Origin of the sequence: Janibacter cremeus, assembly GCF_029395675.1 — a bacterium.
Lineage (GTDB): Bacteria > Actinomycetota > Actinomycetes > Actinomycetales > Dermatophilaceae > Janibacter > Janibacter cremeus_A.
Window position 1 is genome coordinate 2046827 of the sequence record NZ_CP115184.1, and the last position, 57416, is coordinate 2104242.

Annotated in this window: 49 protein-coding genes, 3 tRNA genes and 1 pseudogene (2 of these 53 running past the window's edge); 19 read left to right on the plus strand and 34 right to left on the minus strand. The window is 68.7% G+C overall.

What is annotated here, in order from left to right:
* Positions 1 to 102 carry the start of a Re/Si-specific NAD(P)(+) transhydrogenase subunit alpha gene (locus O9K63_RS09640; RefSeq protein WP_277237393.1) on the minus strand. 1428 nt of this gene lie to the left of the window's left edge, so only the first 102 of its 1530 coding nucleotides appear in the window; its start codon is at positions 100 to 102; its stop codon lies beyond the left edge, outside the window.
* A 165-nt stretch (positions 103 to 267) separates the two neighbouring features.
* On the minus strand, positions 268 to 432 hold the full coding sequence (locus O9K63_RS09645; protein ID WP_277237395.1) for a hypothetical protein: 165 nt from the start codon (positions 430 to 432) through the stop codon (positions 268 to 270).
* Between the two features lie 110 nt (positions 433 to 542).
* Between O9K63_RS09645 and O9K63_RS09650 the strand changes: the two genes are divergently transcribed.
* The 4 genes from O9K63_RS09650 (at position 543) to O9K63_RS09665 (ending at position 4356) form a co-directional block, all read left to right on the plus strand.
* Positions 543 to 2192 (plus strand): acetolactate synthase, encoded by a 1650-nt coding sequence (locus O9K63_RS09650; protein WP_277237397.1) that lies wholly within the window; start codon positions 543 to 545, stop codon positions 2190 to 2192.
* A gap of 168 nt (positions 2193 to 2360) precedes the next feature.
* Positions 2361 to 3578, plus strand: a complete 1218-nt coding sequence (locus O9K63_RS09655; protein ID WP_277237399.1) for a pyridoxal phosphate-dependent aminotransferase — start codon at positions 2361 to 2363, stop codon at positions 3576 to 3578.
* The gene (locus O9K63_RS09660; protein ID WP_277237401.1) at positions 3575 to 4003 is read left to right on the plus strand and encodes a fluoride efflux transporter FluC; all 429 of its coding nucleotides are present in this window, start codon (positions 3575 to 3577) and stop codon (positions 4001 to 4003) included. The genes O9K63_RS09655 and O9K63_RS09660 overlap by 4 nt, the downstream gene beginning before the upstream one ends.
* Positions 4000 to 4356, plus strand: coding sequence for a fluoride efflux transporter FluC (locus O9K63_RS09665; RefSeq protein ID WP_277237403.1), 357 nt, complete (start codon positions 4000 to 4002; stop codon positions 4354 to 4356). Before O9K63_RS09660 ends, O9K63_RS09665 begins: the two co-directional genes overlap by 4 nt.
* A 24-nt stretch (positions 4357 to 4380) precedes the next feature.
* On the opposite strand, the gene O9K63_RS09670 is transcribed toward O9K63_RS09665, so the two are convergent.
* Complete coding sequence (locus O9K63_RS09670) at positions 4381 to 4980, minus strand: hypothetical protein (protein ID WP_277237405.1); 600 nt, start codon at positions 4978 to 4980, stop codon at positions 4381 to 4383.
* Positions 4981 to 5001: 21 nt separating this feature from the next.
* On the opposite strand from O9K63_RS09670, the gene O9K63_RS09675 reads away from it, so the two are divergent.
* From O9K63_RS09675 to O9K63_RS09700, 6 genes are all read left to right on the plus strand, one after another.
* Entirely contained in the window at positions 5002 to 5634 is a 633-nt protein-coding gene (locus O9K63_RS09675; protein ID WP_277237406.1) for a CGNR zinc finger domain-containing protein, read from the plus strand.
* A gap of 38 nt (positions 5635 to 5672) precedes the next feature.
* Positions 5673 to 6230 carry a MarR family winged helix-turn-helix transcriptional regulator gene (locus tag O9K63_RS09680; protein WP_277237408.1) on the plus strand — a complete coding sequence of 186 codons (558 nt, stop codon included), beginning with the start codon at positions 5673 to 5675 and terminating at the stop codon, positions 6228 to 6230.
* Positions 6231 to 6350: 120 nt separating this feature from the next.
* Complete coding sequence (gene icmF / locus O9K63_RS09685) at positions 6351 to 9611, plus strand: fused isobutyryl-CoA mutase/GTPase IcmF (RefSeq protein WP_277237410.1); 3261 nt, start codon at positions 6351 to 6353, stop codon at positions 9609 to 9611.
* Positions 9612 to 9668: 57 nt separating this feature from the next.
* Positions 9669 to 10037, plus strand: a complete 369-nt coding sequence (locus tag O9K63_RS09690; protein WP_277237412.1) for a YidH family protein — start codon at positions 9669 to 9671, stop codon at positions 10035 to 10037.
* Positions 10038 to 10050: 13 nt separating this feature from the next.
* Entirely contained in the window at positions 10051 to 10374 is a 324-nt protein-coding gene (locus tag O9K63_RS09695; RefSeq protein WP_277237414.1) for a DUF202 domain-containing protein, read from the plus strand.
* A gap of 1 nt (position 10375) precedes the next feature.
* Positions 10376 to 11134, plus strand: a complete 759-nt coding sequence (locus O9K63_RS09700) for a helical backbone metal receptor (protein ID WP_277237415.1) — start codon at positions 10376 to 10378, stop codon at positions 11132 to 11134.
* 176 nt (positions 11135 to 11310) lie between these two features.
* On the opposite strand, the gene O9K63_RS09705 is transcribed toward O9K63_RS09700, so the two are convergent.
* From O9K63_RS09705 to O9K63_RS09715, 3 genes are all read right to left on the minus strand, one after another.
* Positions 11311 to 13053, minus strand: a complete 1743-nt coding sequence (locus O9K63_RS09705; RefSeq protein WP_277237417.1) for a S8 family peptidase — start codon at positions 13051 to 13053, stop codon at positions 11311 to 11313.
* Positions 13054 to 13326: 273 nt separating this feature from the next.
* Entirely contained in the window at positions 13327 to 14592 is a 1266-nt protein-coding gene (locus tag O9K63_RS09710; protein WP_277237419.1) for an acyl-CoA dehydrogenase family protein, read from the minus strand.
* 88 nt (positions 14593 to 14680) lie between these two features.
* The gene (locus O9K63_RS09715; RefSeq protein ID WP_277237421.1) at positions 14681 to 16006 is read right to left on the minus strand and encodes an acyl-CoA dehydrogenase family protein; all 1326 of its coding nucleotides are present in this window, start codon (positions 16004 to 16006) and stop codon (positions 14681 to 14683) included.
* Positions 16007 to 16272: 266 nt separating this feature from the next.
* On the opposite strand from O9K63_RS09715, the gene O9K63_RS09720 reads away from it, so the two are divergent.
* The 3 genes and pseudogenes from O9K63_RS09720 (at position 16273) to O9K63_RS09730 (ending at position 22612) form a co-directional block, all read left to right on the plus strand.
* The gene (locus O9K63_RS09720) at positions 16273 to 18114 is read left to right on the plus strand and encodes a phosphoenolpyruvate carboxykinase (GTP) (protein WP_277237423.1); all 1842 of its coding nucleotides are present in this window, start codon (positions 16273 to 16275) and stop codon (positions 18112 to 18114) included.
* A gap of 352 nt (positions 18115 to 18466) precedes the next feature.
* Positions 18467 to 20827 (plus strand): hypothetical protein, encoded by a 2361-nt coding sequence (locus tag O9K63_RS09725; RefSeq protein ID WP_277237432.1) that lies wholly within the window; start codon positions 18467 to 18469, stop codon positions 20825 to 20827.
* A 479-nt stretch (positions 20828 to 21306) separates the two neighbouring features.
* Positions 21307 to 22612: pseudogene (locus O9K63_RS09730) on the plus strand (ISL3 family transposase).
* A 176-nt stretch (positions 22613 to 22788) separates the two neighbouring features.
* Here the strand turns inward: O9K63_RS09730 and O9K63_RS09735 are convergent.
* Positions 22789 to 22861, minus strand: a tRNA-Arg gene (locus tag O9K63_RS09735).
* Positions 22862 to 22960: 99 nt separating this feature from the next.
* Between O9K63_RS09735 and O9K63_RS09740 the strand changes: the two genes are divergently transcribed.
* Positions 22961 to 23809 carry a class I SAM-dependent methyltransferase gene (locus O9K63_RS09740; RefSeq protein WP_277237434.1) on the plus strand — a complete coding sequence of 283 codons (849 nt, stop codon included), beginning with the start codon at positions 22961 to 22963 and terminating at the stop codon, positions 23807 to 23809.
* Here O9K63_RS09740 and O9K63_RS09745 read toward each other — a convergent pair.
* The 9 genes from O9K63_RS09745 to O9K63_RS09785 are packed head-to-tail and all read right to left on the minus strand — an operon-like array spanning position 23796 to position 34510.
* Positions 23796 to 24626, minus strand: a complete 831-nt coding sequence (locus O9K63_RS09745) for an alpha/beta hydrolase (protein WP_277237435.1) — start codon at positions 24624 to 24626, stop codon at positions 23796 to 23798. The two genes, O9K63_RS09740 and O9K63_RS09745, sit on opposite strands and share 14 nt — an antisense overlap.
* 40 nt (positions 24627 to 24666) lie before the next feature.
* Complete coding sequence (locus O9K63_RS09750; RefSeq protein ID WP_277237436.1) at positions 24667 to 26862, minus strand: thiamine pyrophosphate-dependent enzyme; 2196 nt, start codon at positions 26860 to 26862, stop codon at positions 24667 to 24669.
* The gene (gene amaB, locus O9K63_RS09755; RefSeq protein ID WP_277237438.1) at positions 26859 to 28394 is read right to left on the minus strand and encodes an L-piperidine-6-carboxylate dehydrogenase; all 1536 of its coding nucleotides are present in this window, start codon (positions 28392 to 28394) and stop codon (positions 26859 to 26861) included. The genes O9K63_RS09750 and amaB overlap by 4 nt, the downstream gene beginning before the upstream one ends.
* 18 nt (positions 28395 to 28412) lie before the next feature.
* Positions 28413 to 29579 carry an NAD(P)/FAD-dependent oxidoreductase gene (locus O9K63_RS09760; RefSeq protein WP_277237440.1) on the minus strand — a complete coding sequence of 389 codons (1167 nt, stop codon included), beginning with the start codon at positions 29577 to 29579 and terminating at the stop codon, positions 28413 to 28415.
* Positions 29580 to 29607: 28 nt separating this feature from the next.
* Positions 29608 to 30450, minus strand: a complete 843-nt coding sequence (locus O9K63_RS09765; RefSeq protein ID WP_277237442.1) for a substrate-binding periplasmic protein — start codon at positions 30448 to 30450, stop codon at positions 29608 to 29610.
* Between the two features lie 43 nt (positions 30451 to 30493).
* A complete protein-coding gene (locus O9K63_RS09770) occupies positions 30494 to 31147 on the minus strand; it encodes an amino acid ABC transporter permease (protein WP_277237443.1) in 654 nt (217 codons plus the stop codon).
* The gene (locus O9K63_RS09775) at positions 31144 to 31788 is read right to left on the minus strand and encodes an amino acid ABC transporter permease (protein ID WP_277237444.1); all 645 of its coding nucleotides are present in this window, start codon (positions 31786 to 31788) and stop codon (positions 31144 to 31146) included. Before O9K63_RS09775 ends, O9K63_RS09770 begins: the two co-directional genes overlap by 4 nt.
* Positions 31785 to 32540, minus strand: a complete 756-nt coding sequence (locus O9K63_RS09780; RefSeq protein WP_277237446.1) for an amino acid ABC transporter ATP-binding protein — start codon at positions 32538 to 32540, stop codon at positions 31785 to 31787. The genes O9K63_RS09775 and O9K63_RS09780 overlap by 4 nt, the downstream gene beginning before the upstream one ends.
* Positions 32537 to 34510, minus strand: a complete 1974-nt coding sequence (locus tag O9K63_RS09785; RefSeq protein WP_277237448.1) for an FAD-dependent oxidoreductase — start codon at positions 34508 to 34510, stop codon at positions 32537 to 32539. The genes O9K63_RS09780 and O9K63_RS09785 overlap by 4 nt, the downstream gene beginning before the upstream one ends.
* 192 nt (positions 34511 to 34702) lie before the next feature.
* Between O9K63_RS09785 and O9K63_RS09790 the strand changes: the two genes are divergently transcribed.
* A complete protein-coding gene (locus O9K63_RS09790; RefSeq protein WP_277237450.1) occupies positions 34703 to 35638 on the plus strand; it encodes a LysR family transcriptional regulator in 936 nt (311 codons plus the stop codon).
* Here O9K63_RS09790 and O9K63_RS09795 read toward each other — a convergent pair.
* From O9K63_RS09795 to cysK, 9 genes are all read right to left on the minus strand, one after another.
* Complete coding sequence (locus tag O9K63_RS09795) at positions 35619 to 36602, minus strand: ornithine cyclodeaminase family protein (protein ID WP_277237451.1); 984 nt, start codon at positions 36600 to 36602, stop codon at positions 35619 to 35621. The genes O9K63_RS09790 and O9K63_RS09795 overlap by 20 nt on opposite strands.
* Before the next feature lie 26 nt (positions 36603 to 36628).
* Positions 36629 to 37768 (minus strand): Glu/Leu/Phe/Val family dehydrogenase, encoded by a 1140-nt coding sequence (locus tag O9K63_RS09800; RefSeq protein WP_277237452.1) that lies wholly within the window; start codon positions 37766 to 37768, stop codon positions 36629 to 36631.
* A 200-nt stretch (positions 37769 to 37968) separates the two neighbouring features.
* A tRNA-Ser gene (locus O9K63_RS09805) sits at positions 37969 to 38054 on the minus strand.
* A 65-nt stretch (positions 38055 to 38119) separates the two neighbouring features.
* Positions 38120 to 39592, minus strand: a complete 1473-nt coding sequence (locus O9K63_RS09810) for an LCP family protein (RefSeq protein WP_277237454.1) — start codon at positions 39590 to 39592, stop codon at positions 38120 to 38122.
* Positions 39593 to 39704: 112 nt separating this feature from the next.
* Positions 39705 to 39908 carry a cold-shock protein gene (locus tag O9K63_RS09815; RefSeq protein ID WP_185991445.1) on the minus strand — a complete coding sequence of 68 codons (204 nt, stop codon included), beginning with the start codon at positions 39906 to 39908 and terminating at the stop codon, positions 39705 to 39707.
* 201 nt (positions 39909 to 40109) lie between these two features.
* Positions 40110 to 40544: a type II 3-dehydroquinate dehydratase gene (gene aroQ / locus O9K63_RS09820; RefSeq protein ID WP_277237455.1), complete on the minus strand. Its 435-nt coding sequence runs from the start codon at positions 40542 to 40544 to the stop codon at positions 40110 to 40112.
* Positions 40545 to 40600: 56 nt separating this feature from the next.
* Positions 40601 to 40687, minus strand: a tRNA-Ser gene (locus O9K63_RS09825).
* A 99-nt stretch (positions 40688 to 40786) separates the two neighbouring features.
* Positions 40787 to 41386 carry a serine O-acetyltransferase gene (cysE, locus tag O9K63_RS09830; RefSeq protein WP_277237457.1) on the minus strand — a complete coding sequence of 200 codons (600 nt, stop codon included), beginning with the start codon at positions 41384 to 41386 and terminating at the stop codon, positions 40787 to 40789.
* Positions 41387 to 41388: 2 nt separating this feature from the next.
* Positions 41389 to 42315, minus strand: coding sequence for a cysteine synthase A (cysK, locus tag O9K63_RS09835; protein WP_277237458.1), 927 nt, complete (start codon positions 42313 to 42315; stop codon positions 41389 to 41391).
* 241 nt (positions 42316 to 42556) lie between these two features.
* Here cysK and O9K63_RS09840 point away from each other — a divergent pair, with 241 nt between their 5' ends.
* The 4 genes from O9K63_RS09840 to O9K63_RS09855 all read left to right on the plus strand — a co-directional run bounded on the left by O9K63_RS09840 (position 42557) and on the right by O9K63_RS09855 (position 47999).
* Positions 42557 to 46129 (plus strand): heterodisulfide reductase-related iron-sulfur binding cluster, encoded by a 3573-nt coding sequence (locus O9K63_RS09840; RefSeq protein ID WP_277237460.1) that lies wholly within the window; start codon positions 42557 to 42559, stop codon positions 46127 to 46129.
* An 82-nt stretch (positions 46130 to 46211) separates the two neighbouring features.
* Positions 46212 to 46787: a GNAT family N-acetyltransferase gene (locus O9K63_RS09845; RefSeq protein ID WP_277237461.1), complete on the plus strand. Its 576-nt coding sequence runs from the start codon at positions 46212 to 46214 to the stop codon at positions 46785 to 46787.
* Between the two features lie 271 nt (positions 46788 to 47058).
* On the plus strand, positions 47059 to 47421 hold the full coding sequence (locus tag O9K63_RS09850; RefSeq protein WP_277237463.1) for an SPW repeat protein: 363 nt from the start codon (positions 47059 to 47061) through the stop codon (positions 47419 to 47421).
* An 8-nt stretch (positions 47422 to 47429) separates the two neighbouring features.
* On the plus strand, positions 47430 to 47999 hold the full coding sequence (locus tag O9K63_RS09855) for a TetR/AcrR family transcriptional regulator (RefSeq protein ID WP_277237464.1): 570 nt from the start codon (positions 47430 to 47432) through the stop codon (positions 47997 to 47999).
* 60 nt (positions 48000 to 48059) lie between these two features.
* Here O9K63_RS09855 and O9K63_RS09860 read toward each other — a convergent pair whose 3' ends face one another.
* From O9K63_RS09860 to O9K63_RS09900, 9 genes are all read right to left on the minus strand, one after another.
* Positions 48060 to 48986: an ABC transporter substrate-binding protein gene (locus O9K63_RS09860; protein WP_277237465.1), complete on the minus strand. Its 927-nt coding sequence runs from the start codon at positions 48984 to 48986 to the stop codon at positions 48060 to 48062.
* The gene (locus O9K63_RS09865; protein ID WP_277237467.1) at positions 48983 to 49711 is read right to left on the minus strand and encodes an ABC transporter permease; all 729 of its coding nucleotides are present in this window, start codon (positions 49709 to 49711) and stop codon (positions 48983 to 48985) included. The genes O9K63_RS09860 and O9K63_RS09865 overlap by 4 nt, the downstream gene beginning before the upstream one ends.
* Positions 49708 to 50358: an ABC transporter permease gene (locus O9K63_RS09870; protein ID WP_277237468.1), complete on the minus strand. Its 651-nt coding sequence runs from the start codon at positions 50356 to 50358 to the stop codon at positions 49708 to 49710. Before O9K63_RS09870 ends, O9K63_RS09865 begins: the two co-directional genes overlap by 4 nt.
* Entirely contained in the window at positions 50358 to 51473 is a 1116-nt protein-coding gene (locus tag O9K63_RS09875) for an ABC transporter ATP-binding protein (RefSeq protein ID WP_277237469.1), read from the minus strand. The genes O9K63_RS09870 and O9K63_RS09875 overlap by 1 nt, the downstream gene beginning before the upstream one ends.
* A gap of 32 nt (positions 51474 to 51505) precedes the next feature.
* Positions 51506 to 52558, minus strand: coding sequence for an enoyl-CoA hydratase/isomerase family protein (locus tag O9K63_RS09880; protein ID WP_277237470.1), 1053 nt, complete (start codon positions 52556 to 52558; stop codon positions 51506 to 51508).
* 112 nt (positions 52559 to 52670) lie between these two features.
* Complete coding sequence (locus O9K63_RS09885) at positions 52671 to 54146, minus strand: amidase (RefSeq protein ID WP_277237471.1); 1476 nt, start codon at positions 54144 to 54146, stop codon at positions 52671 to 52673.
* Positions 54147 to 54178: 32 nt separating this feature from the next.
* A complete protein-coding gene (locus O9K63_RS09890; RefSeq protein ID WP_277237472.1) occupies positions 54179 to 55810 on the minus strand; it encodes an SLC13 family permease in 1632 nt (543 codons plus the stop codon).
* A gap of 34 nt (positions 55811 to 55844) precedes the next feature.
* On the minus strand, positions 55845 to 57011 hold the full coding sequence (locus O9K63_RS09895; protein ID WP_277237473.1) for an MFS transporter: 1167 nt from the start codon (positions 57009 to 57011) through the stop codon (positions 55845 to 55847).
* Positions 57012 to 57028: 17 nt separating this feature from the next.
* On the minus strand, positions 57029 to 57416 hold the 3' portion of the coding sequence (locus O9K63_RS09900) for a hypothetical protein (protein ID WP_277237474.1). It continues 92 nt past the right edge of the window; 388 of the gene's 480 nt are visible here — the last part of the coding sequence; its start codon lies off the right edge, out of view — the gene reads right to left on this strand; the stop codon is at positions 57029 to 57031.

Genomic DNA, 57416 nt, shown 5'->3' on the forward strand with positions numbered 1-57416 from the left:
GATCACGTCGTAGCCCAGCTTGATCATCTGCGCGACGGTCTTCGGAGTCGCGGCCACACGGGTTTCTCCCGGCCTTGACTCCTTGGGTACGCCAATTCGCATCGTCACTCCAGTACTGGGGTGTGGTGGGTGTGGGTCGCTGCGCAACTTACGACAGCGCGCGCGAGATCCCACGTCTTTGTGATGGGGATGATGATCACAGGCCCACTGCGTGAGACGGCCTTTCGTCTCACTGCGTGGCACGGGCAGCACCCGTGCCGGGGTCGCTCACTCCTCGCTCGGGGCGACCTGCGAGTCGGGGTCCTCCTCCGCCTCGGCGGCGTCGAGCACCGCCTCGCGGACCTCCTCCTCGTCCTCCCAGACGGTGTGCTCCTCGGGCTCGCGGCCACCGGCCGCGGACAGCAGGAGCAGCGCCAGGAGCAGCCGGACCATCGTGACCTCCGAGACGAAGGGGGGCGTGCCCGGGATCGCGACGGCACGCTCGTTCAGAGTAGGGCCGGGAAGGGGTGTCGCACTGCCTTACTCACGAGTAACCTTTGGCCATGGACCACGAGGAAGTCAGTGGCGGGGCCCGGGCGGTCGCGGCGGCGGCCGCCCACGGCGCGGAGACGATGTTCACCCTCTCGGGGGCGCACATCTTCCCCCTCCACGACGGTGCGGTCACCGCGGAGCCGCCGCTGCGGTTGGTCGACGTGCGCCACGAGCAGACGGCCGTCTTCGCGGCCGAGGCCACCGGCAAGCTCACGCGCACGCCGGGGCTGGCCGCGCTCACGGCCGGGCCGGGCGTGACCAACGGCGTCAGCGCGATCGCGCAGGCCCACTTCTCCGGCTCACCCGTCGTCGTCCTCGGCGGTCGCGCCGCGAGCTACTCCTGGGGACGCGGCGCGCTGCAGGAGTTCGACCACCCCCCACTGCTCGCGCCGGTGACGAAGCAGGCGGCGACGGTCCAGTCGGTGGAGAAGATCGCGCCTGCCGTCGACGAGGCCTTCCGGCTCGCGGCCGCCCCGCACCGCGGACCGGTCTTCCTCGACGTCCCGATGGACGAACTCTTCAACGACACCGAGGCGTCGCCGGTCACGGCGTCCACGACCCCTCCGGTCACTCCCGACGACGCGGACATCGCCCGCATCGCGGACCTGCTGGCCACGGCGGAGCGCCCCCTCCTGGTCCTCGGCTCCGACGTCTGGAGCGACGGCGCCGACCGGGCGGCCCGCCGGTTCGTCCGCGACCTCGGTCTGCCGAGCCTGACCAACGGCATGGCCCGCGGCATCGTCCCCGGTGGTGACGACCTCCTCGTGGGCAGGGCCCGACGCACCGCGAGCGGCCAGTGCGACGTGGCGGTCGTCGTCGGCACGCCCCTCGACTTCCGCCTCGGCTACGGCTCCTTCGGCGGCGCCGCGGGCACCCCCGAGGCGGCCGTGGTGCACGTCGGTGACTCCGCCGCCCAGATCAGCGGCCATGCCGGACTCGCCGCGAGCGCCTGCGGCGACCTCACGACCTTCTTCGACGCACTCCAGTCCAGGATGGAGGAGCTGGGCCACCGCGACTGGTCGGGGTGGGCCGAGCGACTGGCCGAGGAGGCCGGTGCGCGCGCGGCGGCCGACCGCGAGCTGCTCACCAGCGACGTCTGCCCGATGCACCCCGCGCGCATCTACGGCGAGCTGCTCCCCCGCCTGTCCGAGGACGCCGTCGTCATCGGCGACGGCGGCGACTTCGTCTCCTGGGCCGGCCGGTTCATCGAGCCGAACCGTCCCGGCGGCTGGCTCGACCCCGGCCCCTTCGGTTGCCTCGGCGCCGGCCTCGGTGCCGCGATCGCGGCCCGAGTGGCCCGCCCTTCGTCGCAGGTGGTGCTGCTCCTCGGTGACGGCGCGTCGGGCATGTCCCTCATGGACGTCGACACCCTCGTGCGCCATGACCTGCCCGTCGTGATGGTGCTGGGCAACAACGGCGCCTGGGGTCTGGAGAAGCAGCCGATGCAGATGCTCTACGGCTACGACGTCGCGACCGACCTCACGCCGCGGACGCGATACGACCAGGTGGTCACCGCGCTCGGCGGCGGCGGCGAGATGGTCACCGACCCGAGGGAGATCGGCCCGGCGCTCGACCGCGCCTTCGCCTCCGGCGTGCCCCACCTCGTCAACATCGTCACCGACCCGGAGATCCCCTACCCCAGGTCCACCACCGGCCTGTGACCCGGGCCGCCCAACGAAGTACTGCAGGCAGTAGTTCGTAGCGTCTGCAGTACTTCGAACTGCTGCAGGCGATACCTGGTGCTGCCTGCAGTACTTCGTATCGCTGGGACGGGAGGTCCTGCCTCGGCGGGTGAGCCGGCCCCGGACCGGAGTGAGATGATCACGCACATGCGCCAGATCCGCCAGAGCCGCAAGCTGAAGGACGTGCGTTACGACGTGCGCGGCCCCATCCTCGTCGAGGCCCAGCGCCTCGAGGCAGAGGGCCACAAGATCCTCAAGCTCAACATCGGCAACACCGCACCCTTCGGCTTCGAGGCGCCCGAGGCGATCGTCGCCGACATGACCCGGCACCTGCGCGGCTCGCAGGGGTACGTCGACAGCAAGGGCATCTACTCGGCGCGGACCGCGGTGGCGCAGTACTACCAGTCGCGCGGCCTGACCGACACCACCGTCGAGGACGTCTACATCGGCAACGGTGTGTCCGAGCTGATCTCGATGGTGCTGCAGGCCTTCGTCGACGACGGCAACGAGATCCTCATCCCGGCGCCCGACTACCCGCTGTGGACCGGGGCGGTCTCGCTCGCCGGCGGCACCCCGGTGCACTACCGCTGCGACGAGGACAACGGGTGGAACCCCGACCTGGCCGACATCGAGTCGAAGATCACCGAGAACACCCACGCGATCGTGATCATCAACCCGAACAACCCGACCGGCGCGGTCTACTCGGCGGAGATCGTGCGCGGTCTCGTCGACATCGCCCGGCGGCACGACCTCGTGGTCATGGCGGACGAGATCTACGAGAAGATCATCTTCGACGACGCCGTCCACCACCACGCGGCCGAGTTCGCCGGCGACGACGTCCTGTGCCTCACCTTCTCCGGGCTGTCCAAGGCCTACCGCGTGTGCGGCTACCGCGCCGGCTGGGTGATGATCTCCGGCCCCAAGCACCTCGCCGAGGACTACCTCGAGGGCCTGACCCTGCTGGCCAACATGCGGATGTGCTCCAACGTCCCGGCACAGCACACGATCCAGACCGCTCTCGGCGGGTACCAGTCGATCGACGAGCTCATCGTGCCCGGCGGGCGCTACCACGACCAGATCAAGCTCGCCTCACGGCTGCTCAACGAGATCCCCGGCGTCTCGTGCGTCGAGCCGCGCGGCGCGCTGTACTGCTTCCCCCGGCTGGACCCGGAGGTCTACCCGATCGAGGACGACGAGGCCTTCGTCATCGAGCTGCTGCGCGCGAAGAAGATCCTCGTCACCCACGGCACCGGCTTCAACTGGCCCGAGCCGGACCACTTCCGCCTCGTCACCCTGCCCGACGAGGACGTGCTCACCGAGGCCATCGGCCGCATCGCGGACTTCCTCGAGACCAAGCGGTCGTGAGCGAAGGGGGGACCCGCCTGGCCGTCGCGGCCGGCGGTGCCGTGGGCACGCTGGGTCGGTGGCTGGTCGACGGCTCGCTGCCCGAGGCCGGACCCGGATGGGGATGGGCGACGCTCACCGTCAACGTCACCGGCGCCCTGGCGATGGGCCTGCTCGTGGCCTGGCTGGCCGGTGGGGTGAGACATCCGCTGATACGGCCCTTCGCCGCTGTCGGCCTGCTCGGGGGGTGGACGACGTACTCGACGTTCGCGCTGGACGCGCACGCGATCATCGGCGGTGACGGCCTCCCCCGGGCTGTCGGCTACGTCCTCGCCACTCTCGTCTCCGGCGTGGGCGCGAGCCTGGTCGGACTGCTCGTCGGCGAGCGGTGGTTCGGGGCGTCCCCCGAGAGGGCCGATCGCATGGTCGAGGAGGAGGAGCTGTGACCTGGCTGCTCGTCGTCATCGGCGGCGCGCTCGGTGTGCTCGCTCGGCACGAGGTGACCACGCGCGGGCGACGCAGGGGCGCCACCGCCGCGGGAGCGACGATGCTCGTCAACCTGCCCGGGTCGCTCCTGCTCGGCCTCGTGGCCGGGATCGTCACCTCCGGCGGCCCCGACTGGTTGCTGCCGCTGCTCGGGGTCGGGTTCTGCGGTGGCTTCACGACCTTCGCCAGCCACGCGGTCGAGGTGGCAGCGGCACTGCAGGAGAGACGACTCCGCCAGGCGCTGACCGACCTGATCATCAGCCTCGTGCTCGGGGTGGCCCTGGCCTCGCTCGGCTGGTGGATCACCACCTGACCCGAGCGAAGCACCCGGCTCCGGTCACCCGACCAGCTCGCACACATTGACCTCGGACCCACGGTCCACGGTGATCTCCCTCGTCCCGTCCGGGGCGAAGGTCGTCACGTGCTCGCCCCGCAGGACGTGGAAGCCCCGCTCGAGCCCACCGCCGTCCTGGGGCCAACCCATCCCGATGGGACCGGTGCTGGAGTAGACCGCGATGGACCCGTCCGGACGGGTGAGGACGTCGGCCCGACCGCTGAGGCTGAGCTCGACGGAGCTGCCGGTCGACTCGTTCGTGGCCCGGGAGAGCAGCGGGCCACGGTAGGAGGTGGTCCGCACCGCCCCGTCGGACCACCTCGTCGTGACCTTGGCGCTCACGTCCTGGAACTCGGTGGTCGTCCGCAGGTCGAAGCCCTCGCAGTACCTGCCCGCAGGCAGGAAGAGCCCGTCGAAGCCGACCGCGTGCCACTCCTCGTCCACGGGATGCCATTCCTGGGACGCGCCCGAGCCGCCCTCGGGCTGCGGTGCCGCACCCGCACCTCCACCTCCCAGGGCCATCCCTGCCGCGGCGACCAACGCTGCCGTCCTGACCACCACCACCTGGACCACCACCCCTTCGTCGTAACCAGTTAAATCCATATCACCGGTTATGCTGCCGGCATGTCAAGAGATGCCACGTGGTGGATCGAGGTCGACGGGCGCGTCCTGCCGCGGCCCGTCGCCGGTCACCCCGGTCTCGAGCTCGTCAACACCAGGTCCGGATGGGGCCAGCGGTGGGACTTGCGGCAGGAGTACCTGCGCGGCTACCCGTGGCTCCTGGCCCTGGCCCGGGCCCAGGAGGTCGTGGACGCCGCCCGGAGCGAGGACCTCGCACGGATCGCCTCGCGTCACCCCCGAGCGGCGGAGGCCGAGCTGCGCCGGGCGGTCGATCTTCGGCGCGACGTCCACGACGTCGTGACGGCCCGGGCGAGCCGGACCGCGCGCGCCCGCCTCGCCCAGGCGGTCTCCGCGAGTCGCGCTCGACAGGTGCTCGTCGAGGACGGGGACGGCTTCTCCTGGAGCCTCCCGCAACGACCACCCGCCCTGGGCGACCCACTCGACGCACTGCTCGCCGGCGTCGGGGAGCTCCTCTCCTCGCCGGATCTGGCGCGAGTACGCAGCTGCCCGGGGCGCGACTGCGGCTGGCTCTTCCTCGACCGCTCCGGCCGGCGCCGCTGGTGCCGCATGTCCGTCTGCGGCAACCGCGCCAAGCAGGCCCGTCACGTCGAGCGCACCCGCGGCCGGGGACGGTGAGCGTGCCGCACGATCCGTGGACGTCCTAGGATCAAGGCATGACAGACCGTGACCCGATCGCCGAGGCGCACCAGCAGTGGGTGTCCCACGGCTGGGCGGACGCCGCGGACGGCATGGCCCTGGTCACCTCGATCACGCGGGCGCAGCAGCTGCTCGTCGAGCGGGTCGAGGACGTGCTGCGGCCGTACGGGCTGACCTTCGCGCGCTACGAGATCCTGCGCCTGCTCGCCTTCAGCCGCCGCCGGTCCATGGCGATGAGCCGGCTCGGGTCGCTGCTGCAGGTCCACGCGACGAGCGTCACCAGCGCCGTCGACCGCCTGGAGAAGCAGGGCCTCGTCGAGCGACTGCGCCTCGAGCGCGACCGGCGGGTCATCCTCGCCTCCCTCACGACGAAGGGGGTCGAGGTCGTCGAGGCGGCCACGGCCGACCTCAACGACAAGGTCTTCACCTCCCCCGGCCTCGACCCCGCCCAGGTGGGCGCCGCGACCGAGCTGCTCACCTCCCTTCGCTCCGCCCACGGGGACACCGTGAGCGCCCCACCCGGGACCGCGGTGGAGGGTCGGGCCAGAGAGGGCGCGGCCCGACTCAGGGAGTGAGGAACGAACGACCAAGGGCCGTGCGCTGTCGGGGCCGCCCCGACCGACCGGACTGGCCAGCAATTACTTGGATGTCCTAGTATCGGTGGGTACCGACTAACTCGATGACGAGGTTCCTCCATGTCTGCACCCGCCAAGCCCGAGCTGCACTCCCCGACCCACCCGGTCCGCTTCGTGACCGCGTCCGCTCTCTTCGACGGCCACGACGCCTCGATCAACATCATGCGGCGGATCATGCAGAGCCAGGGCGCCGAGGTGGTCCACCTCGGGCACAACCGCTCCGTCCAGGAGGTCGTCGACGCGGCGGTCGACGAGGACGTGCAGGGTGTCGCCGTCTCGTCCTACCAGGGCGGTCACGTGGAGTACTTCGAGTACCTCACCCAGCTGCTGCGTGAGCAGGGCGCCGGCCACGTCAAGGTCTTCGGCGGGGGCGGGGGCGTCATCGTCCCCGAGGAGATCCAGCGGCTGCGCGATGCCGGCGTGACGATCTTCTCCCCTGAGGACGGCCAGCGCCTCGGCCTGCCGGGCATGATCAACACCCTCATCGCCGACTGCGACACCAATGTGTGGCAGCTCGGTCCGACCACCCTCGACCAGGTCCTCGCGGGCGAGCGTGCCGCCGTGTCCCGGGCGATCTCCGGCGCCGAGCTCGGCGAGCTCGACGACTCCTTCATCGGCGGCATCACCAAGGCCGCGGAGAAGTCCACGGCTCCTGTCCTCGGCCTCACCGGCACCGGCGGCTCCGGCAAGTCCTCGCTGACCGACGAGCTGGTGCGCCGGTTCCGCGTGGACCAGGAGGACAAGCTGCGGGTCGCGGTCATCGCCGTCGACCCGACCCGGCGCAAGGGCGGCGGCGCGCTGCTCGGTGACCGGATCCGGATGAACTCACTCGGCGAGAGCTCCGCGGGCTCCTCGCCCGTGTTCTTCCGATCGCTCGCCACCCGCGGCGAGCGGGAGCTCCCCGATGCGCTGCAGACCGTCATCGACATCACCAAGGCCGCCGGCTACGACCTCGTCATCGTCGAGACCCCGGGCATCGGCCAGGGCGACGCCGCGATCATCCCCTATGTCGACGTGCCGATGTACGTCATGACGCCGGAGTTCGGCGCCGCCAGCCAGCTGGAGAAGATCGACATGCTCGACTTCGCCGAGGTCGTGGCGATCAACAAGTTCGAGCGCCGCGGCGCCGCGGACGCCCTGCGCGACGTCGCCCGCCAGTTGGTGCGCAACCGCGAGGCCTTCGGCGTCAAGCCCGAGGAGATGCCGGTCTACGGCACCTCCGCCGCGACCTTCAACGACGACGGCGTCACCGCCCTCTACCACCACCTGCGCGACCTCCTCGCCGAGAAGGGCCTGACCGTCGACGAGGGGCAGCTCGAGCGCGTCGACACGAAGTACTCCACCAAGTTCGGGCAGGTCGTCCCGGCCACCCGAGTGCGCTACCTCGCGGAGATCACCGAGACCGTCCGCGGCTACCACGAGCAGACCAAGCAGCTCGCCGACAACGCCCGCCGCGTGCAGCGCCTGGCCCTCGTCGACGACGAGCTGACCGCCGCCGGCAAGGACGGGCACGGTGTCGACGAGCTGCTCGACGAGGCCCGCGCGCAGATGCCGACGGAGATCACCGAGCAGATCGAGAACTGGCACACCGTCGTCGAGTCGTACTCCGGTGACGAGCAGGTCGTGACCATCCGCGGCAAGGAGCTGCACACCAAGCTGACCAAGGAGTCGCTCTCCGGCAACAAGATCTCCCGGGTCGCCCTGCCGAAGACCACCGACCACGGCGAGCTCGTCGCGTACTGGCGCTCGGAGAACCTCCCCGGGAAGTTCCCCTTCACCGCCGGCGTCTTCCCCTTCAAGCGGGACAACGAGGACCCGGCGCGCATGTTCGCCGGCGAGGGCGACCCCTTCCGCACCAACCGCCGCTTCAAGATGCTCTCCCAGGGGCAGCCGGCGACCCGCCTGTCCACCGCCTTCGACTCGGTGACCCTCTACGGACGCGACCCGGGCGAGCGGCCCGACATCTACGGCAAGGTCGGCACGTCCGGCGTCTCCGTCGCCACCCTCGACGACATGAAGGCGCTGTACTCCGGCTTCGACCTCGTCTCGCCGACGACGAGCGTGTCCATGACGATCAACGGGCCCGCCCCGACGGTCCTCGCCTTCTTCCTCAACACGGCGATGGACCAGCAGGTCGACCTCTTCCGTGAGCGCGAGGGCCGCGAGCCGTCGGCCGCGGAGGCCGAGGAGCTGCGCACCCACGCGCTGCAAACCGTCCGAGGCACCGTCCAGGCGGACATCCTCAAGGAGGACCAGGGCCAGAACACCTGCCTGTTCTCCACGGAGTTCTCGCTGCGGATGATGGCCGACATCCAGGAGTGGTTCATCGAGCAGGGGGTGCGCAACTTCTACTCGGTGAGCATCTCCGGCTACCACATCGCCGAGGCCGGGGCGAACCCCATCAGCCAGCTCGCGTTCACCCTCGCCAACGGCTTCACCTACGTCGAGGCCTACCTCGCGCGCGGGATGGACATCAACGACTTCGCGCCGAACCTGTCCTTCTTCTTCTCCTCCGGCATGGACCCGGAGTACTCGGTCCTCGGCCGGGTCGCCCGCCGCATCTGGGCGGTGGCGATGAAGGAGAAGTACGGCGCCAACGAGCGCAGCCAGAAGCTGAAGTACCACATCCAGACCTCGGGCCGCTCGCTGCACGCCCAGGAGATGGACTTCAACGACATCCGCACGACGCTGCAGGCCCTCAACGCGCTCTACGACAACGCCAACAGCCTGCACACCAATGCCTACGACGAGGCCGTGACGACCCCGTCGACGGAGTCGGTGCGCCGCGCCCTGGCCATCCAGCTGATCATCAGCCGCGAGTGGGGCCTGTCCTACAACGAGAACCCGCTGCAGGGCAGCTACATCATCGACGAGCTGACCGAGCTGGTCGAGGAGGCCGTGCTCCTGGAGTTCGACCGGATCAGCGACCGGGGCGGCGTCCTCGGGGCCATGGAGACGGGGTACCAGCGCGGCCGGATCCAGGACGAGTCCCTCGTCTACGAGCACGGCAAGCACGACGGCTCGGTCCCGATCGTCGGCGTCAACACCTTCCTCCGCGCGGACGGCGAGAAGGGGGAGCCCGAGGAGATCGAGCTCGCCCGCGCCACCGAGAAGGAGAAGGTCTCGCAGCTGGAGCGCGTGCACTCCTTCCAGGAGACCCACCGCGACGAGGCGGCCGAGGCGATCGAGCGCCTGAAGGAGGCGGCCACGAGCGACGCGAACGTCTTCGCCGTCCTCATGGACGCCGCTCGGGTCTGCAGCCTGCAGCAGGTGACCGAGGCCTTCTTCGAGGTGGGTGGGCAGTACCGTCGCAACGTGTGACCCCCGGCGGTCGGGACACGGGTGGCCGTGTCCCCCGCCGTGGGTAGCGTGGACACCGTGAGTACCCCCAAGCGCTGGCCCGCGGCGGTCTACGGCGAGGGCGAGGAGCCCGACTACCGCTTCTCGCTGGCCAACGAGCGCACCTTCCTCGCCTGGCTGCGCACGACCCTGGCACTCATCGCCGCCGGGGTGGCCGTGAGCGTGCTCGAGCTCGGCGTGCCCGAGGACATCGCCCGGGGCCTCGCGGCGCTCCTGCTGGGTCTCGGTGTGATCAGTCCCGCGGCGGCCTTCCTCCGGTGGGCGTCGACCGAGCGCGCGCTGCGCCACGACGCCCCGCTGCCGTCGATGGGGGGACTGGCCGTCGCGCTCACCGGCGTGGTGCTGGTGGCCGCCGCCGTCATCGCAGTCGTCGTCGTGCGGGCCTGAGCCGGCGGGAGTCATGAGCGAGTTCGCCACCGCCTCCCCCCGCGGCGCCCAGCCCGAGCGCACCGCCCTCTCGTGGCAGCGCACCGCACTGGCGAGCGCCGCCGGGGCGGCGATCATCGCCCGCCACTCCGCCGACACCCTCGGGCTCGTCGCACTCCCCCTCCTGCTGGGGACGCTCGGCCTGACCGCCGCCGCCTTCGTCCTCGGGCGGCGCCGGTACGACCCCGACCTCGGGCTGCGCGCCCGCCGACGGGACGGTCGCGCCCCCTTCGCCCTGAGCATGGCCGTCGTCGCCCTCGCCCTGACCGAACTGCTCGCCCTGACCCTCGGAGGTTGAGATGCCCACCGACGACCTCGGAACCACCCTCGAGCCCGCACGCCCCCCGCAGCGGGTCGTCTCCCTCGTCCCGAGCCTGACCGAGGCGCTCGCCGCCTCCTGCCCGGAGGTGCTCGTCGGCGCCACCGACTGGTGCACCCACCCCGGCGACCTCGACGTCCCCCGCGTGCGCGGGACGAAGAACCCGAACCTCAGGGCCATCGCCGACCTCTCCCCGGACCTCGTCGTGGCCAACAAGGAGGAGAACCGCGAGCTCGACGTCCGGCGCATGCGCGATCGCGGGATCCCCGTCTGGGTCACCGACATCGAGGACGTGCCCTCGGCGCTGGCGTCGATGCGGCGGCTCTTCTTCGAGGCCCTGCAGCAGCCCGTCCCCGACTGGCTCGACCGCGCCGAGGAGCTGTGGGGTGGGCCGGAACCCGCGTCCCGCGGGATGGTCGCCGTGCCGATCTGGCGGGACCCGTGGATGGTCGTCGGGCCCCGGACCTACACCACCGACCTGCTCTCCCGGCTCGGCTGGAGCAACGCCTTCGCCGGCCCGGACGCCGACCCGGAGAAGCGGTACCCGCACGTCGGGGTCGAGCAGATCGACCGCTCCGACATCGATCTCGTCCTCCTGCCGGACGAGCCGTACGAGTTCACGGCGCAGGACGGCCCGGAGGCATTCGCCACGGCGCCGACCCGGCTCATCAGCGGCCGACTGCTCACCTGGTACGGCCCGGCGATGGTCGAGGCGTACGAGGCGCTCGCCGTGGAGTAGCGGCCCGTGGTTTCGAGGCGTCAGCCGCGGACGGCTTCCGCACCTCAACCACCCAGAGGACGGAGTGGTTTCGAGGCGTCAGCCGCGGACGGCTTCCGCACCTCAACCACCGAGGGACGGCGAAGGGGGTCGGTCACCGTGCGGTGACCGACCCCCCCGTGGTGTGTGCTGGTACCTCAGCGACCGCTGACGGCGGCCTCGGCATCGACGATGCCGTCACCGTAGAAGCCGTTGAAGTCCTCGTCACCGACGCACTCGGCGTTGTACCCGGAGGGGATCGGCGCCGGGTAGTCGTAGAGACGCGGCTCCGGGCAGGCCTTGTCACGCGCGGAGTCCATGAGGATCTCCTTGGTCGTGTCGGCGTCGAGACCGAATCCGGTGTGGCCGTTGTTCTTGCCGTGCGCGGAGACGATCAGCGCGGAGACACCGGCCGCGTGCGGCGAGGCCATCGAGGTGCCCTGGTAGTACTCGTAGTACCCGCACTCCTCCTGACCCTTGATGACGGCGCAGTCCTTGAGGACCCAGCCCTCGCCGTACTCGGTGATGTTGCCGTCCTCGTCGACCGAGCCCTCGGCCTTGACGACCTCCTCGGGGACGGAGGAGAGCACCATGCTCTCCGGGTTCGGCCCGCTGGCGTTCGGGTAGTCGTAGGCGTCACCGCCCGGGGCGCTGACCTCGATCTCGCCCGAGTCCACGTCCGTCGTGTAGTTGGAGTAGTACGCCTTGCGCTCGCTCGGGCCGACCGACGAGACACCGATGACGTGCTCGTTCTCGACCGGGAGGTCCATGCAGCTCGCGTTGTCGAGGGTGCGCGGGTGCTCGTTGCCGGCCGGGTAGTTCGGGCTGGAGGTGTCCGTGCCCGGGTTCGCCAGGTCGGTCGCCGCGTTGCCGAGCGCACCGACGAGGGTGACCTCCTTGGAGTTCGCGTACCGCAGCGCACGGGACATCGACTCGATGATCATGTCCTGCTGGGCCGCCTCCTCCGGGCTGTCCTCCGGCGCACCGCCCTCGCAGTAGTAGGCCCACGGGTCGACGTAGAAGCTCATGTTGACCACATCGATGCCCGCGTCGGCGGAGTAGGTCAGCGCGTTGACCGTCGGCCCGACGAAGAAGTAGCCCGCGTCCTGACCGGCACGCACGTTGACGAGCGACACGTCGGGAGCGACGCCGGAGACGCCGATGCCGTTCTTGGCCGCGGCCACGCTGCCGGCGACGTGGGTGCCGTGGCCGCCCTGGTCCACGTCGGCGGGGTCGACGCAGGACTCGACCTCGCACGCCCCGTCGATGGCCGGGATGTCGGTGGTGAAGTTGCGCGAGAGCTTGTGGTTGAAGTTCGGCGCGATGTCCGGGTGGCTCGCGTCGACACCGGTGTCCATGATCCCGACCGTCACGCGCTTGTCACCGGACTCGACCTTGTGTGCGGCGCCCGCGTTGATCATGTCCATGCCCCACAGCTTCGAGTCCAGGGGGTCGGCGGCACGGTTCTTGCTCTTGCCCTTGGGGCCGGTGGCGACCGGCGGGGCCGTGGGCGGCTTGCCCTTCAGCCGCGGGCGCTCGACCTCGTCCTGGTCCTTCTTCGGCTTGTCCGGGGAGCGCCCGACGACGCCCTCGGTCGCGGCGCCGAAGACGCCCTTCATCGACCGTGCCTGCTCGGCGAAGACAGCCGAGCTCGAGGTCACGATGACCATGCCGACCTGCTCGTTGACCGAGACGACCTTCGCGCCCTGGGCCTCGAGACGCTCGGCGAGCGCTGCGGCGTCACCACCGCGCTCGGCAAGGACGACGTAGCTGGACTGCTTCCCGCTGGCGGAGTCGGTTGCCGTCTGTGCCGGTGCCGCGGTGGCGCTGGTTGTCGCGGTCAGCCCGGTCACACCGAGCGCGAGCGCGCCCAGGACCGAGACCATGCGCTGGTGTCGCATGCAATTCCTCCCGATGGTGATTGACGGCTGTTGCGCCGCCCTTGAGCACCTTATGGCGCGGCTCACACATCTGGGGGCAAGAGCGGGTCAGGACTTCTTGTGGTGTCGCAGTACCGATCCGCAGGATGTGCGGGCTTCGCGGGTGCCGACCGGCTGATCCTGCGGGCAGGCCACCGTCGCGGCGAGTTGCGACACCCCGGGCACCGACCTCCACGACGCACCACGCCCCCTTCGTGCGATGACGAAGGGGGCGTGGCGGCCAGCCGGTCCGGCCTACTTCAGCTCCTTGCTGGAGTAGTTCAGGATGCGGCGGGCGATGACGAGCAGCTGGATCTGCTGAGTGCCCTCGAAGATGTCGAGGATCTTGGAGTCGCGGGCCCACTTCTCGAGCAGCTCGGTCTCGGCGTACCCGGTGGCGCCGGCGAGCTCGACGCAGGCGAGGGAGACGTCGACGCAGGTGCGCCCTGCCTTCGCCTTGGCCATCGAGGCCTCCATCGAGTTCGGCTTGCCGTTGTCGGCCATCCACGCGGCGCGCAGGGTGAGCAGGTAGGCGCTCTGGTAGTCCGCCTCCATCTCGATGAGCTTGGCCGCGGCCGCGGACTGGACGTTGGCCGGCCGGTCCTGGTCGACGACGACACCGGCCTCGGCCAGCAGCTCCGTCGTCCTGTCGAGCGAGGCGCGGGTGAGCCCCAGGGCCATCGCCGCGACGAGCGGACGGGTGTTGTCGAAGGTCTGCATCGCACCACCGAAGCCACCCTCGATCCGCACCTCCGGGTCGCCGAGGAGGTCCTCGGCGGGGACGCGGCAGTCGTCGAGGACGAAGGCTGCGGTGTCGGAGGCGCGGATGCCGAGCTTGTGCTCCAGGCGCACCAGCTGCAGGCCGGGGTTGTCGCGTCGGACGACGAAGGACTTGATGGCCTGCTTGCCCAGGCTGCGGTCGAGGGTCGCCCAGACGACGACGAGCTCAGCGCGCTCGCCGGAGGTGACGAAGATCTTCTCGCCGTTGAGGACGTAGTGGTCGCCGTCCTTGGTCGCCGTGGTGCGGATGGCGCCGGAGTCGGACCCGGTGTCCGGCTCCGTGATCGCCATGGCGGCCCACTTGCCGGCGTACCGCGCCTTCTGCTCGTCGTTCGCGACGGCGGCGATGGCGGCATTGCCCAGTCCCTGGCGCGGGATGGACAGGGTCAGGCCGACGTCCCCGCGGCAGGTCTCCAGGATGGAGAGCACCGAGGAGAGGTTGGAGCCGTTCTTGTTCTCCTTCTCCCCCTTCGCGCTCTTGCGGCCGGAGCCGACGGCGGCGACGTCACCCTCCTCGGCGCCGTCGTCCTTGGCGCGGGTGGTGTTGGACGCGCCGGCGCCCTGGCCGGCTCCTCCATCGGCCATGCCGTCGATGACGGCCGAGACGAGGTCGAGCTCGGCGGGGTACTCGTGCTCGGCCCGGTCGTACTTGCGCGAGATCGGCCGGAAGACCTCCTCGGCCATGCCGCGGGCCTGGGAGACGAGCGGGCGGAACTTCTTCGGAACCTCGAGATCGATCATGTGTCGTGTCCTTCGTGTCGGATCTGTGGCTTCGAGGCTCGGCCGTGGGCGGCCTCGCACCTCAGCCAGCGAGTGGTAAGGGGGCCGCTCAGACGAGCAGCGTGCCCTCGAGGACTCCGGCGCCCCGCAGGTCGCGGTACCAGCGCTCGTTGTCGAACTCCTTGACGAAGCCGTGGCCGCCGAGCAGCTGGACGCCGCTCGAACCGATCCACGTGGCGTGCCGTGCGACGAGGCTGCGGGCCTGGGCGATCTCGGCGCCCGCGTCCTCGCCGCGGTCGAGGCGGGAGGCGGCCTTCCACACGACCAGGCGCAGCCCGGCGAGCTCGATGGCGATGTCGGAGACGGTGAAGGCGACGGCCTGGCGGTAACCGATCGGCTCGCCGAAGGCCTTGCGCTCCTTCACGTACTCGCTGACCTGGTCGAGGACGGCCTGGGAGGTGCCGACGGCTGCTGCAGCCCAGGCGAGCCGGGCGCGCCGGACGGCGTCCCGGTGGTCCTGGGCGGTCCCGAGCAGGTCGCTCTCGTGCACGCGCACACCCTCGAGGTGCAGGCGGGCGGTCCGCGCTGCGCGCACCCCCATGGCGGGGGCGTCCTCGACCTGCAGGCCCTCGAGGCCGGAGGTGACGATGACCAGGCGGGACTCGCCCTCGATCTCGGCGGAGACGATGAAGAGCTCGGCCTGCTCGGCGCCCGGCACGAGTGCCTTGACGCCGTCGAGGACGATCTCACCACCCTCGCGCCGACCCGTGGTCCGCAGGGCGAAGGGGTCGAAGAGCACCTGCGGCTCCTGGAGGGCCAGGGCGGCGACCGGTGGGTTGTCGCCGGTGAACTCGCTCAGGTAGGTGGCCTGCTGCTCCGCGCTGCCGTAGCTGGCGAGCGCGGTGGCGACGGCCGAGCGGGCCATGATCGCGGTGGCGATGCCCATGTCCCCACGGGCCAGCTCCTCGAGGACGAGGGCGCCGGTCACGGCGGAGCGCTCCTCGGCGATGCCCTCGAGCTCGGCCGGGACACCGATGAGGTGCAGACCCATGTCGGCGGCGGCCGCGCGGACCTCGTCCGGGACGGTGCGCTCGGCATCGGCGGCGGCCGCGGCGGGGCGCACGACCTCCTCGGCGAGCTCACGCGCCACCCCCTGGATCATCTGCTGGTCCTCGGTGGGCGTGAGGTCGAAGGTCTTCCTCGGCTTCGTCGGGGCCGGGCGAGCCGGGTCCCCGGAGGCCTTCTTCTTCGCGAACGTGCGACCGGCCGCGGTCTGCGCCTTGAAGCCGGTCACGGCACCCTTGTACAGGTACTTCTCGACGCGGGCCCGCACGTCCTTGTCCTTCAGGCCGGGCAGGGCCCCGGCCTTGGCGATGAGACGCAGGCCGATGCGCTGGCCCTTGTCGGCCAAGGTCAACGTGTCGCTGGAAGCCATGGACTACCCCTTCGTGGACGGCAAGGCAAAAGTGTTCGGTACAGACAGTACCTGCTACAGCAAGTATCGTATACCGGTGAGTCACTACGAGTGCGGGTGATCCGCGGCACAGACGGCGTCGGCATTGATTCCCGAGCGCCCGGGTGATCTCACGCACACGGGGCCAGTCGCACCCGGCCCGATCCCTTCTACTGGCGGTAACCTGCCCGCAGCGGGAGCCCGAGAGGGAGCACCCGACACCAGAGCACGTGAGAGGGATACAGAGCATGGTCGACGTCGACGCCGCGCTGGATGCGTCAGGCCTCACTAACGAGGCGGTCCGCGAGTACGTGAAGCACTGGGCGGAGATCACCCAGCCGGATCGGATCGAGGTGATCGGCACCGAGGACGACGATCGACTCATCCAGGAGTGCCTCGACTCCGGCGAGTTCCTCCCCGCCGGCGAAGGTCGCTACTACTCCCGCTCCTACTCCAAGGACACCGCCCGCTCCGAGGAGCGCACCATCGTCGCGACCAACGACGAGAAGGACAAGGGCGTCTACAACAACTGGCGCCCCGCCTCCGAGATGAAGGAGAAGCTGACCGAGCTGATGCGCGGTCAGTCCAAGGGCAAGACCATGTACGTGCTGCCCTACCTGATGTCGCCGCGGAACAATGAGCTGGCCCAGTGGGCCACGGGCGTCGAGCTCACCGACAGCCGGCCGGTCGTGCTGCACATGATGCGCATGTCCCGGGTGGGCGTGGAGCACGTCAACGACCTGCCGCAGCAGGACAACTTCGTGCGCGCCGTGCACGTCACCGGCGACCTGGAGAACCTCGGCCAGGGCACCGCGGACGACAAGCGCTACTTCGTCACCGTCGCCGACGAGCGGATGATCCTGCACTTCGGCTCCTCCTACGGCGGCAACGCCCTCCTCGGCAAGATCGCCCACGGCCTGCGCCAGGGCGCCTACGACGGCTGGGCCACCAAGAAGTTCCTCGCCGAGCAGTACATGCTCATCGGCATCACCGACAAGGAGACCGGCAAGCGATACCACATCACTGGTGGCTTCCCGAGCGCCTCGGGCAAGACCAACCTCGCGATGATGCTGCCGCCGGACGCGATGGGTGACCGGTACCAGGTCGACTTCTACGGCGACGACATCGCGTGGCTGTGGGTCGACGAGAAGACCGGCAAGCTCATGGGGATGAACCCGGAGTACGGCGTCTTCGGTGTCGCCAAGGACACCAACGAGAAGACGAACCCGACGGCGCTGCGGTCCACCGACCCGGGCACGAAGGTCATCTTCACCAACGTCGCCTACAACCCGAAGCTCCAGGAGGTCTGGTGGGAGGGCCGCACGCCCGAGCCGCCGGCCGACGTGGACGGGTGGCTGGACTGGAAGGGCGAGCCGATCGCCGACCGCGAGCCGGGCGACGACTCCCCCTGGGCACACCCGAACAGCCGCTTCACCACGACGCTGGCCAACGTGCCGAACGCCGCTCCGGACTTCGACGAACCGGCCGGCGTGCCGATCGACGCGATCATCTTCGGTGGCCGCACGCGTGACCGCGAGCCGCTGATCCGTGCGATCGAGGACGTCGCCGAGGGCGTGTACGACGGCCTGACGCTGGGCGCGGAGGCGACCTTCGCCGCCGAGGGCGTCGAGGGTCAGCTGCGCTACGACCCGATGTCGAACCGGCCGTTCATGGCCTACGGCGAAGGTGACTACGCGCAGCACTACCTCGACATCCTCAGCCAGGTGAAGGACAAGCCGCTCTTCGCGCACGTCAACTGGTTCCAGCGCGACCCGGAGGACGGGCACTACGTGTGGCCCGGCTTCCGTGAGAACCTGCGCCCGCTGCTGTGGCTCATGCGCCTGAAGGACGGCGAGGTCACCGGCCGCCGGACGGCCGTCGGCATCCTCCCGACCGAGGACGAGCTGGACCTCGAGGGGCTCGACCTGCCGCAGGCCGACCTCGACCGGATCCTGTCCATCGACGTGCCGCGCTGGCAGCAGGAGATGGGCTTCCGCGAGGAGCACCTCAAGCAGTTCGACCGGCTGCCGGAGGAGATCTGGCAGGCCCACCGCCGGGTCGCCAAGGCCCTGGACAACGAGCAGGCCTGATCCGCAGCACGAGGCCCCGCTCCCCTGAGGAAGGGGGGCGGGGCCTCTTCGTGGTCACGCGCACCAGAAGGCGACTACTCCGACTGCTGTCGAGAGTTGACGACCGCACTTCCGTCGATTGAACGCAATTCGCGACGTCAAGGCGGAGGGCGGAGGGGGCCAGGCCTTTACACTCTGAGGAACGTCGAAGCCACCACATATACTGCGAACAGTTTAGCCTTTCGACCAACGACCCCAACTTCGCGCCGACAGAGCAGTCCATCACGCCGAGCCGCCAAGGACATACGCAACTTTCCACTAATAGTTCACGCACAGTCAATCAGCAATCCTGGAGTGCAGATGGGTGAGAGCCATGAACGACTTTGACCACGAGGATCAAGCAGAAAGCACCCCTCTGCCCCTGCTCCAGTTCAGCGGCATAGTGCACTTGCTTCAAGACTGCATAGTTCGAGATAACTACCGAGTCCCGCATTCTCTCGTCGCGCCAATCGCACTCTCGCAGGCCGGCAACGACCTGTTGGACGTCTTTCTGTCAAGGAACAGAAAGTTTCGCCCCAACGAGGCAAAGTTGGCCATCGCCCTTGAATTTGGCGGTGGCGATAAGGTATTCGTTGCTCATGACACGGATGTGACCTCGCTTCGAACCGCTATCGGAGCTGAAATTCTTTCTGGGCGCATCCAGTTTCCCTACATTTTTGGGAGAACTCTGCACGATAAAGTCGTGGAAGAATTCCCGGGAAAGGCGCACCTCAACCTAAAGGAGACGTTGACAGCGCTCAAGGGGCAATATTTCGGCGTGTTTCAGTACTCAGACACCGTCGTGGGGCCGTTCGGCTGCTTTCAGTCGCGTCAAGCACGCTCCCTTTCATCACCTCCCCGATTTCCCGGATACCTCTGCCCAGACGAGCGGTGCCGCAAGGTCCATTGGACGCGACTATCAAGCTCGAACTCCTCTCAGATCGTTCGAGCCCGCGCCGAGGTTGCGCGACTTATCACTAGTCGCGGAACCAACCATTCGATGTCGCCTGCAAAATTTAGAGAGGATCTTGCTGTCCATCTAGGCCGATTCGATCCGGAAGACGCCAGTGGCCTGATTGACCTTGCAACGGACAGTCTTTCCAATAGCGAGCTTCAACACGTCGTCTCGAACTGCATTCGGTTCCACCTATCCGAGCAAGGGGGCCGCTCCACATTGCAGCGCACCTTCTCAATAGTCGTTGGCGATCCGGATCTAACAACTCAGGGCCTCGATGAGGCTCAGCTCGTTTCTCTTCTTCTCTACTTCAGGGATCGAGAAATAATCCGCGCCATCGACTTTTCTGTAGAGAACGGGGATATCGAGTTGGCCTCCGGGGAAATTCGGGAAGCTCGTGTCCAACGGTTTCCCACGCAGCCAGGAGCCACCGCACAGATCGGGGAACTTGGTTTCCGCATGGCCACGTCGGGGACTAGGCCCTCAAGCGCCCCACATAGACTCGCAAACATGTTTCGCTGTGTCGCAGAGACAGTCGGGGTGGATATCAGTGAGATCGCGTACGGACTGGAACTTCCCGAAGATGCTACCGTGGAAGACGTTGCTTCCTTCGCCTACACCAAAGCTGAAGACCCAAAGGTAATCGATCGCGGACTGCTTTCGACTAGGGCTTCCGCCAGCGCCTCCAGTGATCACCTCGGACTGACCCAACAGCCAGCCTCCAGGGAGGAAATGCAAAGAAGAATTCGTTGGCGTCTAGGCTTCAGTCAAGAAAACTCTCCGAACCGAGCCATAGGAAAATCTCGGTTGACCCTTCGTCAGCTTGACGATTTGGTTTCTGGCGATGGCGATGAAGATGCAATCAGGGGAGCGATCGCCAACTGTTTTGTGGCAATGGAAGAACTCCTGCTAACTTCCCTAAAATTCTCGACATGGGCACTCACGGTTGACCATTATCTAGAAACGCCGCCCTTTGGGTATCTTCCACATGCTGAATCCTTCAATCTTGACGAGTTTCTCGATGTTACAGGAAAAAACGGATCGGCACCGATCTGGAGTCGTCAGGGGAAACCTACTCTGTCTGAGCTTGGCACCGCTTACGGTCGCCTCTCAAAAAAATTGCGTAATCTCAAGGCAGAGGATCATCGGCGACCTACGTCCCAATTTCCTGGCAACGCAACTCACGCCGGAAGGCCCTTCTATTTCCCTCATTTTAGGCCCTTCCTGAATCTCGACCAGAAAGGTCGAGATAAAGTATCAGAGGCACTCCACACGGCAGCGCGCATCGCTTCGCTTCCTGAAGTATTGGGAGTCCGCAATTCCGGCCTCCACGGGAACAACCCCTTTCCAGAATATGGGCAACTCGCGCAGTGCATCGAAGCGCTCACGGAACTACTCCGCACTCTTGATGAGTCCGGCCTCTCTCCGAAAGCATTCGCTCGGCGCGGCTCGTCGTCCGATAGCATGGGGAGGAAGAACCTAGACTTCGACGGCAAAAGCACGACCACCGTAGTCCCGGTAGGAACTTGGACCTCTGCCGCTAAACTGCCCAGCGACAGACAGCAGCTCGTCATTCTGCCGTGGGCAACAATGGGAGAAGTCGGCCCCCTGCGCTTCGCGATCCTTCCCCACCGAGGCTCCGAGTCGTTCTGGGAAGGCTGGCCAACGAAGATCGAGTCAACTGAGGCTTTCGAGGGGCATATCTCAAACATGGAGGACGAGTCCGATTTAGCTAGCTAGTCACCTCTCGGAGTGCCGAACCTGCCCGGAGGCTGGCATCTGGTTGGATCCGACTCCATTTCGGCTTGGCCCCAGGGTCGCGACCGGTATGAGTGGACGGCGTCCCCGAGGTGTACCAGCTGCAGTTTGACCGGATGCCCGATGAGAACCGGTATGCCCACTATCTGGTCACCACGAACCTAGCGTCCGAGCAGGCCCGATCCGCCGCCGACACCACGAGGCCCTGCACCCCTGACGACGAGGGCAGGGCCTCGTCGTCGTCGCGTGCGGGGTCTAAGTATTTCGGTGAGTCAGGAGCCTCGTGATACCTCGGCCGGGCAGCGTGCACTGGGAGACCTCTAACGAGCGTTGCGACGGCTGCGGTTTCGTGGCTCTTCACAGATGAGGGTGTGGAAGTCGGCGGCGCGTCGGTGCCGAGGTAGGCGTCGGGGCCTTCCGAAGATGGAGGTTCTCACGCCACCCATCTGGAAGACCTCGACGTGCCTGACGCTACCTTCACCAGTCCTGACCTGACGACCTTCACTCGTCTGGACGAGCTCGGGTTGGAGGTGACCGGGCAGCGCCTCGAACCCGACCGCGCGGTGCTGGCCTGCCGCGTGCTCGAACCCGACGCGTGGTGCCGCCGATGCGGTTGCGAAGGCGTCCCTCGCGACACCGTCGTCCGCGAGCTGGCGCACGAACCGCTGGGCTGGCGACCGACCACGCTGGCGGTGACCGTCTGCCGCTACCAGTGCACCGGATGCGGCCACGTCTGGCGCCAGGACACCACTGCAGCGGCTGAACCAAGGGCGAAGCTCTCCCGCCGCGGGCTGCGGTGGGCCCTGACCGGGATCGTCTGCCAACACCTGTCCATCGCCCGCGTCGCCGCCGGGCTCGGGGTCGCCTGGAACACCGCCAACGACGCCGTCCTGGCCGAGGGCAAGCCAGTCCTGATCGACGATGTCGGCCAGTTCGACGGCGTCGCGGTCGTCGGCGTCGACGAGCACGTCTGGAGGCACACCCGCCACGGCGACAAGTACGTCACCGTCATCATCGACCTCACCCCGATCCGCGACGGCAGCGGCCCGGCACGACTGCTGGACATGATCGAGGGCTGCTCCAAGGCAGCGTTCAAGGACTGGCTCGCCGAGCGTTCCGACGCGTGGCGTGAGCAGGTCGAGGTGGTGTCCCTGGACGGCTTCGCCGGGTTCAAGTCCGCCACCAGCGAGGAACTGCCGGAGCCGACCGTGGTCATGGATCCTTTCCACGTCGTGCACCTGGGCGGTGACGCCTTCGACTCCTGTCGTCGTCGCATCCAGCAAGCCACCCGCGGTCACCGGGGCCGCAAGGGCGATCCGCTCTATCGCGCCCGGCGCGCGCTGCACACCGGAACGAGTCTGCTGACCGAGAGACAGGCCGCACGCCTGGATGACCTCTTCGCCGACGAGAAGCGCCTTCCGGTCGAAGTCACAAGGGACATCTATCAGCGCATGATCGCCGCCTACCGCGCATCCGATCGCGCCCACGGGCGGAAGGTCATGAGCGAGCTGATCGCCTCCCTGGCCCGTGGCGTCCCCGACAGCCTGAGTGAGGTCGTCACCCTGGGCCGTACCCTCAACCGGCGCGCCGTCGACGTACTCGCCTACTTCGACCGGCCCGGCACGAGCAATGGCCCCACAGAGGCGATCAACGGCCGACTGGAGCACCTGCGCGGCCTCGCGCTGGGCTTCCGAAATCACCAACTACATCGCTCGGTCCCTGCTCGAAGCCGGCGGATTCAGACCCCAACCACACCCTCGTTTGTGAAGAGCCGGTTTCGTCCGCCCGTGCTGCGAGGGCGCCCCCTGCCCGATCCCGTGAGCCGGTGGGCCAGCGCCTCGCGGCCGCCCAACCGCTCGGCGCCCCACTGCCGGACCGGCAGAACAAAACAGCCCGACCGCGTTTTCGCTGGTCGGGCTGTTCGTTTCTGTCTCAACACAGAGCGCGCCCGTAGGGATTCGAACCCCAAACCTTCTGATCCGTAGTCAGATGCTCTATCCGTTGAGCTACGGGCGCTCGCTGCCGAACTCGGCCGGCAACACGGATGGACAATACCGGCTCGGGTGCCGAGGACGAAATCGAGCCCTCCCGGGCGTCGGACGGCATACTCAGACGGTGGACGACTACCTGGCGATCAACCGCGCGAACTGGGACGACCGGACCGCGATCCACGTCGACTCCCCCGAGTACGACCTCGCCCGCTACCGCAGCGACCCGCAGGCCATCAGCGACGTCGTTAGCTTCGACCGGCCCCGCCTCGGCGACCTCGACGGCCTGCGGGCCGTGCACCTGCAGTGCCACATCGGCACCGACACGCTCTCCCTGCACCGCCTCGGCGCGCAGGTCATCGGTGTCGACCTCTCCCCCGCCGCGGTGACCGCCGCACGCGAGCTGGCCCGGGAGACCGGCGCGGAGATCGACTACGTCGTCTCCGACGTCTACGGGGCACCCGAGGCGCTGGCCGGGGTCGCCCCCTTCGACCTCGTGTACACGGGCATCGGCGCCCTGAACTGGCTGCCGGACATCGATCGGTGGGCTGGCGTCGTGGTGGACCTCCTGCGGCCCGGCGGCCGCCTGCACCTGCGGGAGGGTCACCCGATGCTGTGGAGCCTCGACGACCCGCGCGAGGACCGCCTGCTGGCCGTGGAGTACCCGTACTTCCAGACCGAGGCCCCGATGGTCTGGGACGAGGCCTCGACCTACGTAAGCACGGGCGAAGGGAGTGGCGCCCGAATCGGGGCGACCATCACCCACGAGTGGAACCACGGCTTGGGTGAGATCGTCACGGCGCTGCTCGACCACGGCATGCGCATCACCGGACTCGAGGAGCACGACAGCGTCCCCTACCTCGCGCTGGGCGACCAGATGGAGCCGCACCCGGACCACCCCGGCGAGTTCCGTCTCACCGAGCGTCGCGAGCGCCTGGCCGCGAGCTACACCCTGCAGGCGGTCAAGGAGCACTGACGCCCACGTGGGCGTCGGCCAATCGGACGAGTGCCTCGACAACGGGGCGCCCGAACATCTGCGGGTCGTTGTGTCCCACCCTGTCGAGGGCCACCACCTCCTCGAGGCGCCCCGCGGTGTCGGCGACCCGGGCACTCTGCTCGGCCGGCACGATCTCGTCGTCGGTGCCGTACACGATCGTGGTCGGCACGTCGCTCGAGGTCACGTACGTCTCCACCGGGAACCGGTCGCGCATGAGCAGCCCCACGGGCAGGAAGGGGTAATGGTGTGAACCGACGTCGACGAAGCTGGTGAACGGCGAGCGCAGCAGCATCCCGGCAGGTGGCCGGTCCGCCTGCAGGCGCGCGACGACGCCCGTACCGATGGACTCGCCGAGATAGAGCGTCCGCCCGGGCGCGAAGCCCTCGCTACGCAACACCTCCACAGCAGCCGTGGCGTCCTTGGCGAGTCCCTCCTCCGAGGGGTTCCCGGGGTTGCCCCCGTAGCCGCGGTAGTCCATGAGGAGGACGGTGAACCCTTCGTCCACGAGCGCCCGTCCGATACCGATACGCCCGCCGCGGTTGCCGCCGTTGCCGGGTGCGTAGAGGACGGCCACCTCGCGGTCGGCGACACCCGCCCCGGGCTCGACGAGCCAAGCGGTCAGCTCCAGGTCGTCACTCGTCGTGAACGTCACCTCCCGCACGTCGTCGGGCGCGGTGACCGGGGAAGAGTCGGGGACGAAGACGAGCGAGCGCTGGAAGGCCCACGCCGCGCCGACGAGCACGGCGAGCACACCGACGACCAGCGCCGCAGCGATGCCCACTCGCCTGACCCACATGGTTCCATCGTTCCATCTCACCGGGGTCGCGGACGTGCAGTCAGCCGTTTCCTAGGAGGTCGCGGGCCGCGGCCTCGACGGTCTCCTCGGAGAGCAGCACCGTCAGAGCGGCGTCGCCCAGCGGGATGAAGCTGTCGTCGCTGGTCACCCGAGCGATACGCCCGTCGAAGCGGCCGTCGACCAACGCCGTGACGACACCCTCCGACACCCCACCGGTTCGCCGGGTCTCGTCCACGACGAGGACACGACCCGTCTCGTTCGCTTCCCGCAGGATGTCCTCCACCGGCAACGGGCGGAGCCACCGCAGGTCGACGACCCGGACGTGGATGTCCTCGGCCGCCAACGTGGCGGCGACCCGCAACGACATGTGCAGCCCGTTCCCGAACGTCACGATCGTCAGGTCATCGCCCTGACCGTAAGTACGGGCACGCCCCAGCACCGCTTCTTCCGAGGCACCGGGGGTCGGGTACGCAGCAGCCCACTCACCGTCACCCGGTTCGTAGAGGTCTGTGGTGTGGTATAGCGCGATCGGTTCCAGGAAGACACTCGTCGCGCCGTCCGTCCGCGCTGCCATCAGACAGGTCCGCATCATTGCTGCCGCGTCATCCGGCCGGGATGGTGAGGCCACCACAAGACCGGGGATGTCGAGCAGCACCCCGAGCGCGTTGTCGTTGTGGAAGTGACCACCAAATCCCTTCTGGTAGCCGTACCCGGCGACCCGGACGACCATCGGGTTGGTGTACTGGCCCTCCGAGAAGAAGGGCAATGTCGCGGCTTCGCCGCGCAGTTGGTCCTCTGCATTGTGGAGATAGGCCAGGTACTGGATCTCCGGCACGGGCAGGAGGCCGGAGACACCGGCCCCGAGCGCCACCCCGAGGATGGACTGCTCGTCGAGCACGGTGTCGAAGACGCGCGCAGGACCGAGGCGTCGCTGCAGGGTGCGGGTGACACCGTAGACACCCCCCTTGCGGGCGACATCCTCTCCGAAAACCAGCAACCCCGGATCCGAGACAGCCCCGTCCAGTAGGGCCCGGTTGACGGCCTGCGCCACCGTCAACGGCCCCTCGTCCTCGGGTAGCCGCTTGCCGAAGACCACCAGACGGGCATCACGCTCCACGGGACGTCCCGCCGCTGCGGCCACCGTGTCCGGGTCCGGCCATGCCAGGGGCGTCATCACCTCCGCCGCGGAGGACAGCTTCGGCAGGGCGATGACTTCCTCCGCGGTGGTCCTGACCTCCTGTCGCACGGACTCGTACCACTGGACCACATCCTCGGCCGAGAGCGTTCCAGCGGACACCAGCAACCGGGCCGTCGCCAACAACGGGTCCCGGTCCAGATCGTCGGCGATCTCAGCCGGACGTCGGTACGCCGACTCCACGTCCGAGCCGGCGTGACCCATCAGGCGAACGGTCCCCAGATGCAGGAATGCAGGCTTGCGCTGAGTCCGGACGTAGTGCGCCGCCTCCCGTGACACCCGGAGCGCCTCGGCCAGATCACACCCGTCAGCCTCGAAGTAGGCCAACCCCGGACGCTGCCCGAATGCCGTCTCGATCCAGCCCTTCGGAGTCTGCACGCTGATCCCGATGCCGTTGTCCTCGCACACGAAGAGCAGTGGCATGGGCAGTCCTTGGTACGACGCCTGGATCGCCGCGTTGATCGCTCCGACTGCCGTGGAGTGGTTGGCCGACGCGTCACCGAAACTGCAGACCACCACGGAGTCCTCCGGCCAGGAGCACTCGACGCCGAGCTTGCTCGCCCTGGCCAACGAGAACGCCACTCCCATCGCCCGGGGTAGGTGGGACGCGATCGTCGAGGTCTGCGGGATCACAGCCAGGTCGTGGTGCCCGAAGACCTTGTGCCTCCCTCCCGAGATCGGCTCGGAGGCAGCACCGACCAGTCCGAGCAAGACGTCGCGGACGGCATCGTGGTCGGGCACCTGGGTCGCCCGATGGACGTAGAAGCCTCCGGAGCGGTAATGCAGCAGGGCCGGATCCGTGGGACGCAGAGCAGCAGCCACGGCCGCGTTCCCCTCGTGCCCCGACGAGCCGATCGTGTAGAAGCCCTCTCCCCGGCCGCGCAGCCAGCGCGCCGCCAGGTCGAGGTGCCGACTGCGCAGCTGCGATTCGAAGAGTCCCAGCGCCTCCCGGGGGGCCAACCACTCGGGCAGGCCGGCCCCCGGCTCACTGACGAGGGACCTCGCCCCGTCAGTGAAGGAGGTGTCGATCGGTTCGCTCATACCGAGAAGTCGACCCCTTGGGCCAGCGGGAGCTCCCCCGAGTAGTTGATCGTGTTGGTGGCACGGCGCATGTATCCCCGCCACGCATCGAAGCCCGACTCGCGGCCGCCGCCGGTCTCCTTCTCTCCCCCAAAGGCACCGCCGATCTCGGCACCGGACGTGCCGATGTTGATGTTGACGATGCCGCAGTCCGACCCTTCGGAGGAGAGGTAGATCTCGCTCTCGGCCTGGTCCTGCGTGAACAGCGCCGACGACAGCCCCTGCGGGACATCGTTGTTCAGCGCGATCGCGTCCGCGAACTCCTCGTAGTCCAGAACGTAGAGGACGGGGGCGAAGGTTTCCTGCGTGACGACTTCACTCTGCTCCGGCATCCGTACCACCGCCGGCCGCACATAGTAGGCATCCGTCGCCTCATCGGCGAGAACCCGCTCGCCACCGACGACGATCTTGCCTCCCGCTGCCTGCGCCTTCTCCAGCGCGGCCTGCATCGCGGCATACGCATCGCCGTGGACCAGCGGCCCGACCAAGGTGCCGTGCGCCAGCGGGTCCCCGATCGGCAGACGCTCGTATGCCTCGACAAGTCGCTCTGTCAGTTCCTCGACGATCGAGGAATGGGCGATGACCCGGCGCATGGTGGTGCACCGCTGTCCCGCGGTACCCGCTGCAGCGAAGACGATGCCACGCAGGGTCAAGTCCAAGTCCGCGGTCGGTGACACGATCGCGGCGTTGTTTCCACCGAGTTCGAGCAGCGACCGACCGAACCGGTTGGCGACGCGCGGCCCTACGGCCCGGCCCATGCGAGTCGATCCCGTGGCACTGACCATCGCGACACCGGAGTTGTCGACAAGCGACTCGCCGATTTCCGGCCCGCCGACCACCACCTGGCTGACGTCAGCGGGCGCACCCGACTCCTCGAGCGCGCGCGACAGCAGTGCTGCCGATGCCCATGCGCACAGCGGCGCCTGCTCCGACGGTTTCCAGATGACGGTGTCACCGCATACAAGTGCGACGGCGGTGTTCCACGACCAGACCGCCACCGGGAAGTTGAAGGCGCTGATCACCCCGACCACCCCAAGCGGGTGCCACGTCTCCATCAGGCGGTGTCCCGGACGCTCGGAGACCGAGGTACTGCCGTAGAGCTGCCGCGACAGGCCCACGGCGAAGTCGCAGATATCGATCATCTCCTGCACCTCACCCAGCGCTTCCGAGGTGATCTTGCCGACCTCAAGACTCACGAGCGTCCCGAGGTCCTCCTTGTGCTCCGTCAGCAGCTCGCCGAACCGCTTGATGACGGCACCGCGCTGGGGTGCTGGGACCTTGCGCCACTGCAGAAAGGCCTGGTGCGAGCGACGAACCGCCTCGTCGACGTCGTCCGTCGTTCCCCACCGGATCCCTCCGAGGGACTCGCCGTTGATGGGAGAACGGTGCGGCCGGTCACCGGCAATACGCTCCGGGTCGACGCCGCAGCGCTTCGCGGCATCATGTGCTTGCTGCTGCAAGGACTCCGCCGTCGGGATCTGGTTGCGGGACATGGTGATTGCTCCTTCGAATCAGACGATGTTGAGTTCAGGTCGAATATCTGCACCGTTGAATCTCTCGAGATCCAACGCACTGACGTCGATGATCGGGTCACGCTCGAGATACAGGTCGCGCATGACCTCTCCGACCGCGGGCCCCATGAGGAAACCGTGACCGGAGAACCCACACGCATAGAGGAAGCCCGGGACCGTCCTGGAGCGGCCGATGAGCGCGTTGTGGTCGGGAGTCATCTCGTAGAGACCTGCCCACCCGCTCTGGATGCCGATGTCGGTGACGGCTGGAACCCGTCGGTCCATGGCCTCGGCCAAGGAGGGGAGCCAGCCGCTGTCCCGGCTGGTGTCGAAGCTCCACGAGTCCTTGTCCTCCGACATCCCGATGAGCAGGCCGGGCCCCTCGTTGTGGAAGTAGAGGCTCGACGAGAAGTCGATGGTGAAGGGAGTGTCCGGAGCGAGGTCGGGGACGGCCTCGGTGATCAGGATCTGTCGTCGCAGTGGCTCCACGGGCAAGGAGACCCCCGCCCAGGCCCCGACGTCCTTCGCCCACGGGCCGGCAGCACAGATGACCGAAGAGGTCGCTATTGCCCCGGCCGACGTGTGCACCTTCCGGATCTCCTGACCCTCGGTGGAGATTCCGGTCGCCGCAACACCGGTCACAATGGTCACTCCGGCTGCTCGTGCACGCCGCGCATACCCCTGCACCACGGACTCCGGGGTGCAGTGACCCGCTCGTGGCGACCAGAGGGCTGCCCGCACTCCAGCCGTGTCGATCAGCGGAGACAGCCTCTGCGCCTCCTCGGCCGAGATCATCCGGCTGTCCACTCCCATCGCCTGCTGGAGCTCGGCGTTGCGGGTGAACGTCTCGACGTGGTCGTCGTTGTCCAGCAGGAAGAGGTACCCCACCTGGTGCAGGTCGATGGACTGGTCGAACTCCTGCTCGAAACGTTCGAAGGTGTCCAGACTGTACCTACCCAGAGCGATGTTGATCTCGTCGGAGAAGACGGCACGGATGCCGCCCGCGGCCCGAGCGGTCGAGCCCTCACCGAGGGTGTCCTTCTCCACGAGGACCACGCGCTCCACACCTGCACTCGCGAGGTGGTACGCGGTGCTCACGCCCATCACTCCACCGCCGATGATCACGACGTCCGCTTCCGCGGGGAGCGTGTTCTTCCGATTGTTCACGGGGTTCCTCCTGCGCCGTCCTGGGTCATCAGTCGCCGATGAGGCGAGCTTCACCGGGCTCGGCAGCCGACTCGTCCAGATCGTGCTCGACGAGGATCTCCGCCAAACGACCGCTCTCGCGCAGCTCGACAATGTCCTCGTTGAAGGCCTCCAGCATGGCTTCGTTGTCCTTGGGCAGCGGGAAGGTGGACTGCGCGCCCTCCATGGAGGCCGCAACCTCCTTGAACTTGTCCGCGACCACGACGTCGATCGACTCGTCATCCACGTTGTAGACGCCGGAACCGAAGCTGTCCACGGCGTAGTCGATCCGGCCGCTCTCGAGGTCCTGGTACATGTTCTGCGGTGAGCTGTAGATCTTCATGGAGTCACCTGTGTAAGCCTCCATGTCCGCCACCCACAGGTAGCCGTCAACCGTACCGACCTTCTCCCCCTTCAGCTCCGGTATCTCCGTGGGCGCGTCCTTGCCGATGATGGCCATCTGGTCGGTGTAAATGGGGCCTGTCAGGTTGACGACCTTGGCCCTGTCGGCGGTGCGATACCAGTTGGCGGCCGCGACATCGGCGCGGCCGGTCTGCACGGCCGGGATGACAGCGGACGCAGCGGCCGGCTGGACCACGACCTCGAGGCACTCCATCGCGGCGATCTCGTCCAAGATCGCACCGTCGACACCCTTGAGCTGCTCTCCCTCGACCTGTGTGAACGGCGGAAGGTCGTAGGCCGAGACGGTGAGTTCTCCTTCCGTCATGGTGTTGAACTCGTGGGCAGGTGTGCAGTCCCCGCCGGCACTGTCGCTGCCGCCCGTGCTGCCACATGCTGAGAGCAGTGCGGTGCTGGTGGCCAGTGCTGCGGCGAGGGCAAGTCGCTTGGACATGTTTTCTCCTTGGGTGGGGTGCTGCGGTTGGAGTCGGTTGGGATTACAGGTGTCGGGACAGACGCATTTCGACCCGTTCAGTCAGGAAGCTCATGGGGATGGTGATCGCCAGGTACATCAACCCAGCGAGGACGAGCACGCTCATGTAGCGGAACGTCGACGACCCGATGGAGTACGCAGTGGCGAGGAGCTCAGGCAGCGCGATCGTGTAGGCAAGGGCCGTGGCCTGGAAGATCAGGATGGAGAAGCCCATGAGGGAGGGGACCGCGACCCGCATCCCCTGGGGGATGACGATGAACCGGAGGATGTCGAGCCGGGCCATGTTGAGTGCTTCTGCGGCCTCAACCTCACCGGCCGGCACGGATTGCAGACCACCCCGGATGATCTCACTCGTGTAGGCGGCGCTGGTCAGGGTCAGTGCTACCGCGGCAGAGACGAAGGAGCCGAAGGAGAGACCGAGGTCGGGCAGCCCGAAGTAGACGATCTGCAGCATGACCAGTGCCGGCATGCCGCGCCCGATCTCGACGAGGACGATCGCCCCCGCCCGCGCGACCCGGCCGCCCGATCCGTTCGCGATGGCGAGCACGAGACCCAACGGGATCCCTAGACCGAGACTGATCGCCGCCAATTGCACACTGACGAGAAGTCCTTCGAGGAGGTCGGGGAAGTACGAGCTCCAGTCGGAGATGACGTTCATCGCGCCACCCTCTTCTGCAGTCGAGCGTCCAGGGTTCTGGATCCCCACGCACTGAGGACCGAGAGGACCACGTAGACCGCACCAGCGGTCAGGAAGGGGCCGATCGCATCGGCCTCGGAGCGAGATTCGACGTTGGCGAAGTAGAGCATCTCGTTCACCCCGATCGTGAAGGCGATGGAGGAATCCTTGAGCAGGCCGATGCCGTAGGTGGCCGCTGCGGGGATCGATACACGGACCACCTGCGGGCCGATAATGCGGCTCATCATGTCCGGGGACGACATGCCCAGGGCCATCGAGGCCTCATACTGCCCGCGATTGACCGCCGCCAGTCCGCCCCGGTAGATCTCTGCGAGATAGGCCGCCGAGATGACTCCCATCCCGAGAATGCCCGCGGTCAGGGGACTCAGCCGGATCCCCATCGGCGCCAACCCGAAGAAGATGATGAACAACCAGACGATCGGGGGGATACCGCGCAGGACCTCGATCAGCAACCTCGCCGGGATCCTCGTGATCGCCCACGGCGACCGGCGGAGCAGGACCAGCGGGATGCCGCCCACCGCGCCCAGGGCCAGCGCTCCGAAGGTGAGCAGAAGCGTCGTCGGCAGACCACGCAATATGGAGAGGAGGACCTCGGGCGTCATCGATCCAGCACCGCCCGGAGGAACTGGCGGGTGCGTGCGTTGTCCGGCTGGGAGAAGATCTGCTCGGGTGCGCCCTGCTCGATGATCCCACCATCTGCCATCACGACGAGGTGGTCGGAGACGTCCCGCGCGAACTGCATCTCGTGGGTGACCACGACCATCGTCATGCCCTCGTCGGCGAGCTCGCGCATGACTGCCAAGACCTCGAGGCCGAGCTCGGGATCGAGGGCACTGGTCGGCTCGTCGAAGAGGATCACCTCGGGATCGAGAGCGAGCGCACGGGCGATGGCTATCCGTTGTTGTTGACCCCCAGAGCACCGGCTGGGGTACTGGGTCGGTTTGTCGGCGAGGCCGACTCGGTCGAGCAGCTCCAGGCCACGGGCCTCCGCCTCCTTCCGGGAACGCCCCAGGACACGCTGCTGCGGGAGCACGATGTTCTGCAGGACGGACAGGTGGGGAAACAGGTTGAAGGATTGGAAGACCATCCCCAAGCTGCGCCTGAGCTGCCTGACGTCGGCACTCTTGATCTTGGTGGACGCGTCGATGGTCGTGGTCTGGACCTTGAAGCTGCCCGAGTCCGGCCTCTCGAGAAGATTCAAACAGCGCAGCAAGGTGCTCTTGCCGGCCCCGCTGGGGCCGATGACCGCGGCGACCTCTCCCTCCGCCACCTGAAGACTCACGTCGTTCAGGACGACGTGGTCCCCGTACTGCTTGCAGAGCGAGCGGACATCAATCACGGGCTGCGTCGTCATGCGCGAGACTCCTCGGGCTGTGGGCCGGGTGGGGTGGTTGGCGGGCGAAGGTTGTCGGCCATCCGTTTGGCGTCCGCGGTCGCATCCGTGACGCGGCGAGGGCGCAGCTGGTCACCGATGGCGAGCGCTTCGACCCCTGCGGCCCGGAGCTCCCCGATCAGGGACGTGTCGGGGTCCCCGCCGGCCCATCCCACGAGCACGTCGGCCCGGATCCACTGATCAGGTCCGCCGAAGACGCCTTCGAGCCGGACCCGGCCATCGTCGATGCCGACGGGTCGGACCCTTTCGATCGTCGGGATGTCCCTGTCGGCGAGGTGACGGAGCATAGGAACCAAGGTGTTGGTCCCTTCGCCCTCTCCGACGTGGATCCTGGACGTGGTCAGCACCGCGTCACACCGGCTGGCATCGAGGAAGTCCGCAATGAGGGCGCCGTCGAGGTCGCCGACCGCATCGTGCACGATGACCCGCCCGGAGGCCGCTCCCCTGGCGAAGACGGCGTCGGCGGACAACACTTCGACACTCCCGTCGGTGGGGAGATCCACGGGCACGGCGGGGGCGCCGGTGGCCACGACAACGACGTCCGGGCCGAAGGAGAGCACCCGTGCCGCATCGGCGGTGACGCCGAGGTGGATGTCCACGTCCATCCCGCGCAGCTGCTGCTGCTGCCAGCGGATCCACTTCGAGAACTCCTGCCGGCTCGGGGCCTGTCCCCACTGGGCCATTCGCCCACCAAGAACGGTCCGACGCTCGAGCAGCGCCACCCAGGCGCCCCGTCGGGCCGCCCGGCGGGCGGCCTCCAGCCCGGCCGGGCCCCCGCCGACGACCACGACGCGCATTCCGTCCAAAGGGTCGGCTTCGGTGTCATCGACGGACGTGGCCACATCGGGATTGATCATGCAAGTGAGCGGCCTGCGCAACATCAAGGAGTTCACGCAGACATTGGCACCCACACACGGTCGAACGTCCGACTCCCGGCCCGATCTGGACATTGGAAGCAGTGCGGGGTCCGCAATTTGCGCGCGGACCATCCCGACCATGTCGGCATCCCCCGAGGCGATCATGTCCTCCGCCAGGTCGAGGGTGAGGATACGACCGACCCCGGCTACCGGCACGGCATTCACGTGGTTCCGGACCGTGCGTACGACCGAGCGGAACAGTCCCGGTCGAGCCGGTGTCGGAGGCCAGTGCCGGGTGCGCGACTCCAGCCGGTTGTTGTTGCCGACCATCACGCTGAGGTAGTCGATCCGGTCCTCGATCGCCGCAGCGACCCGTCCGGCTTCATCGGGTCGCAGCCCACCGGGCACCAGGTCGTCAGCGCCCAGTCGAACTCCCAAGGCCTGCTCCGGCCCCAGTGCCTGCCGGACCGCATCCAGTACACGAAGGGGGTAGGCGAGTCGGCGCGCGAAGTCGCCTCCATATTCGTCGTCCCGGTGGTTGGTCAATGGTGAGAGGAAAGCGGCGAGCAGCAGCCCGTGGGCCATGCTGATCTCCACGCCGTCGAGCTCCCCGCGTCGACAGCGATCAGCCGCACGTGTGTATTCATCCACGATGCGGTCCAACTGGGCGGTCGTCGCGGCCACCGCCACCTGTCGGCTGACCTCGGAGAAGTCACGCGATGCGCCAAGAACTTCCACACCCTCGACCTCGGTGGGGCCGGGGTGCGCCAGCTGGGCGATCATCCGACCCCCTTCTTCGTGGACCGCCGCCGCGAGACGCTGGTAGCCGGGAACGATCGATTCATCGATGTTCCACAGGCAGATATCCGCCCACTCCGCGGATGGCGCCACGGGAGTGGCTCCGGTGACCTGCATCGCGGCGCCGGCGCGAGCCCGTTGCCGGTGATAGGCGATGTACTGATCGGTGACCTGACCGCCGGCGGCGAGACCAGGCTGGTGCGCCGGGAGATACACGCGACCGCGCAGGGTGAACGGCCCTACATCGATCGGTTCGTCGACGTGACGACGCGCCATGACACCTCCTTGAGTCAGTGCGACCGGGATCACATCGCCCGGTAGGTGTCACCCTGCACGGCCGAACAACACCTCGGAAGGGGGAGGAGCCTCAGGATCGATCGAGGCGGTGTAAGGAATCCTTAACGAGAGCTTCATTGCTGTCCCGGCACGCCGCGGTGGTGGCCCACGAGTGCCGAGATAGCCTGACGCATGCTCAATCCAGTGCACCTGCGCACGCTGCACACGGTGCTACGTACCGGTTCCTTCGCCGACGCTGCACGCGAACTCGGGTACTCGGGCTCCGCGGTCTCACAGCAGATCACCGCCCTCGAGCGCCAGATTCACATGCGCCTGTTCGAGCGCGATGGTCACGGGGTGAGAGCCACGCCGACGGCGCATTTCATCAGTGAACGTTCACTCGACGCGCTGGGACGACTCCAGTCGCTCGAGGACGACATCACCCTGCTCCGCCAGGGCAGCACCGGACGACTGCGGTTGGGCAGTTTCCCAACCGCCAGCGAACGGATACTCCCGATGGCCCTGTCGCGCTTCCGTCACGAACAGCCCGATATCGAGGTGCGTCTGGACGAGGGCGAGGAGCCGGAGCTCACCCCCATGTTGGTGGCGCGTGAGCTCGATGTCGCCATCATGTACCGCTATGGTCTCGTGCCGGGCAGGTATCCACGGGGCTTCCGTGCCCTCAAGCTGCTGGTCGAGGACCTTCTCGTCCTCGTTCCTGCGGATCATCCCTTGTTGGGCGGTTCGTCCGGCATCAGCATCGACCAGCTGGAAAGCGAAACCTGGATCGCACCTCGGCTTGGCACCCCGGGTGCGGCCATGCTGCGTCGACTCAGCGCGAATGCCGGCTTCAGCCCCGAGGTCGCTTACCGGACGAACAACTACGCGACCACCGGCGGTCTCGTACGGGCAAAGATGGGTATCGCGGTCGTCCCCGCGCTCGGGTTCGCCCCACTCGATGGAGTCGTGCCGCTTCGGCTTTCCGACCATGGTGCCCACCGCGTCGTCATGGCGGTGCGGGCCCCCGCGACGAGTGAGGGCTCGTGGCGGGGGCTGGTGGATGCATTGCGGGAGGCGAGCGCCGCCGTGACAGAGGAAGCAATAGGCGTCAGCCTCCCAGAGAGATAAGCCGGCCCAGGCCGGCCTCGCGGGCCGCAGGCAGCAACGTGGCCGCGGCAGCCGCGTCCTGCGCCCCCAGCCCGACCGTCGTGTAGAGGACCAGCTGGTCACTGCTGGAACGACCGGGAGCCTCCCCTACGCGCACGGCGCCCAAGGTTGTCACCTGCTCGTCGAGGAGTGCCCCGGAGCCGAGGGCACTGGCCACCGGCCCAGCATCGGCCCGCGCCGTCTCGATGTCGTCAACCACGATGACATCGGCTTGCTCCAGCACGTCCTGGTCGTACTCGAATCTGTCGGAGGCGAACGAGCCGACACTGATCAAGGTCGCTCCTGGGGCCAACCACGCGGCCTTCACGACTGGCGTCGCGCTGGTCGTGCAGGTCACCACGAGTTCAGCATCACGCACGCACTCCTCCGCCGATGCGGTCACCACGATGTCCAGACCCGTCTCAGACCGCAGGTCTGCGGCCACGCCTTCGGCCCGTTCGACATCCCGGCCGTGCAGCCGCACCTGATTCAGGTCGTGCGTGTGGTGCAATGCGCGCACGTGCGCCACACCCTGGGTGCCCAAGCCGATGATCGCGGCAGTGCGCGCCGAGGGCGCCAATGTCTCCGCGGCCACAGCGGAAGCAGCCGAGGTCCGGATCTCGGTCACGCTCGTACCGTCCATGAAAGCCACGGGGGCCCCGGTCTCCTCGTCAAGGACCACGATGACGGCATGAATGGCGGGGAGACCACGTGCGTTGTTTCCGGGGTGCATGCTTCCGAACTTGCTCACGGCAGGCCCACCCGGGGACAGGCGCGCGGCGTAGCAGAAGGAGACGTCGAGGCCTTGGCCGGGGACGATCAGTCGAGGCGGTAGAACCGCCTCGCGGTTGCCGAGCGCCGCGAATGCGTCTCGTTGTGACTGAACCGCCAACGGGACGGTGAGGACCTGACGCACTTCCTGCTCATCCAGGACGAGGATCGACATTCGGGCTCCTTGGTAGGTGGTGATGTTCAGGGACGAAACTGACCACGCAGCCGCATCGCCTCTCGAACGCGTCGTTGTGCCAGCACCTGCGCAGCTTCCTTGGTGTGAATGTGGTGGCGCGCGCTCTCCTCGATGACCGTGACAGCGTTGGCGCGCATCTTGGTCGAGACCATCGCCATGACAGTGTCGGGATCGACGGGGAATGCCGATCGGCGCGCATCCATCGAGTGGGCTGCAGCGACGACTCCTCCGGCGTTGGCGATGAAGTCGGGAACGACGGCGATGCCGCGCTCGTGCAAGATCTGACGGGCGGAATCGGTGGTCGGGAGGTTCGCTCCCTCGACGATGAGCCGCGGGTGGATCCGCTTGGCGAGTTCCCCGTCTATGACGTCCTCCAGCGCCGCCGGAACCAGGACGTCGGCATCCGCCTCCAGTACTGCTTCGGGGGGTTGCACCGCCCCATAGGCCGTGACGCAATGGTCCCCGTGCTCTGTCCGCAGCTCGATCAACTTCACAACATCAATGCCCTCTGGGTCCGACACCGTTCCTGTGGCGGTCGCCACTGCCACGACAACGGCCCCCAGCTCCACCAAGCGCGTGGCCGCTGCCGATCCGACCGCTCCGAAGCCTTGCACCGCGACTCTTGCTCCGACCATGGGGAGACCGATCGAAGTGGCGGCCGCGTCCGCAGCCTCGGCCACGCCGTACCCGGTGACTCCCAGTTGGTCGTAGGGCAGGCCCCCCAGCGCAGCCGGCAATCCGACTGCAGAGCCACGGTCACCCAACTCGTCCAGCAGGATCGCTGCATCTTGTTCATTCAATCCGACGTCGAGGCCGAACACGTACTCGGACGGAACTTCGTTGCGCAACGCCCGAGCAAAGGAGCGGAGGACAGCTTCCTTGTCGCCGGAGCCCGGATCTCCGACGATCCCGGCCTTGGCACCGCCGTAGAACAGGTCTACAGCCGCCCACTTCCACGTCATGGCGCGGGCCAACCGCGCCACTTCGCCGACCTGGAGGTCCACTCTCATACGGGTGCCGCCCTTGCCCATGCCCCGAGCAGTGTTGTCCACGACCAGGACGCCCTTCATCCCGGTACGACGGTCGGAGACACAGACCACCTTTTCCGGGCCCCACTCATCCATCAGACCGAACACGTCGTTCACAGCGGCTACTCCCTTGTGACCTGGACAACTGCGTCCATAGTGGGAGGCATCAGCGCCAGTGAACAGGCCGTCCAGGGCTCAGGATTGAAGGGGGGCGGTTAGCAGTTCTTATGCTCGCCTAGATCCGACGCTGCCGATCGAGGCCCGTGCCAGCACGAGCAGGAGCCCCCGCGCCACACGGCGCGGGGGCTCCCGTTGCGCGGAGGCGGAGGGATTTGAACCCTCGACGGGGGTAACCCGAACCGCATTAGCAGTGCGGCGCCATAGGCCACTAGGCGACGCCTCCAGACAACCCGGACAGACTATCTGGCAAGCCTTCGGCTCTCAAAGTCGGGTGCGGCTGCGGGGCGCTCAGCCGCAGATGTCCTGGTCGGCCGTGCGGGTCTTGACCTGGGTGGGTGCCGGCGGGGCCTGGACCGTGGCCTCGGGGAGCGGCTGGCTGCCCTCCCTGTTCGGCACTTCCCGGGCGTTCGGTGCACCGCGCCCCAGGGAGACCTGGACGGTGCCGACGGGCAGCTCCTCGTCGACCTTCAGCTTGGCGCCCTCGTAGGCGGCGGCGGCGGTCCTGGCGGCGGCCGCCTCCCCCTTCGCGTGCGTGACGGTGACCCCCTCGGTCTCGTCGGTCGGGGGGTCGTAGACCACGGCCGTGTCGAAGCCCTGCGCTGCGAGGGACCGTGCCTCCTGCGCGGCGAGGCCGGGCGACGGGGTGTCGTTGCGGACTTCCACGTGGATCTGCGACGGCGCCACGGTGAGTGTGGGCTCGGCGTCCTTCTTCCCGTCCTTCTCGTGACCGGGGAGGGCGGTGTCGTTGCGCACGGCCGTCCAGAGGGCATCAGCCGCCGGCTGGCGCCACTGGACCCGGTTGGTGTTGGCCGGGTAGGGCTCGTTCGGCACGGTGACGAAGACGAGCTCGTCCATGCCCAGGTCCTTCACGCTCGTCGCGATCGAGAGCATCCGCTTCAGGCCGAGATCCTCGTCGGCGGTCATCGACTTCGTCGCCGCGTCGAGGAAGGAGTAGAGCCGGTCCGGGCGCAGCAGCAGCGAGGTACGCGTGGCCTCCTGCGCCATCGAGGACATGAAGGCCTGCTGCCGCTCGATGCGCTGCAGGTCCGAGCCGTCCCCGAGGGATTTGCGCATCCGGACGTAGCCGAGCGCCTCGTGGCCGTCGAGCCGCTGCTTACCGGCCTCGAGGTCGATCTGGGCGTCCTCGTCGTGCACGGCCTTCGGCAGGCACACCGTCACCCCGCCGAGGCCGTCGACCATCGACTGGAAACCGTTGAAGTCGACGACGGCGACGTGGTCGACGAAGATCCCGGTCAGGCCCTCGAGCGTCTTGACCACGCACGCGGGGCCACCCCTGTTGAAGTTGTCGTTCCACCGACGCACCTCGCCGTTGACGACGGTGGAGGCCGGATCGTCGCAGTCGGTGGGGGCCCGGGTCATCGAGTCCCGCGGGATCGAGATGACATAGGCCGACTCCCTGTCGGCGGAGATGTGCAGGAGCAGGTTCGTGTCCGAGCGAGCCCCGCCCTCGGCCGTCCCGGTCCCGTACTCGTTCGTCCCGATGCCTTCGCGGGTGTCCGAGCCGATGACGAGGATGTTCAGGTCGCCGTCGATGTCCTCGGGACGCTCGTTGCTGCCCGAGGCGATGTCGACCCGGGAGATGTTACCGGTGAGGTGCATGCCGGTGGCCAGGGCGATGGTGGCGACGAGGGCGATGACGAGTCCACCCCCGATGAGGACCCGGCGACGGGTGCGGGCACGTCGCCGACGGCGCTCATGGCGTCGGACCGACCGGCTCGCCTCGTGTCTCTCGTCTCGCATCGAAGGGTCACCCTAGCGTCTCGACCGTCGCGGGACGGACGAAGGCCCCCACCAACGCGTGGTGGGGGCCTTCGTCGAAGCGGTGGAATCACCGCATCAGGTGAGCGTCGTCTCAGACGGGACGAACGCCCTCGGCCTGCGGACCCTTGGGGCCCTGGGTGATCTCGAACTCGACACGCTGCGCCTCGTCCAGGGTGCGGTAACCCGTGGTGTCGATGGCGGAGTAGTGAACGAACACGTCGGGGCCCCCGCCGTCCTGGGCGATGAAGCCAAAGCCCTTCTCAGCGTTGAACCACTTAACTGTGCCCTGTGCCATGGGGTGAATCTTCTTTCCTGTTGAACAATCCGGTCCCGCCGGTTGCGGTCCCTTCCGAGCTGCAACGCTCCCCTCGGCAGAGGAACACGCCTCCGGTAATACTCGGGACCCGACCGGGGTCGAGCCCATTCGCATCGTGCGAGAAGTTCTGTCATGCAACTACGGAAGTGACGCTACCAGCATTACCGCCCGGGTGACGCATCAGCGACCGAGGGCGTCAACGGCCTCCACGTAGCCACGGACCCCGCGCCCGACGATCACGCTCATGGCGACGTCCGAGATGTAGGAGAAGCGTCGGAACTCCTCGCGTGCGTGCACGTCCGAGATGTGGACCTCGACCACCGGAGCGACCACCGCCGCGAGGGCGTCGCGGATGGCGACGGAGGTGTGCGTCCAGCCTCCGGCGTTGACCACGAGACCGACCGCGGAGCGACGCACCTCGTGGATCGCGTCGATGAAGACACCCTCGTGGTTGGTCTGTCGGAAGTCCAGGTCCATCCCCAGCTCGTCGGCCCGGACGCGGCACATCTCCTCGACGTCGGCGAGGGTCTCGTGGCCGTAGATCTCGGGCTGGCGCTCACCGAGGAGGTTGAGGTTGGGCCCGTTGAGGACGACGACGGTGGGGCGGTTGGTCACGCAGGCAGCCTAGCGAGCAGCCGGTCGACCCCAGCGAGGAGGAACGTCAGAACGAGCGGAGGGCGTGGGATTCGAACCCACGAGAGGCTTGCGCCCCTAGCGGTTTTCAAGACCGCCGCACTAGGCCACTATGCGAGCCCTCCCGGCCGCCGGTGGACGACAGCACGGTCAACGGTATGCCACGGACGAAGGGGTGCACTCACCGGATCCGGTGAGTGCACCCCTTCGTCCGGGTCCGGAGATCAGATGAAGAGAGCGGGGTCGGCGTAGAGCCGCTCCTCGGAGCTCATCGCCGGCAGGTCCCCCAGCTGGGGGAAGCGGTACTGCGCCGGGATGCCCGTCGCGACCGCACCGGTGGGGACGTCCTTGACGATGACCGAGTTCGCGCCGACCTTGACCCGGGAGCCGACGTGCACGTCACCGAGGATCTTCGCGCCGGCACCGACCATGACCTGGTTGCCGAGCGTCGGGTGTCGCTTGACGCGCCTGCCGGAGGTGCCGCCGAGCGTGACCCCGTGAAAGAGCATGACGTCATCACCGATGACCGCGGTCTCGCCGATGACGACACCCATGCCGTGGTCGATGAAGAAGCGACGGCCGATCCGCGCACCGGGGTGGATCTCGATCCCGGTGATGGACCGTGACGCATAGGCGAGCAGCCGTGCGGGCCACCGCAGGCGACCATGCTGCCACCACCGGTGCGCGACGCGATGCATCCAGATCGCGTGCAGACCGGCAGAGGTCAGCAGCACGACCCACCGCGAGGTCGCGGCGGGGTCGCGCTCCATGGCCGCAGCAAGGTCTTCGCGAATCGTCTCGCGCACCGAGAGGTGAGAGGTCATCTTCAGTCGGTCAGACCCTCGAAGAGCGGCGTCGACAGGTAGCGCTCGCCGAAGCTGGGGACGATGACGACGATGGTCTTGCCGGCGTTCTCGGGGCGACGTGCGACCTGGTCGGCCGCGGCGAGGGCCGCACCCGAGGAGATGCCCACGAGCAGCCCCTCGTGGGTGGCCGTCTTCCGGGCCCAGTCGAAGGAGGTCGGCGCGTCGATGTCGATGACCTCGTCGTAGATGTCGGTGTCGAGGATCTCCGGGACGAAGTTCGCGCCCAGTCCCTGGATCTTGTGCGGGCCCGGGTCGCCGCCGTTGAGGATCGGCGACTCGGCCGGCTCGACCGCGACGATCTGCAGGTCGGGGTTCTGCGAGCGCAGGTAGCGGCCCGCACCGGTGATGGTGCCGCCCGTGCCGATCCCGGAGACGAGGATGTCGACCTTGCCGTCGGTGTCCTGCCAGATCTCCGGACCGGTGGTCTTCTCGTGGATGCGGGGGTTGGCCTCGTTGGCGAACTGCTTCGCCTGGACGGCGCCGCGCTCGGCGGCGACCTCGTCGGCCTTCTCGACGGCGCCCTTCATGCCCCCCGGCCCGGGGGTCAGGATGAGCTCGGCACCGAAGGCGCGCAGCAGAGCCCGGCGCTCCTTGGACATCGTCTCCGGCATCGTGAGGACGACCTTGTACCCGCGGGCCGCGCCGACCATGGCCAGGGCGATGCCGGTGTTGCCCGACGTGGCCTCGACGATGGTGCCGCCCGGCTTCAGGTCACCGGAGGCCTCGGCCGCGTCGATGATCGCCGCACCGATGCGGTCCTTGACCGAGCTGGCCGGGTTGTAGAACTCGAGCTTGGCGGCGACGGTGGCGTCGGACTCGATGATGCGGTTGATCCGCACCAGGGGGGTCCGGCCGACGAGCTTGGTGGCGTCTTCGTAGATAGGCAACGCGGGTCCTTCCATCGGAGGTTCGAAGGGGCCGCGCAGGCGCGGCCGATCTCGTGCGAAAACGAACGAGGTGTTATGGATATTCCAACACCCTGTTATTCCCGGCTGCAAGCGGGTCTCATCCGGCGCGAGCGGGCAGCCATCCCCCTTCACCTCCGCCCCGGTCCCCCACCGCTCGGGGTGACGAGCGCCGCACTGCCTGAGGGGTGCGGGGGCCCACATGCTCACTAGACTGCCCGCCATGTCTGCCCTCCAGATCGTCGCGATCATCATCGGGGTCGGGATCACCATCGTCGGATGGGGCCTGCTCGCTCGAGCCGTCAAGCACTTCGTCACCCTCTTCAAGCTCGGGCAGTCCACGCCGAGTGGCGAACGGACGGCGAACCCGGGGGCGCGCACCGCCACGCTGCTGCGCGAGTTCCTCGGTCACACCCGCATGTCCCGCCTGCCGGTCGTGGCGATCGCCCACTGGGTCACGATGATCTCCTTCGGGGTCCTCTTCCTGACCCTCGTCCAGGCGACGGGGCAGCTGTTCGACCCGCACTTCGTCATCCCGTTCATCAGCACGTTCTTCCTCTACGAGTGGATCACCGAGCTGTTCGCGATGACGGGCATCATCACGATCCTCATGCTGATGGCCATCCGGCAGAAGCAGCACCCGCGCTCGGCCGCAGGTCAGGAGGGCCGCCGTTCGCGCTTCTTCGGCTCGACCTTCTGGCAGGCCTACTACGTCGAGCTGACGATCCTCGGCGTGGGCCTGTGCATCGCGCTGCTGCGCGGCATGGAGTACGCGCTGATGAGCAACACGGGCGACACCGAGCACGCCTCGCTCTTCCACTTCCCGCTGACGGCGTGGCTCGGCTCGCTCTTCACCGGCATGTCCGTGGAGGCGCTGGAGACCGGCATCGTCGTCGTCGCGCTGATCAAGCTGATCATCTCCTACGCGTGGATGATCACCATCTCGCTCACCCCGACGATGGGTGTGGCCTGGCACCGCTTCCTCGCGTTCTTCAACATCTACTTCAAGCGCCACGCCGACGGACGCACCTCGCTGGGTGAGCTGCAGCCGATGATGGTCGACGGCAAGCCCTTCTCCATGGAGGCCATGGAGGAGATGGACGAGGACTCCACCTTCGGCGTGGGCAAGGTCGAGGACTTCACGTGGAAGGGCCTGCTCGACTTCAGCACCTGCACCGAGTGCGGCCGCTGCCAGGACCAGTGCCCGGCGTGGAACACCGAGAAGCCCCTCTCCCCGAAGATGATGATGATGGCGCTGCGCGACCACGCGCACAGCAAGGCGCCCTACCTAGCCGCCGCCGAGGGTGTCTCCGGTGCACTGCCGTCCGCCGGGGGTGCCCGGTCCCAGACCAAGTCCGGCGCCGTTGCGCTGGCGGACGCCCCGACCGAGGCGGAGGGCTCCGTCGCCACCGCAGAGCCGGACGCGATCAACTGGGGCGAGATGGCCCTCGTCGGGCAGACCGGGTACGACCCGGAGCACCCGCTGACGGCGTACAACCCGCACGGGCCCGATGTCGTCATCGACGAGGACGCGCTGTGGTCCTGCACCACCTGCGGCGCCTGCGTCGAGCAGTGCCCGGTGGACATCGAGCACGTCGACCACTTCGTCGACATGCGCCGCTACCAGACACTCATCGCATCGGCCTTCCCGAGCGAGCTCGGTGGCCTGTTCAAGAAGCTCGAGTCGAAGGGCAACCCGTGGGGCATGGGCGCCAAGGCGCGCATGGACTGGGCGAAGGACCTGCCCTTCACGGTCAAGGTCTTCGGTGAGGACGTCGAGTCCGCCGACGAGGTCGACTACCTCTTCTGGGTCGGCTGCGCCGGCGCCTACGAGGACCGCGCGAAGAAGACGACCCGCGCCGTGGCCGAGCTCTTCGACCACGCCGGCGTGGACTTCGCCGTCCTCGGCAACGGCGAGACCTGCACCGGCGACTCCGCTCGCCGCGCGGGCAACGAGGTGCTCTTCCAGATGCTCGCGGAGCAGAACGTCGAGACGCTCAACGAGGTCGGCGCGACGAAGATCGTCGTCACCTGCGCGCACTGCTTCAACACGATCAAGAACGAGTACCCGCAGCTCGGCGGCAAGTACGAGGTACTGCACCACACGCAGCTGCTCAACCGCCTGGTCCGCGAGAAGAAGATCGCGCCGGTCAACCGCCCCGACGGCCCCCGCAAGTCCTCCCTCAAGGACGTCGCGTCGAGCGGCCCGTCGGTCACCTACCACGACCCCTGCTACCTGGGTCGCCACAACAACGTCTACGCCCCGCCGCGTGAGCTGATCAGCGCCCTGCCGGGTGTCGAGCTGAAGGAGATGGAGCGGACCAAGGAGAAGTCCTTCTGCTGCGGCGCCGGTGGTGCCCGCATGTGGATGGAGGAGAAGCTCGGGTCGCGGATCAACCTCAACCGCACGGAGGAGGCCATCGCGACCGGCGCCGACCGGATCGCCGTCGGTTGCCCCTTCTGCCGCGTCATGCTCTCCGACGGCCTGACCGCCAAGCAGTCCGAGGGCGCCTCCGAGGACATCGAGGTCGTCGACGTCGCGCAGATGCTGCTCGCCTCCATCAAGGAGTCCGAGGCGACGACTGGCGGGCAGACAGAGGCCGAGGAGCAGGCCGAGGCGGAGCCCAAGACCGCGGTCCCCGCCCCCACCGAGGGCACGGAGGCGAAGGGGGCGACCCCCGCCGCGCCGAGCGAGGCCGAGACCGCCAGGACCGCGGCCGCGGTCGAGGAGGCCGGCGAGGACCCGAAGGTCGTCGAGGGTCAGGAGACCGTCGCCGACAAGAACTCGGCTCCCTCGTGGGAGACCGGGGCCGCCGCCGGCGGCGGCGCTGCGGCCTCGTCCTCGGACGACACCCCGGCTGCCAAGAACGCCGCCCCCTCCTGGGAGACCGAGGCACCCGCTCCGGCAGCCAAGGAAACGACGGCCGCCGAGAAGAACGCCGCCCCCTCTTGGGAGACCGGCGGGAGCGCCCCGGCAGCCAAGGAATCGACGGCCGCCGAGAAGAACGCCGCCCCCTCCTGGGAGACCGACACCGCGGCGAAGAATGCGGCTCCGTCGTGGGAGACCGGGGCTGCGGCCCCGGCTGCCGAGACACCCGAGCCCGAGGCCAAGGCGACTACGTCCGAGGCACCGGCCGACGACACCGTCGCCGCCAAGAACGCCGCCCCCTCCTGGGAGACCGACACCGCGGCGAAGAATGCGGCTCCGTCGTGGGAGACCGGGGCTGCGGCCCCGGCTGCCGAGACACCCGAGCCCGAGGCCAAGGCGACTACGTCCGAGGCACCGGCCGACGACACCGTCGCCGCCAAGAACGCCGCCCCCTCCTGGGAGACCGGCGGGAGCGCCCCGGTCGAGGAGAGCACGGAGGCCGCTGCGCCCGAGGAGGCTCCCACGACAGAGACGGCAGAGCAGCCGGCCACGCCCGCAGTGACGGACGACAGCGACCTAGCGGCCAAGAACGCCGCTCCGTCGTGGGAGACCGGGGCCGCGACGCCTGCCCCGGCCGCATCCCCCGCCGCCGAGGCGCCCGCGCCGGAGGCCGCCGAGGCTCCCGCCCAGGACGCGGGAACCGAGGCTGCGGACGACGTGGCGGCCCCGACGGACGAGGCTCCGGCCGAGGCGCCGCCGCGGGAGCAGACCACTCCCGCGGCAGAGGCTGCAGAGGCCGAGCCGGCTCCGGCGGACCAGCCCGAGGCGACCGAGGCGCAGCAGACCGAGGCCTCAGCGGCTCCGGCCTCGGACGACGATCGCCTGTCCGATCTGGCGAAGAAGAACGCCAAGCCGTCCTGGGAGTGATCCCGGACCACTGACGACGGGGGTCGTGCACCGCGGTGCGCGACCCCCTTCGTCGTCACATGCAGGGGTGCATGCTTGGGGCATGGAGTGGACCACACACCCGGTCACCGCCGACCGGTTCGAGGACTTCGGCGACGTCATCAACCCGAATCGTCGGGAGAGCCACTGCTGGTGCCTGTCCCACCGTCTCACCGCGCCACAGATCGAGGAGCTGGGCGGGGGCAGCCGCGAGCAGGCCGCACGGCGCCTGTGCGAGCGTGAGGTCCCACCGGGCGTCGTGACCTATCTCGACGACACGCCTGTCGGGTGGTGCAACATCGGCGCCCGCAGCGACATCCCACGCCTGGTCGGCTCGACGAGGATCCATCCCGTCGACGACGTCCCGGTGTGGAGCATCATCTGCGTCGTCGTCCGCGGCGGGCACCGCAGGAAGGGGGTGACCGGCCACCTCATCGAGGGCGCCGTCGACTTCGCGGCCTCGCACGGCGCACCCGCCGTCGAGGCCTATCCCGTCGACCCGGGTGATCGTCGGATGGACCTGACGATGGCATTCGTCGGGACGAGGTCGATGTTCGAGGGCGTCGGCTTCGAGGTCATCGGCACGACGGACGCCGTCGCCTCCAAGCTGCCGCGCCTGGTGATGCGCCGGGCGCTCTGACCGTCCTGACCACAGGAAGCTACGCGCGGGTACGACGACCACTTGCGCTGGGCGCCGGGAGGAGAACCCCATGATTCCGGGGCTCCACCGCCGCGCTACGTCTGTAATTGTCGTCGTACCCGCGCGTAAGTTCAGTTTGCGAGCTGAACAGTAGCGACGTCGGGCTGATCGCACCTCACCTCTTGACCGACCGGTCAAACAGGACGAGCATGGGAGGACACGATCCGCCTCAGGCGCGACGGATCCCAATCCATGAAGGTGGGATGCTGTGATGCACAAGTGGACTCGATGGCAGGACTGGGTGGCCCTGACCGCCGGCGCGATCGCGCTGCTGGCCCCCCTGGTCACGACGACGGACACAGGCGCGACGTGGACGATGGTCGTCCTCGGCGGACTGATCGTGCTCGCGTCGGCCTACTCCCTCTATACCCCCGGTGAGAGGGACACCATGAGCGAGGGCGCGCACGCAGTCCTCGGGGTGCTGCTCTTCGTCGCCCCGTGGGTCATGGGCTTCGCCGACCTGGGTGGTCTTGCCTGGACCGCGTGGATCGCCGGAGTCGTCACGTTCGTCGCCGGTGTGCTGACGCTCCCCCAGGTCAGCTCCCGCATGCACCGCCCGGCTGCCTCGCACTAGGGCACGCGATGGGCACCCCGGCCTCGCGCCGTGAACGCATCCTCGACGCGGCCGAGGTGCAGTTCGCCGGTGACGGCTTCGCCGCCACCGGCACCACCGCGATCGCGGACGGGGCCGGGGTGCCCAAAGGGCTGGTCTTCTACTACTTCCCGCGCAAGATCGACATCCTCCGGGCGCTCCTGGCCGAGCGACTGCCGTCGCACCCACTGTGCGAGCCGACCGAGGTCATCCGCATCGGCGACCCCGTCGCCTCACTGGTCCAGCTCGCTCGCACACTCGGGCTGGGGCGCCACGAGTCGGTCGTGCTGAGCACGATCATCTGGCGCGAGTCCGGGACCCATCCCGAGGTGCGTGAGCACCTGAAGGCCCTGCGCGAGAACATCCTCGAACTCACCGAGCAGGTCCTCGACGCCGCGATCGAGCACACCATCGACCCGGTGATGCGCCGCCAGGCGGCCCAGACCTTCGTCGCCGTCGTGATGGACGAGGCCAACACGCAACGCTTCGAGGGCACGGGTCCCGACGTCGCCGGCGCGGCCCGGGTCATCAGCAACGCCCTCACGTCCGATCCGGTCTGAGCACCACCGGCCCGCCGCGCCCCGGCCTCCCGGGGACGCCCGCGTCGGCCCAACCGGATGTCAGTCCAGGCCCTCCGCCTCGAGGAAGTCGGCGGCCACCTGGTCCGGGTCCTTCTTCTGCACGTCGGTCTGGCGCAGCATCTCCTGCAGCTTCTCGGTGGTCAGCTTCGCGGAGACCTCGTTGAGGGTCTCGTCGACCTTGTCCTTGACCCCCGTGCGCACGAGCGGCACGACGTTCTGGCTGCCGTAGAGCTTCTTCGGGTCGTCGAGTACCACGAAGTCGTTCTCGACGATCGCGGGGTCGGTGCTGAAGATGTTGGCCGCGTCGATCTGCCCGTTGGCCAGCGCACCGCTCATGGACTGCCCCGGCTTCAGCGCCCGGAAGTCACCGAAGGTCACCCCGTACGTCTCCTCCAGGCCCGGGATGCCCTGCGCGCGCTCCTTGAACTCCGCGGGCGCCCCGAGCGTCATGTCCCCGGCGACCCCCTCGAGGTCACCGATGGCGGACAGGTCCTGCGACTCGGCCGTCTCCTGGGTGACGACGATGGAGTCCTTGTCCTCGGCCGCGGACTTCTCGAGGACGGTCAGCCCCTCGGGCAGCACTCCCTCGAGCGCCTGGTAGGTCTTGTCCGGGTCGACCTCGTCGAAGTCCTTGTCGTAGTAGAGCGCGAGCGCGCCCGTGTACTCGGGCATGACGTCGACGGAGCCCTCTTCGAGGGCCTTGAGGTAGACCTCGCGGGAACCGATGCCGGTCTTGGTCGTGGCGTTGACGCCGTCGGCCTTGAGCGCGCCGGCGTAGATGTGCGCCAGCAGGGTCGACTCGGAGAAGTCCGCGGAGCCGACGACGATCTCGCCGCCGGAGCCGCCCCCTTCGCCGGAGGAGGACGAGTCGAGCGGGTCGCTCTCGCCGCCGCAGGCGGACAGGGTGAGCGCGCCGGCGCAGGCGATCGCGATGATCGCGGGACGAAGGGAGCGGGACGGGTTCATGCTGTGCCTCCTGCTGGTAGGGGGTCGGTTTGGCGAAGTGCTCGAGGGGTGCGCCCGGTCAGGCCGGGCGAGACGAGATAGCGCCCCAGGAGGGCGAAGGGGGCGTCCAGGGCGAGCGCGAGGAGCGCCACGAGGAGGGCACCGCCGGCGGTGCTGACGTAGTCGGAGATCGCCAGCCCGTCGATGAGGTAGCGGCCCAGGCCCCCGAGCCCGACGTAGGCGGCGATGGTGGCCGTCGCGACGACCTGGAGGACAGCGGCGCGGATGCCGGAGATGAGCAGCGGCAGTGCGATCGGGATCTCGACGGAGCGCAGCACCTGTCGGCCGGTCATGCCCATGCCCTTCGCGGCGTCGAGGGCGGCGGGGTCGGCGGACTCCACACCGGAGTAGGTGCCGGACAGGATCGGCGGGATGGCCAGCAGCACGAGGACGGCGATGCTGGGCACGATGAACGCCGACGCGCCCGGCAGCCGCGGCAGCAGCACGAGGGTGAGCGCGAAGAGGAGACCGAGCGTGGGGATGGCGCGCAGGGCGTTGGCCACCGTGACCATCCACCGTCCCCGACCGGTGTGCCCGATCCACAGACCGGCGGGGATGGCGACGAGCCCGGCCAGGAGGATCACCATGAACGTGTAGGCGATGTGCTCTAGGAGGCGCACGAGGATGCCGCCGTCACCGGACCACTCCTCGGCGCTGACCAGCCACTGCAGGATGTCGACGATCATGCGCTGCTCCCCTGCTGCGCGCGCCGCCACGGCGTGAGCGTGTGCTCCGCCAGCCGGATGAGCAGGTCGAAGACGACCGCAAGCAGGACCGAGGCGAGGATGCCCGCGACCAGCTCACCGGGGATCTCGCGGTTGAAGCCGTCGATGAGCAGGTCACCGAGCTGATCGACCCCGATGAGGGAGGCGATCGAGACCATGCTCACGCTGCTGACCGCGGCCACCCTCAGGCCGGCGGCGATCACCGGGACGGCCAGCGGCAGGTCGACGCCGAAGAACCGGCGCACGGAGGTGTAACCCATCGCCGTGGCCGAGCGGGCGACCTCATCGGGCACGGACGTCAGCCCGTCCACGACGGAGCGCACGAGCAGGGCGATCGTGTAGATGGTCATCGCCACGACGACGTTGAGCGGGTCGAGGATGCTGGTGCCCAGGACGAGCGGCATCAGCACGAAGAGCGCCAGCGAGGGGATCGTGTAGAGCAGTCCCGACCCGGTGATGAGGACACCGCGCAGCCACCGTGCCCTCGTCGCCAGCCAGCCGACGGGGATCGAGATGACCAACCCGAGGACCAGCGGCAGGCCGGAGAGCCAGACGTGCTGCAGGCCGAGGGAGGTGATGTCATCCAGGTGGTCGAGGATCCACTCCATCAGTGCCTCGCACTGCTCGGAGCCTGATGCCGGTCCCTGGACTCGATGACCTCCAGCACCTCGGTCGCGCGACAGGTGCCCACGAGCACACCGTCGTCGTCGACGACGACACCGCGCCGGCTCGGCGAGGACAGGGCTGCGTCGAGGGCCCCGCGCAGGGGTCCGTCGACGGTCGCCAGCGTGCCCCCGAGCGCCAGGTCCTCCTCGGTGACCGCACCGTCGGCGTCGGCGGGGCGGGCCCAGCCGAGAGGGCGGCGCTCCGCGTCGGTGACGAGGACCCAGCCGTCGGAGTCCGCGCTGCTGCCCGCGGCGCCCACCGGGGTGCCGAGGACGACGGTCACCTCCTCGTGCAGGGGGTACTCCGCGGCATCGAAGCCGAGTGCGCGGTAGCCGCGGTCCTTGCCGAGGAAGTCGGCGACGAAGGCGTCGGCCGGTGAGGCGAGCAGATCACGGGGGGTGGCCATCTGGGCCAGCACGCCACCGGTACGCAGCACGGCCACGTGGTCGCCGAGCTTGATCGCCTCGTCGATGTCGTGGGTGACCATGACGATGGTCTTGCCGAGCTCGCCCTGCAGGCGCAGGAACTCGTCCTGCAGCTGCCCGCGCACGACCGGGTCCACCGCGGAGAAGGGCTCGTCCATGAGCATCACCGGCGGGTCCGCGGCGAGGGCGCGGGCGACGCCGACGCGCTGCTGCTGCCCCCCGGAGAGCTGGCTGGGGTAGCGGCGTCCGAGCGCAGGGTCGATGCCGACGAGCTCGAGGAGCTCACGCGCACGAGTCAACGCCGTGCGGCTCTTCTCACCGAGCAGCAGCGGCACCGCGGCCACATTGCGCTCGACGGTGTGGTGCGGGAAGAGACCACCGTGCTGGATCACGTACCCGATGCCCCGGCGCAGCTGCGCGGGGTCCATCGCCTGGACGTCCTGGCCGTCGATCGTCACCGTGCCGGAGGTCGGCTCGACCATCCGGTTGATCATCCGCAGGGTGGTCGTCTTGCCGCAGCCCGACGGGCCGACGAGCACGGTGATGGCGCGATCGGGCGCGCGCAGACTCAGATCGTCGACCGCCACGGATCCTCCGGGGAACCGCTTGGTCACGCCCTCCAGTTCGATCATGCTCGGCTGCTTCCTGTCGAGTACGCACCAACCTACTGGGTGAACAGCTCCAAGACCTCAGATCGCGGCACGCTCGCCAGATCCGGGTGCTCCCACCGCGGCTGCTTGTCCTTGTCGACGAGCAGGCCGCGCACGCCCTCGCTGAAGTCAGGGCGGTGCAGCAGGTTGGCGCTGACGACGGTGTCCGTCCGCAGCACCTCGCGCACCGACTCCGCGTCCGCAGCGCGACGCACCGCCTCGAGGGTGACGGCCACCGACAACGGCGAGCGCACGGAGATCTCCTCGGCCGCCGCCTGCGCGGCCGGGTCAGCGTGCCCCCGGAGTCGCTCGAGGATCACGGCCGGGTCGTTGCCGGCGTAGCACTCGTCGATCCACCCCCGCGCCGCGGCGAGGGTGCCCTGCGTCGCGGAGGCGGGCACACCCCCTTCGGCTCCTGCCCCCGGCACGGCCTCGACCGGTCCGCCGGCGGCCACGGCGGCAAGCAGGTCCGGGATGCTCGCGGAGTCGACGACGCAGTCCGCCAGACCGGCATCGACCGCATCGGCACCGCCGACCGTCGCGCCGGTCATCGCCATGTGCGTGCCGAGCTCGCCGGGCGTCCGCGAGAGCAGGTAGGTCGCGGCGACGTCGGGGAAGAAGCCGATGATCGTCTCGGGCATCGCGATCCGGGAGCGCTCCGTGGCCCATCGGGCGTCGGCGAACATCGAGATCCCGAGCCCGCCGCCCATGACGATGCCGTCCATGACGGCGATGACCGGCTTGGGGTACTCCGCGATCTGCGCGTCGAGGACGTACTCGTCGGCCCAGAAGTCCACGCCGCCGGAGCTGCCGGCCAGGTGCGCCTCCCGGACGGCGCGCACGTCGCCACCGGCGCACAGGCCCTTCTCCCCCGCGCCCTCGATCGAGACGGCGGTGATCGCGTCGTCCTCCTGCCACTGCGTCAGCTGGGTCCGTACCGCGACGACCATGTCGCGGGTGAGGGAGTTGATCGCCCGGGGGCGGTTGAGCAGGACGCGGCCGAGCACGCCGTCACGGGCGAAGAGCACCTCGTCGGTGCCGGTGCTGCCGGGGGTGAAGTCAGGCATGGGCGTCACCTTCGCACACGGGATGCGGGCCCGTGCACACGAGGACCCCTGGCGCACTTCGACGTCGGATCCGGGGGTGCCGGTCACGGGGTGTCCCTTTCGGACACACCCGTCAGTCGTCGAGGCGGGCGAATGGGACGGCGGCCTCCAGCTCGAAGGCCAGCTCGAGCAGCAGCCGCTCCTGGCCGCGCCGCGCGGAGAACATGACCCCGATCGGTCGCCCGTCGTCGGTGCGTCCCAGCGGCAGCGAGATCGAGGGCTGACCGCTCGCGTTGTGCAGCGGGGTGAAGCCGACGTACTGGGTCAGGCGCTCCATGTGCGTCTCGAAGTCCAGGTCGCCGGAGAGGTACCCGATCCGCGGCGTGGTGTGGCACAGGGTCGGCGTGAGCACCAGGTCCAGCTGTCGGGGGAAGAGCCTCTCCGCCCCGATACCGGTGGCGGCCAGCCGGGCCAGGACCAGGGGTGTGCGCGCCAGGCGCCGCTTGGCCTTCGCGGCCAGTCCGAGGGTGAGTCGGTCCAGGCGGGCGGGGTCGAAGTCCTCGCCGTACAGGCCCTTCCCCTGGGCCTTGGTGGCGAGGGCGAGCAGGCCCCAGTAGTCCTCGAAGTCGGTCTTGAAGAACTGCGGGATCGGTACGTCGACGTCCGCCTCGAGGTCGTGGCCGAGATCCTCGAGGAGGGCGCCGACTGCTTCGACGGCGGCGCGGGTCTGCGGGTCGGAGGGGCCGATGAGCGGCGAGTCGAGCATCATGCCGATGCGCAGCCGGCGGGCGCCGGGCCCCTCGACGAGCCCGACGGGTGGCAGGGCGCGGGAGGGCTGGTAGCGCTCGGCGGCGGCGATGAAGTTCGCGGTGTCACGCACGGTCCGGGTCAGGGCACCGTTGACGACGATCCTGATCGGGGCCTGGTCGGTCGTGGGGTCACCGAGGAGCCGCCCACGGGTGGCCTTGAGGCCGACGAGGCCGCAGGCCGCGGCGGGGATGCGGATCGATCCGCCGCCGTCGTTGCCGTGGGCGATCGGGAGGGCGCCGGAGGCGACGAGTGCCGCCGAGCCGCCGGAGGAGCCTCCCGCGGAGTACCCGGTGTCCCAGGGGTTGCGGGTCACGCGTCCGTCGGGCCGCTCGGTGGTCGCGGTCCAGCCGAAGGGCGGACAGGTCGTGGTCGCCACCGGCATCACCCCGGTGGAGAGGAACTGCTTCACGAAGGGCCCGTCCTCCGTGACCGCGGCGGTGGGCAGCGCGTCGGACCCCATGGTCATGGGCAGGCCGGCGTGGTGGACGTTGTCCTTGATCGCGGAGGGCACCCCGGCGAAGGGGGCCGACGTCCCCGTCGGCACGTGGCCGGCCCGGCGCCGGGCCCGCTCGAAGTCGCGCACCATCGTGGCGCCGAGCACCGGGTCGACCGCCTCGACGCGGGCGATCGCGGCCTCGACGGCCTCCTGCGCGCTGATCCGGCCCGAGCGGATCTCCTCGGCGACGCCGGTGGCGTCAAGCGTCCCGAGGGCGTCGCCGGTGAAGGCCGACACCCGTCGCGACTCGTGGTCCTCGCGGACCTGCTCGTGCGGTGCCGGGCGGGAGGTGTCGGTCGTCATGTCCGGATATTACCCGCCGGTCACAGCCGGCCTCAGTAGGTGATCGAGAAGACCCACACCGCCAGGGTCATCACGGTCAGGGTGACCAGCACGATGCCGATGAGGTTCAGCCAGATGCCGCCCTTCATCATCTGCGGGATCGTCACGTAGCCCGAGCCGAAGGCGATGGCGTTGGGCGGGGTGGCGACCGGGAGCATGAAGGCGCAGGTGGCGGCCAGCGCGACGGGGATGGTCAGCAGCATGGGGTCCAGGCCGAGGCCGAGCGCGACGCCTCCGGCCACCGGGAGGAAGGTCGCCGACGTGGCCGTGTTGCTCGTCAGCTCGGTGAGGAAGAGGATCGCGGTCGCGAACACGACCACGAGGAGGATCACCGGGATCCCCTCCAGGGTCTTGGCCTGCTCGCCGATCCACTTGGTCAACCCCGAGGACTCGAACTGCCCGGAGAGCGCCAGACCACCGCCGAAGAGGAGCAGCACGCCCCACGGGAGCTGCACCGCGCTCTGCCAGTCGAGCAAGCGCACCCCTCGAGCGGCGCCGGCCGGCAGCAGGAAGAGCACCACCGCGACCACCATGGCGATGCCGGCGTCGCTGATCGGGGTGTCCTCGGGCCAGATCAGCGGTACGCCCACCCAGGACGCGGCCGCGAGGACGAAGACCGTCAGGACCCCCTTCTCCCCCGTCGAGGTCGGCCCGAGCTTGTTCAGCTCCCGCGACATCAGCTCCCTCCCGCCGGGGATCTGGTCGATCTCCGGCTTGAAGATCACCTTCGTCAGCAGGAACCAGCAGATGACCATGAAGACCACGGACAACGGCACGCCGACGAGCATCCACTGCCCGAAGCCGATGTCGATGTCGTGGTTCTTGGAGAGGTAACCGACGAGCAGGGTGTTGGGCGGGGTACCGATGATCGTGCCGAGGGAGCCGATGGACGCCGCATAGGCGATGCCGAGCATGAGGGCGGTACCGAAGTTGGTCTTCAGCACACCCTGCTCCGCCGGGTCCTCCCCCTTCGCCTCCCCGGCCCCGTCGGCCTCCGCCTCGGCCGCGTCGGCCAGCTCCGGGCTCTCCTCCAGCCCGACGACGAGCATCAGCACAGAGACGCCGATCGGCAGCATCATCACGGCGGTCGCGGTGTTGGACACCCACATCGACAGGAATCCGGTGGCGATCATGAAGCCGGCGATGACCATCGCCGGGTTGGTGCCCATGGCGCGGACCGTGACCAGGGCGATGCGCCGGTGCAGGTTCCACCGCTGCATCGCCAGGGCGAGCATGAAGCCACCCATGAACAGGAAGATGATGTCGCTGCCGTAGGAGGCCCCGACGTCGGCGATGTCCGCTCCGCCGAGCACCGGGAAGAGGACCAGGGGCAGCAGCGCGGTCGCCGGGATGGGGATCGCCTCGGTCATCCACCAGATGCCCATGAGGACGGCGGTGCCGGCGGTCACCCGGGCGGCACTCGGCGCATCGCCCGGCATCAGCCAGTAGACGGCCAGCGCGCCGACCACTCCCGCGAGCATCCCCCACCTGCGCACCCGCGTGGCACGCTCCGGCTCGTCGCCCTTGCGCTCCCCGGCCGAGCGCTGGTCCGGGTCCTCCCAGTTGTCGGCCTCCGGGGGGTCGGTGTGCGTACGCCCCTCGGGGACAGGTGGTGGCTGGCTCATGGCGCTGCTCCCTCCGTGCGGACTCACTTGTCCCCTACCCGGATCGGCGGACGCAAACCTCCAGCACGACCAGTGCCAGGACGACGGCCGCAGCGACGAATCCGACGACTCCGGGCCACGCGGCTGCCTCCCACGCCAGCCCGCCCGCCCAGCCCAGGACACTGGACCCGCCGTAGTAGGCCAGGTTGTACAGGGCGGTGGACTGGGACCGTGAGTGCACCGCCCGGGCGCCGGCCCACCCCGAGGCGACGGAGTGCGCGCCGAAGAACCCGCCGGTGAGGACGACCAGCCCGAGCAGCACCAACCACAGCCGTCCGGCGAGGGTGATGGCCACCCCCGCGAGCATGACCAGCACCAGCACGACGATCACCGGGTACCTGCCGTGGTGCGATGCCGCGATGCCGGCACGGGGGGCGGAGACCGTGCCCGCCAGGTAGGCGAGGAAGGCCAGCCCGACCAGCCATCCCGGCAGGAGGTACGGCGGCGCGACGAGCCGGAAGGAGAGGTAGTTGTACGTCGCGACGAAGCCACCCATGAGGAGGAAGGCGATGAGGTACAGCCCCACGAGGGCAGGGTCACGCAGGTTGCCGGCCACCTTGTGCAGGGCGGCGCGCGCCCCTCCCCCGCGGACGGCGACGAACCCTCGCTCGGCCGGGACCAGCAGCACGAAGGCGAGCGCCGCCACGGCCCCGATGACGGAGACGACGGTCAGGCCCACGCGCCACGAGGTCTGCTCGGCCACCGGTGTCGCCACGAGCCGGCCGGTGAGGCCACCGACCGTGGTCCCCCCGACGAACCACCCTGCCGCCACGATCGCGGCCCGGGTCTCCACCTCGTCGTTGAGGTAGGCCATCGCGAGGGCAGGCACCCCGGCGAGGAAGACCCCCTGCAGCAGACGCACGAGCAGGACGAGCTCGAGGGTCGGCATCCACGCCGAGACCAGACCCAGAATCGTCGCGCCGACCACCGCGACGAGCATCGCGCGCCGACGCCCGTAACGATCTCCGACGAAGGACCACGGCATCACCGCGACCGCCAGGCCCAGGGTCGCCGCGGAGATCGTCAGGGCAGCGGTGTCCGCGCCGGTGCCGAGGTCCCGGGCGATGTCCGGCAGGACACCCTGCGGCGAGTAGAGCTGGGCGAAGGTGGCCAGCGCCGCGCACACCAGCGCGACGACGAGCCGCACCTGGCGCCTGGTCACCTCGTCTGCACGCGGAGTCAGTCCATGCTCGCCAGCGTCTGCGGCGAGCGCACCTTGAGCATCGTGTTCGCCCACTTCATCTGGCGCTGAGTCTGCGGGTGGCGCTTCTTGCTCAGCTGCAGCAGGTCGGCCTCACGTGCGGCCTGTGCGTGCTGGGCCAGCATCTCCCAGTCGAGCGAGGTCTCCGCGGCCAGCAGGTACAGGGTCCGGACGTCGTCGAGCAGGGTCAGCGGCGTGACCTCCTCGACCGTCGCGGCCCGGGCGAGCGCCTCCTCTGCGCTCGGCTGCCCGGCCTCGGCGCTCAGCTGCACGTCGTACCCGGCGGCGGCATCGGCGAGCTGGCGCACGTTCTCCCGCGACCACCGCAGCAGGTCGATCGCCACGTGGTGCACCTCGTGGTCCGAG

Coding starts and splice junctions, on each gene's coding strand:
- O9K63_RS09675 (WP_277237406.1), top strand. CDS start 5,002: ATGTCAAGAGATGCCACGTGGTGGATCGAGGTCGACGGGCGCGTCCTG.
- O9K63_RS09710 (WP_277237419.1), bottom strand. CDS start 14,592: ATGATCGATCTCGAGGTTCCGAAGAAGTTCCGCCCGCTCGTCTCCCAG.
- O9K63_RS09725 (WP_277237432.1), top strand. CDS start 18,467: ATGAACGACTTTGACCACGAGGATCAAGCAGAAAGCACCCCTCTGCCC.
- O9K63_RS09700 (WP_277237415.1), top strand. CDS start 10,376: ATGCCCACCGACGACCTCGGAACCACCCTCGAGCCCGCACGCCCCCCG.
- O9K63_RS09650 (WP_277237397.1), top strand. CDS start 543: ATGGACCACGAGGAAGTCAGTGGCGGGGCCCGGGCGGTCGCGGCGGCG.
- O9K63_RS09840 (WP_277237460.1), top strand. CDS start 42,557: ATGTCTGCCCTCCAGATCGTCGCGATCATCATCGGGGTCGGGATCACC.
- O9K63_RS09680 (WP_277237408.1), top strand. CDS start 5,673: ATGACAGACCGTGACCCGATCGCCGAGGCGCACCAGCAGTGGGTGTCC.
- O9K63_RS09885 (WP_277237471.1), bottom strand. CDS start 54,146: ATGACGACCGACACCTCCCGCCCGGCACCGCACGAGCAGGTCCGCGAG.
- O9K63_RS09815 (WP_185991445.1), bottom strand. CDS start 39,908: ATGGCACAGGGCACAGTTAAGTGGTTCAACGCTGAGAAGGGCTTTGGC.
- O9K63_RS09750 (WP_277237436.1), bottom strand. CDS start 26,862: ATGAGCGAACCGATCGACACCTCCTTCACTGACGGGGCGAGGTCCCTC.
- amaB (WP_277237438.1), bottom strand. CDS start 28,394: ATGTCCCGCAACCAGATCCCGACGGCGGAGTCCTTGCAGCAGCAAGCA.
- O9K63_RS09670 (WP_277237405.1), bottom strand. CDS start 4,980: ATGGATTTAACTGGTTACGACGAAGGGGTGGTGGTCCAGGTGGTGGTG.
- O9K63_RS09765 (WP_277237442.1), bottom strand. CDS start 30,450: ATGTCCAAGCGACTTGCCCTCGCCGCAGCACTGGCCACCAGCACCGCA.
- O9K63_RS09705 (WP_277237417.1), bottom strand. CDS start 13,053: ATGCGACACCAGCGCATGGTCTCGGTCCTGGGCGCGCTCGCGCTCGGT.
- O9K63_RS09875 (WP_277237469.1), bottom strand. CDS start 51,473: ATGATCGAACTGGAGGGCGTGACCAAGCGGTTCCCCGGAGGATCCGTG.
- O9K63_RS09795 (WP_277237451.1), bottom strand. CDS start 36,602: ATGTCGATCCTCGTCCTGGATGAGCAGGAAGTGCGTCAGGTCCTCACC.
- O9K63_RS09880 (WP_277237470.1), bottom strand. CDS start 52,558: ATGCCTGACTTCACCCCCGGCAGCACCGGCACCGACGAGGTGCTCTTC.
- O9K63_RS09845 (WP_277237461.1), top strand. CDS start 46,212: ATGGAGTGGACCACACACCCGGTCACCGCCGACCGGTTCGAGGACTTC.
- O9K63_RS09790 (WP_277237450.1), top strand. CDS start 34,703: ATGCTCAATCCAGTGCACCTGCGCACGCTGCACACGGTGCTACGTACC.
- O9K63_RS09850 (WP_277237463.1), top strand. CDS start 47,059: ATGCACAAGTGGACTCGATGGCAGGACTGGGTGGCCCTGACCGCCGGC.
- O9K63_RS09655 (WP_277237399.1), top strand. CDS start 2,361: ATGCGCCAGATCCGCCAGAGCCGCAAGCTGAAGGACGTGCGTTACGAC.
- O9K63_RS09645 (WP_277237395.1), bottom strand. CDS start 432: ATGGTCCGGCTGCTCCTGGCGCTGCTCCTGCTGTCCGCGGCCGGTGGC.
- O9K63_RS09890 (WP_277237472.1), bottom strand. CDS start 55,810: ATGAGCCAGCCACCACCTGTCCCCGAGGGGCGTACGCACACCGACCCC.
- O9K63_RS09860 (WP_277237465.1), bottom strand. CDS start 48,986: ATGAACCCGTCCCGCTCCCTTCGTCCCGCGATCATCGCGATCGCCTGC.
- cysE (WP_277237457.1), bottom strand. CDS start 41,386: ATGACCTCTCACCTCTCGGTGCGCGAGACGATTCGCGAAGACCTTGCT.
- O9K63_RS09810 (WP_277237454.1), bottom strand. CDS start 39,592: ATGCGAGACGAGAGACACGAGGCGAGCCGGTCGGTCCGACGCCATGAG.
- O9K63_RS09865 (WP_277237467.1), bottom strand. CDS start 49,711: ATGATCGTCGACATCCTGCAGTGGCTGGTCAGCGCCGAGGAGTGGTCC.
- O9K63_RS09855 (WP_277237464.1), top strand. CDS start 47,430: ATGGGCACCCCGGCCTCGCGCCGTGAACGCATCCTCGACGCGGCCGAG.
- icmF (WP_277237410.1), top strand. CDS start 6,351: ATGTCTGCACCCGCCAAGCCCGAGCTGCACTCCCCGACCCACCCGGTC.
- O9K63_RS09715 (WP_277237421.1), bottom strand. CDS start 16,006: ATGGCTTCCAGCGACACGTTGACCTTGGCCGACAAGGGCCAGCGCATC.
- O9K63_RS09770 (WP_277237443.1), bottom strand. CDS start 31,147: ATGAACGTCATCTCCGACTGGAGCTCGTACTTCCCCGACCTCCTCGAA.
- O9K63_RS09785 (WP_277237448.1), bottom strand. CDS start 34,510: ATGGCGCGTCGTCACGTCGACGAACCGATCGATGTAGGGCCGTTCACC.
- O9K63_RS09745 (WP_277237435.1), bottom strand. CDS start 24,626: ATGTGGGTCAGGCGAGTGGGCATCGCTGCGGCGCTGGTCGTCGGTGTG.
- O9K63_RS09780 (WP_277237446.1), bottom strand. CDS start 32,540: ATGACGACGCAGCCCGTGATTGATGTCCGCTCGCTCTGCAAGCAGTAC.
- O9K63_RS09870 (WP_277237468.1), bottom strand. CDS start 50,358: ATGGAGTGGATCCTCGACCACCTGGATGACATCACCTCCCTCGGCCTG.
- O9K63_RS09775 (WP_277237444.1), bottom strand. CDS start 31,788: ATGACGCCCGAGGTCCTCCTCTCCATATTGCGTGGTCTGCCGACGACG.
- O9K63_RS09695 (WP_277237414.1), top strand. CDS start 10,051: ATGAGCGAGTTCGCCACCGCCTCCCCCCGCGGCGCCCAGCCCGAGCGC.
- O9K63_RS09720 (WP_277237423.1), top strand. CDS start 16,273: ATGGTCGACGTCGACGCCGCGCTGGATGCGTCAGGCCTCACTAACGAG.